The 57,413-nt window shown below is 68.5% G+C and carries 54 protein-coding genes, 1 tRNA gene and 1 riboswitch (2 of these 56 only partly in view); of the genes, 17 read left to right on the forward strand and 38 right to left on the reverse strand.

What is annotated here, in order from left to right; translation table 11 throughout:
• Both B7R24_RS11955 and B7R24_RS11960 read right to left on the reverse strand, forming a co-directional pair.
• Positions 1-81, reverse strand: partial view of a sigma-70 family RNA polymerase sigma factor gene (locus B7R24_RS11955; protein ID WP_116419205.1) — the 5' end (the start) only. It extends 513 nt beyond the left edge of the window; 81 of the gene's 594 nt are visible here — the first part of the coding sequence; it begins with the start codon at positions 79-81; the stop codon falls past the left edge of the window.
• A gap of 209 nt (positions 82-290) precedes the next feature.
• The gene (locus B7R24_RS11960) at positions 291-920 is read right to left on the reverse strand and encodes a DNA-directed RNA polymerase subunit beta (protein WP_116419206.1); all 630 of its coding nucleotides are present in this window, start codon (positions 918-920) and stop codon (positions 291-293) included.
• 109 nt (positions 921-1,029) lie between these two features.
• Here B7R24_RS11960 and B7R24_RS11965 point away from each other — a divergent pair.
• The 5 genes from B7R24_RS11965 to B7R24_RS11985 all read left to right on the forward strand — a co-directional run bounded on the left by B7R24_RS11965 (position 1,030) and on the right by B7R24_RS11985 (position 5,120).
• Positions 1,030-1,102: transfer RNA gene (locus tag B7R24_RS11965), tRNA-Lys, on the forward strand.
• A 129-nt stretch (positions 1,103-1,231) separates the two neighbouring features.
• Positions 1,232-2,032 (forward strand): GntR family transcriptional regulator, encoded by an 801-nt coding sequence (locus tag B7R24_RS11970; RefSeq protein ID WP_367302622.1) that lies wholly within the window; start codon positions 1,232-1,234, stop codon positions 2,030-2,032.
• Positions 2,029-2,880 (forward strand): aldo/keto reductase, encoded by an 852-nt coding sequence (locus B7R24_RS11975; protein ID WP_116419207.1) that lies wholly within the window; start codon positions 2,029-2,031, stop codon positions 2,878-2,880. The genes B7R24_RS11970 and B7R24_RS11975 overlap by 4 nt, the downstream gene beginning before the upstream one ends.
• A 31-nt stretch (positions 2,881-2,911) precedes the next feature.
• Positions 2,912-4,285 (forward strand): MFS transporter, encoded by a 1,374-nt coding sequence (locus tag B7R24_RS11980; protein ID WP_116419208.1) that lies wholly within the window; start codon positions 2,912-2,914, stop codon positions 4,283-4,285.
• 64 nt (positions 4,286-4,349) lie between these two features.
• Entirely contained in the window at positions 4,350-5,120 is a 771-nt protein-coding gene (locus B7R24_RS11985; protein WP_116419209.1) for an SDR family NAD(P)-dependent oxidoreductase, read from the forward strand.
• A 172-nt stretch (positions 5,121-5,292) separates the two neighbouring features.
• Here the strand turns inward: B7R24_RS11985 and B7R24_RS11990 are convergent, their stop codons facing one another.
• The 11 genes from B7R24_RS11990 to B7R24_RS12040 form a co-directional block, all read right to left on the reverse strand.
• The gene (locus B7R24_RS11990; RefSeq protein WP_116419342.1) at positions 5,293-6,051 is read right to left on the reverse strand and encodes an IclR family transcriptional regulator domain-containing protein; all 759 of its coding nucleotides are present in this window, start codon (positions 6,049-6,051) and stop codon (positions 5,293-5,295) included.
• Positions 6,052-6,257: 206 nt separating this feature from the next.
• A complete protein-coding gene (locus B7R24_RS11995; protein ID WP_116419210.1) occupies positions 6,258-7,433 on the reverse strand; it encodes a thiolase family protein in 1,176 nt (391 codons plus the stop codon).
• Positions 7,430-8,101 carry a 3-oxoacid CoA-transferase subunit B gene (locus B7R24_RS12000; RefSeq protein ID WP_116419211.1) on the reverse strand — a complete coding sequence of 224 codons (672 nt, stop codon included), beginning with the start codon at positions 8,099-8,101 and terminating at the stop codon, positions 7,430-7,432. The genes B7R24_RS11995 and B7R24_RS12000 overlap by 4 nt, the downstream gene beginning before the upstream one ends.
• Entirely contained in the window at positions 8,091-8,789 is a 699-nt protein-coding gene (locus B7R24_RS12005) for a 3-oxoacid CoA-transferase subunit A (protein WP_116419212.1), read from the reverse strand. The genes B7R24_RS12000 and B7R24_RS12005 overlap by 11 nt, the downstream gene beginning before the upstream one ends.
• A gap of 97 nt (positions 8,790-8,886) precedes the next feature.
• Complete coding sequence (gene pcaDC, locus B7R24_RS18440; RefSeq protein WP_116419213.1) at positions 8,887-10,143, reverse strand: bifunctional 3-oxoadipate enol-lactonase/4-carboxymuconolactone decarboxylase PcaDC; 1,257 nt, start codon at positions 10,141-10,143, stop codon at positions 8,887-8,889.
• Between the two features lie 9 nt (positions 10,144-10,152).
• Positions 10,153-11,682 carry a lyase family protein gene (locus B7R24_RS12015; protein ID WP_116419214.1) on the reverse strand — a complete coding sequence of 510 codons (1,530 nt, stop codon included), beginning with the start codon at positions 11,680-11,682 and terminating at the stop codon, positions 10,153-10,155.
• Positions 11,675-12,232, reverse strand: a complete 558-nt coding sequence (gene pcaG, locus B7R24_RS12020; protein WP_367302623.1) for a protocatechuate 3,4-dioxygenase subunit alpha — start codon at positions 12,230-12,232, stop codon at positions 11,675-11,677. The genes B7R24_RS12015 and pcaG overlap by 8 nt, the downstream gene beginning before the upstream one ends.
• Complete coding sequence (gene pcaH, locus B7R24_RS12025; protein WP_116419216.1) at positions 12,225-12,998, reverse strand: protocatechuate 3,4-dioxygenase subunit beta; 774 nt, start codon at positions 12,996-12,998, stop codon at positions 12,225-12,227. The genes pcaG and pcaH overlap by 8 nt, the downstream gene beginning before the upstream one ends.
• A 43-nt stretch (positions 12,999-13,041) precedes the next feature.
• Positions 13,042-14,223 carry a 4-hydroxybenzoate 3-monooxygenase gene (locus B7R24_RS12030; protein WP_116419217.1) on the reverse strand — a complete coding sequence of 394 codons (1,182 nt, stop codon included), beginning with the start codon at positions 14,221-14,223 and terminating at the stop codon, positions 13,042-13,044.
• Positions 14,224-14,300: 77 nt separating this feature from the next.
• The gene (locus B7R24_RS12035) at positions 14,301-15,071 is read right to left on the reverse strand and encodes an IclR family transcriptional regulator (RefSeq protein ID WP_116419343.1); all 771 of its coding nucleotides are present in this window, start codon (positions 15,069-15,071) and stop codon (positions 14,301-14,303) included.
• Positions 15,064-15,783 (reverse strand): Pr6Pr family membrane protein, encoded by a 720-nt coding sequence (locus tag B7R24_RS12040; RefSeq protein WP_116419218.1) that lies wholly within the window; start codon positions 15,781-15,783, stop codon positions 15,064-15,066. Before B7R24_RS12040 ends, B7R24_RS12035 begins: the two co-directional genes overlap by 8 nt.
• A 91-nt stretch (positions 15,784-15,874) precedes the next feature.
• Here B7R24_RS12040 and B7R24_RS12045 point away from each other — a divergent pair, with 91 nt between their 5' ends.
• Positions 15,875-16,543, forward strand: a complete 669-nt coding sequence (locus B7R24_RS12045) for a hypothetical protein (protein ID WP_147304031.1) — start codon at positions 15,875-15,877, stop codon at positions 16,541-16,543.
• Positions 16,544-16,582: 39 nt separating this feature from the next.
• On the opposite strand, the gene B7R24_RS12050 is transcribed toward B7R24_RS12045, so the two are convergent.
• Positions 16,583-16,972, reverse strand: coding sequence for a hypothetical protein (locus B7R24_RS12050; protein WP_116419220.1), 390 nt, complete (start codon positions 16,970-16,972; stop codon positions 16,583-16,585).
• Positions 16,969-17,178 carry a type II toxin-antitoxin system HicA family toxin gene (locus B7R24_RS18445; protein ID WP_116419221.1) on the reverse strand — a complete coding sequence of 70 codons (210 nt, stop codon included), beginning with the start codon at positions 17,176-17,178 and terminating at the stop codon, positions 16,969-16,971. Before B7R24_RS18445 ends, B7R24_RS12050 begins: the two co-directional genes overlap by 4 nt.
• A 173-nt stretch (positions 17,179-17,351) precedes the next feature.
• Here B7R24_RS18445 and B7R24_RS17610 point away from each other — a divergent pair, with 173 nt between their 5' ends.
• Positions 17,352-17,489, forward strand: coding sequence for a hypothetical protein (locus B7R24_RS17610; protein ID WP_172582804.1), 138 nt, complete (start codon positions 17,352-17,354; stop codon positions 17,487-17,489).
• A gap of 156 nt (positions 17,490-17,645) precedes the next feature.
• Positions 17,646-17,891: a hypothetical protein gene (locus B7R24_RS12060; RefSeq protein ID WP_116419222.1), complete on the forward strand. Its 246-nt coding sequence runs from the start codon at positions 17,646-17,648 to the stop codon at positions 17,889-17,891.
• A gap of 37 nt (positions 17,892-17,928) precedes the next feature.
• Here the strand turns inward: B7R24_RS12060 and B7R24_RS12065 are convergent, their stop codons facing one another.
• The gene (locus tag B7R24_RS12065; RefSeq protein ID WP_116419223.1) at positions 17,929-18,858 is read right to left on the reverse strand and encodes an aldose 1-epimerase family protein; all 930 of its coding nucleotides are present in this window, start codon (positions 18,856-18,858) and stop codon (positions 17,929-17,931) included.
• Between the two features lie 7 nt (positions 18,859-18,865).
• Positions 18,866-20,149 (reverse strand): serine hydroxymethyltransferase, encoded by a 1,284-nt coding sequence (glyA, locus tag B7R24_RS12070; protein ID WP_116419224.1) that lies wholly within the window; start codon positions 20,147-20,149, stop codon positions 18,866-18,868.
• Between the two features lie 45 nt (positions 20,150-20,194).
• A riboswitch (ZMP/ZTP riboswitch) is annotated at positions 20,195-20,276 on the reverse strand.
• 85 nt (positions 20,277-20,361) lie between these two features.
• Here glyA and B7R24_RS12075 point away from each other — a divergent pair.
• Entirely contained in the window at positions 20,362-22,872 is a 2,511-nt protein-coding gene (locus B7R24_RS12075; protein WP_172582805.1) for a sigma-70 family RNA polymerase sigma factor, read from the forward strand.
• A gap of 72 nt (positions 22,873-22,944) precedes the next feature.
• Here B7R24_RS12075 and B7R24_RS12080 read toward each other — a convergent pair whose 3' ends face one another.
• Positions 22,945-24,174: an MFS transporter gene (locus tag B7R24_RS12080; RefSeq protein WP_253259441.1), complete on the reverse strand. Its 1,230-nt coding sequence runs from the start codon at positions 24,172-24,174 to the stop codon at positions 22,945-22,947.
• A gap of 264 nt (positions 24,175-24,438) precedes the next feature.
• On the opposite strand from B7R24_RS12080, the gene B7R24_RS12085 reads away from it, so the two are divergent.
• Complete coding sequence (locus tag B7R24_RS12085) at positions 24,439-24,795, forward strand: YrdB family protein (protein ID WP_253259442.1); 357 nt, start codon at positions 24,439-24,441, stop codon at positions 24,793-24,795.
• Positions 24,792-25,943 (forward strand): N-acetylglucosamine-6-phosphate deacetylase, encoded by a 1,152-nt coding sequence (gene nagA, locus B7R24_RS12090; RefSeq protein WP_253259443.1) that lies wholly within the window; start codon positions 24,792-24,794, stop codon positions 25,941-25,943. The genes B7R24_RS12085 and nagA overlap by 4 nt, the downstream gene beginning before the upstream one ends.
• Before the next feature lie 57 nt (positions 25,944-26,000).
• On the opposite strand, the gene B7R24_RS12095 is transcribed toward nagA, so the two are convergent.
• The gene (locus B7R24_RS12095) at positions 26,001-27,215 is read right to left on the reverse strand and encodes an NADP-dependent isocitrate dehydrogenase (RefSeq protein WP_116419228.1); all 1,215 of its coding nucleotides are present in this window, start codon (positions 27,213-27,215) and stop codon (positions 26,001-26,003) included.
• A gap of 136 nt (positions 27,216-27,351) precedes the next feature.
• Here B7R24_RS12095 and B7R24_RS12100 point away from each other — a divergent pair, with 136 nt between their 5' ends.
• From B7R24_RS12100 to B7R24_RS12110, 3 genes are read left to right on the forward strand one after another with little or no spacing between them, the layout of a single operon-like run.
• Positions 27,352-27,804 (forward strand): GNAT family N-acetyltransferase, encoded by a 453-nt coding sequence (locus B7R24_RS12100; protein ID WP_116419345.1) that lies wholly within the window; start codon positions 27,352-27,354, stop codon positions 27,802-27,804.
• Positions 27,805-27,849: 45 nt separating this feature from the next.
• Positions 27,850-28,173, forward strand: coding sequence for an MGMT family protein (locus tag B7R24_RS12105; RefSeq protein ID WP_116419229.1), 324 nt, complete (start codon positions 27,850-27,852; stop codon positions 28,171-28,173).
• A gap of 46 nt (positions 28,174-28,219) precedes the next feature.
• The gene (locus B7R24_RS12110; RefSeq protein WP_147304032.1) at positions 28,220-28,660 is read left to right on the forward strand and encodes a hypothetical protein; all 441 of its coding nucleotides are present in this window, start codon (positions 28,220-28,222) and stop codon (positions 28,658-28,660) included.
• 64 nt (positions 28,661-28,724) lie between these two features.
• On the opposite strand, the gene B7R24_RS12115 is transcribed toward B7R24_RS12110, so the two are convergent.
• From B7R24_RS12115 to sucC, 9 genes are all read right to left on the reverse strand, one after another.
• On the reverse strand, positions 28,725-30,539 hold the full coding sequence (locus B7R24_RS12115) for an ABC transporter ATP-binding protein (protein ID WP_116419231.1): 1,815 nt from the start codon (positions 30,537-30,539) through the stop codon (positions 28,725-28,727).
• Positions 30,536-32,305, reverse strand: a complete 1,770-nt coding sequence (locus tag B7R24_RS12120) for an ABC transporter ATP-binding protein (RefSeq protein WP_116419232.1) — start codon at positions 32,303-32,305, stop codon at positions 30,536-30,538. Before B7R24_RS12120 ends, B7R24_RS12115 begins: the two co-directional genes overlap by 4 nt.
• 99 nt (positions 32,306-32,404) lie before the next feature.
• Complete coding sequence (gene ddaH, locus B7R24_RS12125) at positions 32,405-33,619, reverse strand: dimethylargininase (RefSeq protein ID WP_116419233.1); 1,215 nt, start codon at positions 33,617-33,619, stop codon at positions 32,405-32,407.
• Positions 33,620-33,645: 26 nt separating this feature from the next.
• Entirely contained in the window at positions 33,646-35,289 is a 1,644-nt protein-coding gene (gene purH, locus B7R24_RS12130; RefSeq protein ID WP_116419234.1) for a bifunctional phosphoribosylaminoimidazolecarboxamide formyltransferase/IMP cyclohydrolase, read from the reverse strand.
• A complete protein-coding gene (gene purN, locus B7R24_RS12135) occupies positions 35,286-35,900 on the reverse strand; it encodes a phosphoribosylglycinamide formyltransferase (RefSeq protein WP_116419346.1) in 615 nt (204 codons plus the stop codon). The genes purH and purN overlap by 4 nt, the downstream gene beginning before the upstream one ends.
• A gap of 9 nt (positions 35,901-35,909) precedes the next feature.
• Positions 35,910-37,379 carry a cell division protein PerM gene (locus B7R24_RS17825; protein WP_216363679.1) on the reverse strand — a complete coding sequence of 490 codons (1,470 nt, stop codon included), beginning with the start codon at positions 37,377-37,379 and terminating at the stop codon, positions 35,910-35,912.
• 26 nt (positions 37,380-37,405) lie between these two features.
• Positions 37,406-38,038, reverse strand: coding sequence for a hypothetical protein (locus tag B7R24_RS12145; protein ID WP_116419235.1), 633 nt, complete (start codon positions 38,036-38,038; stop codon positions 37,406-37,408).
• Between the two features lie 264 nt (positions 38,039-38,302).
• The gene (gene sucD / locus B7R24_RS12150) at positions 38,303-39,193 is read right to left on the reverse strand and encodes a succinate--CoA ligase subunit alpha (RefSeq protein ID WP_116419236.1); all 891 of its coding nucleotides are present in this window, start codon (positions 39,191-39,193) and stop codon (positions 38,303-38,305) included.
• 16 nt (positions 39,194-39,209) lie between these two features.
• A complete protein-coding gene (sucC, locus tag B7R24_RS12155) occupies positions 39,210-40,373 on the reverse strand; it encodes an ADP-forming succinate--CoA ligase subunit beta (RefSeq protein WP_116419237.1) in 1,164 nt (387 codons plus the stop codon).
• A gap of 217 nt (positions 40,374-40,590) precedes the next feature.
• On the opposite strand from sucC, the gene B7R24_RS12160 reads away from it, so the two are divergent.
• Positions 40,591-42,339 carry a hypothetical protein gene (locus tag B7R24_RS12160; protein ID WP_116419238.1) on the forward strand — a complete coding sequence of 583 codons (1,749 nt, stop codon included), beginning with the start codon at positions 40,591-40,593 and terminating at the stop codon, positions 42,337-42,339.
• A 10-nt stretch (positions 42,340-42,349) separates the two neighbouring features.
• Positions 42,350-43,219 carry an oxygenase MpaB family protein gene (locus B7R24_RS12165; protein ID WP_116419239.1) on the forward strand — a complete coding sequence of 290 codons (870 nt, stop codon included), beginning with the start codon at positions 42,350-42,352 and terminating at the stop codon, positions 43,217-43,219.
• A gap of 63 nt (positions 43,220-43,282) precedes the next feature.
• Here B7R24_RS12165 and B7R24_RS12170 read toward each other — a convergent pair whose 3' ends face one another.
• Positions 43,283-45,754 carry an ATP-dependent helicase gene (locus B7R24_RS12170; protein WP_116419240.1) on the reverse strand — a complete coding sequence of 824 codons (2,472 nt, stop codon included), beginning with the start codon at positions 45,752-45,754 and terminating at the stop codon, positions 43,283-43,285.
• Between the two features lie 168 nt (positions 45,755-45,922).
• Between B7R24_RS12170 and B7R24_RS12175 the strand changes: the two genes are divergently transcribed.
• Entirely contained in the window at positions 45,923-46,732 is an 810-nt protein-coding gene (locus B7R24_RS12175) for a Bax inhibitor-1/YccA family protein (RefSeq protein WP_116419347.1), read from the forward strand.
• Between the two features lie 178 nt (positions 46,733-46,910).
• Here B7R24_RS12175 and B7R24_RS12180 read toward each other — a convergent pair whose 3' ends face one another.
• From B7R24_RS12180 to guaB, 9 genes are all read right to left on the reverse strand, one after another.
• Positions 46,911-48,881 carry an ABC transporter ATP-binding protein gene (locus B7R24_RS12180; protein WP_116419241.1) on the reverse strand — a complete coding sequence of 657 codons (1,971 nt, stop codon included), beginning with the start codon at positions 48,879-48,881 and terminating at the stop codon, positions 46,911-46,913.
• Entirely contained in the window at positions 48,878-50,614 is a 1,737-nt protein-coding gene (locus tag B7R24_RS12185) for an ABC transporter ATP-binding protein (RefSeq protein ID WP_116419242.1), read from the reverse strand. Before B7R24_RS12185 ends, B7R24_RS12180 begins: the two co-directional genes overlap by 4 nt.
• Positions 50,615-50,658: 44 nt before the next feature.
• Positions 50,659-52,215 carry a glutamine-hydrolyzing GMP synthase gene (gene guaA, locus B7R24_RS12190; protein ID WP_172582806.1) on the reverse strand — a complete coding sequence of 519 codons (1,557 nt, stop codon included), beginning with the start codon at positions 52,213-52,215 and terminating at the stop codon, positions 50,659-50,661.
• Between the two features lie 31 nt (positions 52,216-52,246).
• A complete protein-coding gene (locus tag B7R24_RS12195; RefSeq protein WP_116419244.1) occupies positions 52,247-52,696 on the reverse strand; it encodes a DUF3817 domain-containing protein in 450 nt (149 codons plus the stop codon).
• A complete protein-coding gene (locus B7R24_RS12200; RefSeq protein ID WP_253259444.1) occupies positions 52,686-53,495 on the reverse strand; it encodes an SURF1 family cytochrome oxidase biogenesis protein in 810 nt (269 codons plus the stop codon). Before B7R24_RS12200 ends, B7R24_RS12195 begins: the two co-directional genes overlap by 11 nt.
• On the reverse strand, positions 53,492-54,958 hold the full coding sequence (locus B7R24_RS12205) for a cation:proton antiporter (protein WP_116419245.1): 1,467 nt from the start codon (positions 54,956-54,958) through the stop codon (positions 53,492-53,494). The genes B7R24_RS12200 and B7R24_RS12205 overlap by 4 nt, the downstream gene beginning before the upstream one ends.
• Before the next feature lie 3 nt (positions 54,959-54,961).
• A complete protein-coding gene (locus tag B7R24_RS12210) occupies positions 54,962-55,492 on the reverse strand; it encodes a cation:proton antiporter regulatory subunit (RefSeq protein ID WP_116419246.1) in 531 nt (176 codons plus the stop codon).
• A gap of 47 nt (positions 55,493-55,539) precedes the next feature.
• Positions 55,540-56,655, reverse strand: coding sequence for a GuaB3 family IMP dehydrogenase-related protein (locus B7R24_RS12215; RefSeq protein WP_116419247.1), 1,116 nt, complete (start codon positions 56,653-56,655; stop codon positions 55,540-55,542).
• 128 nt (positions 56,656-56,783) lie between these two features.
• On the reverse strand, positions 56,784-57,413 hold the 3' end of the coding sequence (gene guaB, locus B7R24_RS12220; RefSeq protein ID WP_116419248.1) for an IMP dehydrogenase. It continues 873 nt past the right edge of the window; 630 of the gene's 1,503 nt are visible here — the last part of the coding sequence; the start codon falls outside the window, past its right edge; it ends in the stop codon at positions 56,784-56,786.

Below are 57,413 nucleotides of genomic sequence, written 5' to 3' on the forward strand. Positions count from 1 at the left end.
GACCTTGTGCAGAAGAGAGTCGAGACTCTGTTCTGGTTCGGTGTCGCCTCGTTCGATGTGTTGGGTCACAAGTTTAAGCATCTCAGGTCTGTGCCTCAATCGGTCGAACACGCGGTTTCTCTTGACACCGATAGTTCGGAACGATGAGCCAATTGGATTGCTCGGGGGATGCTCAGGGGCTGGAAGCTGAGGTGCCGGGCCGCAGAAACGCCTCTCGGCGCGAGGCCGCTCGGAGCGGCTAAATTTGGAGCCCGGGGTTACTGCGGCCCGACCTGACTAGGGTACCAGCTTCAGTCCAGGCTGTCCCTGCGCCAGAGATTCGCGCACGCGGCGAGCTCCGATGAGATGGTCTGAAAGCGTGACGCACGGGTGGTCAGTTCGCTGGCGCGGGCCGGATGCACGGGGTCGACGTCATCGGCGAGGCTGACACATCCACTGGCCATCAGCCGACAGAACGCCCCCGCTCGGTCGAGCGCCACCGCGAAGTCGCCCTCGAAAAGCCCGCGCAGGATCTGGTCGGCCAAAGCAGTGATCTCGTCGGGACCGGTCGGCGCCTGCGCCCCCGCGACGACCGGATCGATGGTCGACGACAGCTCGGCTCCGCGCTGGTAGACGAAGCTCGACTGCTCGGGGTCCTGGCGCGTGAGCGCGCGCAGCAGGTAGATGCGCCAGAGCGCGCCGGGAAGGCTGCGGGCGGATGATCGTGACCACAGTTCGGCGATGGCGTCGATGCCATTCACGTCGGTGTAGTCGATCAGTCGATCGATGACGCCGGGATCGGGGTCGGCGCGCACCCTGCTGAGCAGGGCCGCGGCGGTGTCGTGGGCGAGCCGGCTGATCTGCGCCGGGTCTTCGCCGCCCTTGAACGCTTCGAAGGTCGATCCGGCGAACAGGGTCGGCTTGTGCGGTTTGTCTGTCACGCCTCAACGGTACGCCACCCGTTCGACGGGCCGCCCGATCGGCGCCAGACGCTGCCGACGGGCCACCCGTTTAGCGCTCGACCGGTCGAACCGGTAGATTGGTGGGCAAGGGCCTCTAGCTCAGTTGGTAGAGCATCGGACTTTTAATCCGTGGGTCGTCGGTTCGAGCCCGACGGGGCCCACCCCCTCTCCCAGGAATCGCCCGCCGTTTCGTCGGCGGGCTTTCCTTTTGCCCGTTTCGATCGTCGATCGTGTAGGATCGATCATCGGTGAAGAGGCCTCGGGCTCCTTGCCTGACGAGAGGAGTGCGGGTGTCGGTTGCACGAGTTCACGGCGGAGCCGGCGTCGCGCGCGGGCTGAGCAGTCGGCTGATGGTCGCCGACCACATCTATGACGCTGTGCTCGAGGCTCTGATCGATGGGGCCCTCGAGCCCGGCAGCGCGATTGTCATCGACGCTCTGGCGCGCCAGTTCGATGTCTCGCAGACTCCCGTGCGGGAGGCTCTCGCACGACTCGAGTCGACGGGGCTGGTGCGCCGCACCGCGCTGAAGGGCTATCGCGTCGCCCCGATGACGACCCGTGACGAGCTCGACAGGCTGATGCAGGCCCGTCTCGTGTTCGAGCCGAAGTTGGCCGAGTTGACCGCGGGCCGGATGTCGACGCACCGCGTCGACGCTCGCACCGACGCCGAACTGCAGCAGGCGGTGGACGACCTCGCCTCCGCGTCGCTCGGGCCGTCGTTCGCTGAGTTCCGCGCGTACTGGGAGGCCGACGAACGCTTCCACCGGCTGGTGGCCGAGGCCGCCGGCAACGAGTTCCTGCTCAGTGCGTATGTGGCGCTCGGTGGGCAGATCGTGCGCTTCCGGCTGTTCGGCGGCAGCGGTGTCACCGACTCCGAGCACTGCGTGGCCGAACACACCCGCGTGCTCGAGGCCCTGCGTTCCGGCGATCCCGCGGCAGCCGGGAGGGCGATGGCCGCCCACATCGATGACGCTCGCGTGCGCGCCCTGAACTCGATCGACGAAGCCGAGCACACGCATCCTCACACCGCACCGGCAGCATCCACCGCACGCGCAGCATCCACAGCATCCACAGAACAGGAATCGCGATGACCGCAGAGACCACCGACGTCGAGACGATCGAGATCGCCCAAGGCGTCCACATTCCCCAGATCGGACTCGGCGTCTTCCAGGTGCCCGCCGACGAAGCGCAGCGGGTCGTCGAAGACGGCCTCTCCGCCGGCTACCGGCACGTCGATACCGCGGCGGCCTACGTCAACGAGGCCGGCGTGGGTGCGGCCCTCCGCGCCAGTGGCCTGAACCGTGACGACGTGTTCCTCACGTCGAAGCTGCGAAACGGCGACCAGGGCTACGAGCAGACCCGTCGCGCCTACGCGGACTCGGTGGAACGCCTCGGCATCGAGTCGCTCGACCTGTACCTGATCCACTGGCCGTACCCGTCGGCCGGGCTCTTCGAGGAGAGCTGGCGCGCGCTGCAGGACCTCGCCGCCGAGGGTGCGGTTCGAGCGGTGGGCGTCTCCAACTTCCTGCCGGAGCACCTCGAGGCGATCACGAAGCACGGCGGCATCCGGCCCGCAGTGAACCAGATCGAGCTGCACCCGACATTCCAGCAGCCCGCCGTGGCGAGCGCGAGTCGGGCGCTCGGCGTGGCCGTGCAGGCGTATTCACCGCTCGGGCAGGGCGCCGACTTCTCGGCCAAGCCGGTTCTCGAGGCGGCCACCGCGCACGGGGCGAGCCCGGCCCAGGTCATTCTGGCCTGGCATCTGGCGCTCGGACACATCGTCATTCCGAAGTCGTCGCGGCCCGACCGGCTCGCCGAGAACCTCGCCTCCGCCGGCCTTCGACTCACGCAGGCCGAAATCGACGCAATCACCGCGCTCGACTCGAACGAACGCATCGGCGGAGACCCCGCCACCTTCTCGCTCACGCAGATGCGCTGAGCGTTCTCCCTACGTCCCGATGGAGTGACACATGGTAAACACCTCGAATCCGAATGCGCAGACCGCCGATACGGCCGAACCGGCCACCCGACGACAACTGCGAACGGTCGTCTTCGCCGCATCGTTCGGCAACCTCGTCGAGTGGTTCGACTTCACGTCGTACGGTCTGCTCGCAGCAACGCTGGCCATGCACTTCTTCACGGCGACCGGCGAGGGAGGCGGAACGCAGGCACTGCTGCTCGCCTTCGCCACGTTCGGAGCGGGCTTCGTGGCCCGGCCGGTGGGCGGCATCCTTCTCGGCATCTTCGCCGACAGGCGGGGCCGCAAGCCCGCCCTGCTGCTCTCGATCGGCCTGATGGGGGCGGCCACGGCCGTGGTCGCGGTACTGCCCGACCAGAAGTCGATCGGCATCATCGCGCCGATTCTGCTGCTGCTGGCGCGGTTGCTGCAGGGAGCCGCGGCCGACGGTGAATGGGGCGGTGCCGCATCGTTCCTCGTCGAGTGGGCACCCAAGACACGGCGTGGGGTGTTCGGCAGCTTCCACACGGCCACCATCTTCGTCGGAACGCTCACCGGGTCACTGGTCATCGCTGGCCTGACGGGTGCACTCGGCGCCGATGCGATGGCCGACTGGGGCTGGCGCATCCCGTTCGCCATCGGCGGCCTGCTCGCGCTCATCGCTATCCCGATCCGGCTGAGGGCCGAAGAGACGCCGATCTTCCGTGCCGAGATCGAGTCGAAGTCGGTGCCGTCAGGGGCGAAGTCGACTCCGGATGCCGTCATCGACGGCGAGATGGGTCGCGGCGCCCTCGTCCGCCGACTCGCGTACATCTTCTGCCTCGTCGGTATGCAGTCGGCGGCGGTCTACACCTTCACCAGCTACTACCCGTCGTTCGTGACCCAGTTCACCACAGACGGGTCGCAGCCCGTCGGATCCGGTGCCGCTCTGTTCTCGAATGCCCTGGCGAGTGTCGTGGTGATCGTCGTGGTCATCTCCTCGGGGTTCGTCTCCGACCGCATCGGGCGAAAGCCCGCGATGATGCTCAGTTGCTTCCTCGTCCTGGTGCTGCCCTATCCGCTGCTCTCGCTGGTCATCGCGGCCCACAGCTTCGCGGTCACCGTGTTGGTGCAGTGCATCCTCGCGGCCTCGGTCGCGCTGTTCCTCGGCTGCCTGCCGGTCGTGCTGGTCGAGTCCATCCCGGCCCGGGTTCGCGTGGCCGGCCTGAGCACGTCGTACAACGTGGCATCCGCTGTCTTCGGAGGCTTCGCGCCGCTGATCGCCGGCGCGCTCGTCGCCGTGACGGGAGCACCGCCCACGGCGGCCCTCTGGACCGTCTTCGCCGCCGCCATCTCGACGGTGGCCGTGTTCTTCTTCAAGGAGAGCCGGGGCAACCCGCTCTCCTGAGCGCGTCCTTCCCTCCCGCATTCCACACCCCCGCCGTCTCGAACGGCCGACCCAAGGAGTACCCATGACCGACACACTGTTCCCCGAACGACGCACCGCTGTGGTGACCGGGGTGGGCGGAGCCCGCGGAATCGGGCGGGTCGTCGCCCGCGGGCTCGCCGCCCAGGGCTGGAGCCTCGGCCTCATCGACATCAGCGGCGACGGCGTGCACCAGTTCACCGAAGAACTGCGGGGCGAGGGCATCGAGGCGGTCGGTGTCGCCGCCGACATCACCTCGCCCGATTCGGTCGCTGCGGCGTACGCCCGGTTCGACACGGAACTCCCGCCCCTCGTCGGCCTGGTGAACATGGCCGGAATCCCGAGCACCAGCACCATTCTCGACATGACCCTCGACGAGTGGAACCGCGTCTACGCGGTCAACGCCACCGGCTCGATGCTCAACATGCAGGCTGCAGGGCGACGGATGATCGGGGCCGGCGTCGGTCGCATCGTGAACGTCTCGTCGATCACGGCCCTCGACGGCGGCGGTACCTTCTCGAAGTCGGGCTACGCAGCGGCAAAGGCCGCGGTACAGGGCCTGACCCGGGGCGGGGCCAGGGAATTCGGGCCGATGGGGATCACGGTCAACTGCATTCTGCCCGGGCCGGTCGACACCGACATCATGGGCGGAACCCTCACCGACGAGCGGAAGGCGGGAATGTCAGCGGACATCCCGGTCGGGCGGGTCGGCCAGCCCGCCGACATCGCCGCGATGGCGGTCTTCCTGCTCTCGGAGGGCGCCTCCTTCGTGAACGGCGCCTGCATCAACGTCGACGGCGGCAAGCACATGCACTGAGCGGCACCGTACCGCACCGTCCGGTGGTCGATCGACGCGGATTCGCGTTTCCGGCCCACCATTGTGCGCGGTGTGCCGGAAACGTGTCGGTTCGTCTCGGTGGGCGGCCGGGGCACGCTCAGCGGAGAGGTGGGCGGCCGGGACCGTTGCAGGGCACGGGTCCGGGGCACGCTCAGCGGCGGGGTGCGGGGGTGGCGGCGTCGAGGTTCGTGGCGATGGTGGCCGCGGCCGTGAGGAGCGGCGGCAGCAGGGTCTCCCGCATCCGGGCGGGCGTGAAGGTGCCTGCGGAGACCGAGACGTTGATGGCGGCGACGACTCCCGCGCGGGTGGTGATGGGGGCGGCCAGGGAGCGGAGGCCGAGCTCGAGTTCCTGGTCGACCAGGGCGTGGCCGGCGGTGCGCACGCGGCCCAGTTCGACCTCGAGGGCGGCGCGGTCGTGCAGGGTGAACGAGGTTCGCTGGTCGAAGTGCACGGCGTCGAGGAGGGTGGCGAGAGCATCCGGAGCCAAGTCTGCGAGCAGAACCCGGCCCATCGAGGTGGAGGCGGCGGGAAAACGGGTGCCGACGCTGATCGAGACGCTCATGATGCGTCGCACGGCGACCCGGGCGACGTAGACGATCTCGGTGCGGTCGAGAACGGATGCCGAGCTCGACTCCCCGGTGATCCGGGAGAGTTCTTCGAGGGTCGGCTGGGCGATCTCGGGCAGGGTCAGGGCGGAGAGGTAACTGAATCCGAGTTCGAGCACGCGGGGGGTGAGGGAGAAGAGCCGACCGTCGGTCTGGAGGTAGCCGATCTCGACCAGGGTGAGCAGGAAGCGCCGGGCGGTGGCACGGGTGAGGGAGGTCTGGGCGGCGATCTCGGTGAGCGTCATCTGAGGGTGGTCGGCGTCGAAGGCGCGGATGACGTTCAGGCCGCGCACGAGGGACTGCACGTACTGGTCGCTGGGCCCGGGTGAGGAGGGGGCGGGCGGGGTCGCCGCGCCGGGCGGGGTTGCCGCGCCGGGCGGGGTTGCCGCGCCGGGTGGGGTTGCCGGCTCGGGGGTGGTCGCCGGCTCTGGAGTGTTCGCCGGCCCGGGGGTGGTCGCCCGCTCGGGCAGCGCGGTCTGGTCTGGCACGGGCCCCACCCTATCGGCGCCGGTCAGCGCTCGAGCACGACGGCGAGGCCCTGGCCCACGCCGATGCAGATCGCGGCGACGCCGACTCCCCCGCCGCGGCGTTCGAGCGCACGCGCCAGGTGCAGCAGGATGCGGGCGCCCGAAGCGCCGAGCGGATGCCCGATCGCGATCGCTCCCCCGTCGACGTTCACGATCTCGGGGTCGAGCTCGGGCCAGAGGGCGAGGCACGCGAGCGACTGGGCCGCGAAGGCCTCGTTCAGCTCGACCACGTCGACATCGGCCCAGGTCTTGCCGGCGCGCGCGAGTGCCCTGTTCGCGGCCTCGACAGGGGCGATGCCGAACACATTCGGATCGTTCCCCGCGACGGCACGCGACACGATCCGCGCCAGGGGTTCGCGCTCGAGCGCGCCCTCGCGCCCGATGAACATCGCGGCGGCGCCGTCATTGAGGGGCGAGGAGTTGCCCGCCGTGACCGTGCCCACGTCGGCAGGGCGGAAGGCGGGCTTGAGCGTGGCGAGAGACTCGACCGTCGAGTCGGCGCGCACGGATTCATCGCGCAGCAGCGTCGTGCCGGGCACCGCGACGACCTCGTCGTCGTACACCCCCGCCTCCCAGGCCGCGGCGGCGAGCCGGTGGCTGCGCACGGCGAACGCGTCCTGCGCCTCACGGCTGATGTCGTAGCGGTCGGCGAGGATCTCGGCCGTCTCGCCGAGCGGCACCGTCCACTCCGCCGGCATGGTCGGGTTCACCATCCGCCAGCCGAGCGTGGTGGAATGCAGCGTCTCGGGGCCCGCCGGGTAGGCACGCTCGGGCTTCAGCAGCACCCAGGGCGCCCGGCTCATCGACTCGACTCCGCCCGCGAGAATGAGATCGGCGTCGCCGGACTCCACCGCGCGAGACGCCTGGATGGCCGACTCGAGGCCCGATCCGCAGAGCCTGTTGACCGTGACCCCGGGAACGGATGTCGGCAGCCCGGCGAGCAGGGCCGCCATGCGGGCGACGTCGCGGTTGTCTTCACCCGCGGCATTCGCGTCACCCAGAATGACGTCGTCGATGCGCGCAGGGTCGAGGTCGGGCTGCCGGCTGACGAGCTCGCGCACCACGTGTGCGGCCAGATCGTCCGGTCGCACCCCGGCGAGAGCCTTGCCGAACCGGCCGATGGGTGTGCGGATGCCGTCGAAGATGAAGCTGCCGGTCATTCTGGGATCTTTCTGTAGCGGAGCTCCAGGCCGGTGAGGCCCTGCAGTTCGTCGATGGTGGTGGCGCCGACCAGCTCGATGACGGTCGCGCCGTCTGTCGAGAGTTCGAAGACGGCGCGGTCGGTGTAGAGCCGGTCGACGCAACCGAGCCCGGTGAGCGGGTAGGTGCAGGTCTCGACGAGCTTCGAGACGCCCTTCTTCGAAGCCAGTTCCATCATGACGAAGACCTGTTTGGCGCCGATCGCGAGATCCATGGCTCCACCCACAGCGGGGATCGCGTCGGGTGCGCCGGTGCTCCAGTTCGCGAGGTCACCCGTCTTCGACACCTGGAACGCTCCCAACACGCAGACGTCGAGGTGCCCGCCGCGCATCATGCCGAACGAATCGCCGTGGTGGAAGTACGAGGCCCCCGGCAGCTCGGTCACGGGGATCTTGCCCGCGTTGATGAGGTCGGGGTCGATCTGGCCCTCCGCCGCCTCGGGACCCATGCCGAGCATCCCGTTCTCGGTGTGCAGGATGATCTCCCGATCACTCGGCAGGAAGTTCGAGACCAGCGTCGGCAGCCCGATGCCCAGGTTGACATATGCCCCGTCGGGAATGTCCCGGGCGAGGCGTGCCGCGATCTCGTTCCTGGTCCAGCTGGTGCTGGACGATGGCTCAGCGGACATCGGCCCACTCCTCCCGGTCGAAGCGGTCGCCGGTCACCACGATCCTGTTGACGAAGATGCCGGGGGTCACGACGGCCTCAGGGTCGAGGTCGCCCGCCTCGACGACGCGATCGACCTGAACGACGGTCGTCGCGGCGGCGCCGGCCATGATGGGCCCGAAGTTGCGCGAGGTCTTGCGGTAGGTGAGGTTGCCCAGCCGGTCGGCGCGGTAGGCGCTGATCAGGGCGACGTCGGCGAAGAGCGGATGCTCGAGCACAAAGTCTCGGCCGCCGATCGTTCTGGTCTCCTTCCCTTCGGCGAGCGCCGTGCCGAACCCGGTGGGCGTGAAGAAGGCCCCGATGCCGGCGCCGGCGGCCCGGATACGCTCGGCGAGGTTTCCCTGGGGCACGAGTTCGAGTTCGATCCCGCCGGAACGGTAGAGGGCATCGAAGATGTGCGAGTCGGTCTGGCGGGGGAAGGAGCAGACGATCTTTCGCACGCGCCGGGCGCCGATGAGGGCGGCGAGTCCCGTGTCGCCGTTGCCGGCGTTGTTGCTCACGACGGTGAGATCGGTGGCGCCCTGTTCGAGCAGTGCATCGATGAGCTGCATCGGCTGGCCGGCGAGGCCGAACCCGCCGATCATGATGGTCGCGCCGTCGGCGACGTCGGCGAGGGCAGCGGCGGCACTCTCACTCGTCTTCGAGATCATCGATCTGTCTCCTGGGGGGTGGGGGGCACTCGCCCGCGCTTCGCGGCTCAGCCTGGCTGCCGTGTTCGACAGTCGAACGTTGGTTCGCTTGCCGATACTACTCCGAGAAAACGTCCCGCGCGATGCCCATCGCCGAATTGGCCGCCGGAACACCGGCGTAGATCGCGGTGTGCAGGAGTGCCTCACTGATCTCGGCACGGGAGAGTCCGTTGGTGAGAGCGGCTCTCACGTGCATCCGCAGTTCGGCCTCATGGCCGCCCGTGACGAGGCAGGCCAGCGTGAGCAGGCTGCGGGAGCGGCGGTCAAGGCCCGGTCTCGTCCAGATGGAGCCCCACGCGTAGCGGGTGATGAAGGTCTGGAAGTCGTCTGTCTCGGGGGTGATGCGCCGGGTCGCAGCGTCGACGTGGGCGTCGCCGAGCACCTCGCGGCGAACGGTCAGGCCCGCGTCGTAGAGCTCGGCGACGGTGGCGGTCGGGAGCCAGGTGGGCGGTGGGGTGGGTGCGGCGGCGCCGGGAGGCGCGGTGGCTCCTGTCGGCGCGGCTGTCGGCGCGGGAGGCGGGGCGGGCTCCCAGGGGGCGACCGCGGACAGCAGCGTGAGCAGAGCAGCGGAGACCGCCCCGGGGGCCTCGAGGGTCGGCAGGTGGCCGACGCCGGGCACGAGCACGAAGGCGGCGTCGATCGAGGCGGCGAGACTCCGGATGCCGTCGGGCGGCGTCGCGACATCGGCCTCGCCCGCGACACAGAGCGAGGGCAGGGTGAGCCCGGCGAGTCGGTCGCGCAGATCGAACGCGCCGAGCGCGCCGCAGCAGAGGGCGTAGGACTCGTCGTCGACATCGAGCAGCTCGGTGAGGGCCCGGGACGACAGAGCAGGGTCCCGCTGCAGGAATCCGGGCGCGAACCAACGCTCGGCGCTCGCGCCGATGAGCGACGCCGTGCCGCTCGTGCGCGCGGCGGTGGCCCGATCATCCCAGCCATCCGTGGTGCCGATCTTCGCGCCGGAACAGATGACACTCAGGGAGCGGAGTCGCTCGGGCTGGTCGACAGCGAGCTGCAGTCCGATGGCGCCGCCCATCGATACACCCGCATAGTGGAACGCTCCGCCGCCGACCGCGTCGACGAGGCGCAGCACCGCCTCGGCCAGTTCGGCGACGGTGAACGGCCGGTCCGCCGCCGGGCTGTCGCCGTGCCCCGGCAGATCGAATCGCAGCACCCGGTGGGTCGCGGAGAGTGCGGCTAGTGCCGGTTGCCAGAGCGAGGTGGTGGTGCCAAGCGATGGCCCGAGCACTATCAGCTCGGCGTTCGGCGCCCCGCTGGCAACGGGCTGCACCGAACAGCGAAGGGATGGAACCGTCATGCGGGTCTCCTAGGAATGGTCGCCGGGCGCGGCAAGCGCAGCGAAGCGGGCGAGAACGCGGTCGATACCCGCCGCGGTGTGGTCGTGGCCCGCGTCAGGGTTCGAACCCTCGCGAACGGCTGCCCGAACCGCCCCGTCGGCAGTGTGCCCGACCGAAGCCAGGCGCGCGTCGAGGGCATCGGCGAGCGAGAGGCCGGGCGAGAGGCCGGCTGAGACATCGCCCGAGGCTCCCCGCACCAGCGCGAAAGCCTCTGCACGGCCGAGGTGCTGCGCGAGGGCGGCAGAGAGGCGCTCCGAGTAGAGCAGCCCGTGCGTCAGGTCGAGGTTCGACCGCATGCGCGTCTCATCGACGTGCAGGTTCGAGACCAGCGGCACGGCCGCCCCGACGCACTCGAGCGCGATCCGCTCCAGCTGGCGAAGCGTCTGCCACTCCGCGTGCCACCCGCCGATCGCGCGCTGGTCTTCGGCGATCAGGCTGCCATAGAGCGTCGACACCAGCCCGGGCGCCTGCTTCGCCCCGGCCACGATCAACACCGAGGCGACCGGGTTTCGTTTGTGGGGCATCGCCGACGATCCGCCCTCCCCCGCCGCCAGGCCTTCGCTCAGCTCGCCGATCTCGGTACGGGACAGCTCCGCGACCTGCGACGCGATCGACCCCATCACGCCGGTCACCGCCGCGAGCACAGATCCGACCTCCGCGACCGGCAGACGATTGGTGTGCCAGCTGAGTGCGGGGGCCGCGAGGCCGAGCTCGGCGGCGAAGGCGGTCACGACCGCATCCACGGTCTCCGAGGCATCCGGATGCTCGCCCGACCGCTCCCCGCCGGCCTCCGCCGAGCCACTCACCACCTGCGTCAGGACCGCCAGGGTTCCGACGGCGCCGGACAGCGATGCGGGCAGCCGCTGCCGAGCATCCGTCGCCTGCTCGATGACGGTGCAGACCGCGTCGAGCCAGCCCGCCACCACGAACCCGAAGGTCGTCGGCGCGGCGTGCTGCCCCAGTGTGCGGCCCGCCTGCGGGGTTCGGCGATGCTGCTCGGCCAGCACGGTCAGCGCCGACCCCAGCTGCCGCAGGTCGTCGGTCACCCGGTCGAGCACGCGCGCGGCGAGGAACATCGCCGCGGAGTCGACCATGTCCTGGCTCGTCGCTCCGACGTGCACGAATTCGGCCGAGCCGGGATGGCGCTCCTCGGCGAGCGCCGAGAGCCGGGCGACGAGCGGGATGACCGGGTTGCCGCCCGCGCGGGCCGCCACCGCGATCGCCCCGGGGTCGACCACGCCGGGTTCACCAACCGTGTCGGTGACGGCGAGCATCCAGGTGGGGGCCACGCCCGCGGAGACGAGCGCCCTGCTCAGGGCGACCTCCGCTCTGACCAGCGCAGCGAGCCACGCCTCGTCGCCGATGAGGTGCGAGGCCGAACCGTCAGCGCCGAGCGGGTCGAGCAGGTCGGTGTACCGGAACGACGTCTGCTTCGCGCCCGCCGGAGCCTGCGAGCCCGCCCGCCCGGCAGACAGCCCTGCCGCAGCCGCCTCAGGCATCGAAATCCAGGAACACCGTCTCGTTCTCCCCCTGCAACCGGATGTCGAAACGGTACGACCCGGCCCCGTCGGCCACGGCGAGCAGTGTCGGCACCCGCTCAGGCGGCAGCTTCGACAGCACCGCGTCACCAGCGACCGCGGCCGGAACCTCGTCGGGCGTGAGGAAGTAGACGCGCGTGAAGAGGTGGTGCAGCAACCCCCGCGCGAAGAGCGTGACCAGCGCATAGGCCGCTCCGCCGCCCACGGCACCCGGTGTCACCGTGGTGAACGTGTAGTCGCCGGCGCGCGTGGTCTCGGTGCGGCCGAATCCGGTGAAGGTGTACCCGTCGCGCTCGTGGCTGCCCAGCTCGCGACTGATGACGCCCGACCCGTCCGGCTGCCAGAGCTCGAGCAGGGCATCCGGAATCCCGATGCCCTCACCGTCGAACACCCGCCCGTGCAGCCTGATGGCGCCGGGCTGAGCGCGATCGACCACCTCGCCGCCCCGTTCGAACGGCAGGGCGTACCCGAAGAACGGGCCGACGGTCTGCGACGGCGTCTGCTCACTCATGGTCATCATCCTGCTCCATCCAGGTCTGTTTCGGGCCGGTCAGCGTGATGTTCCACCGGTAGCCGATGGCCCACTCCGGCACGCTCACGTCGTGGTCGTACTGCGACACGAGCCTCTGCTGGGCCGCCGGGTCGACGATCGACTGGTAGATCGGGTCGAGCGCGAACAGCGGGTCGCCCGGAAAGTACATCTGCGTCACCAGCCGCTGGGTGAACGCGGTGCCGAAGAGCGAGAAGTGGATGTGCGCCGGCCGCCAGGCGTTCGTGTGGTTCTTCCACGGGTACGCGCCCGGCTTGATCGTGACGAGCCGGTAGCTGCCGTCGTCGCCCGTGATCACGCGGCCGACCCCCGTGAAGTTCGGATCGAGCGGTGCCGGGTGCTGGTCGCGCTTGTGCACGTAGCGGCCCGAGGCGTTGGCCTGCCAGACCTCGAGCAGCTGATTGCGTACCGGCCGGCCCTCGCCGTCGAGCACCCTGCCGGTCACGATGATGCGCTCGCCCAGCGGCTCCCCCGGGTGCTGGATGGTGAGGTCGGCCTCGTACGAATCGACATCGGTGTGCCCGAAGGCCGGTGAGGTGCGCTCGATCTCCTCGGGGTCGGCCTTCACCAGGGCGTGGGTCGGATGCCTCAGCACGGAGCTCCGGTACGGGGCGTAGCCGCGCCTCGGGTGCAGCTCGGGTGTGCCTCCGGCTTCGACCGTCGCCCGCGCCTCGGCGCTGATCGCGGCGATCTCGCGGTTGATCTCGTTCTGTGTCGACAGCGGCATGCTCGTCTGGCTTTCTGTGTGAGTGGTGTTCAAGATGCCCGGCTCACGCCAGGCGCAGTCCGGTGTACTGCTCGGCCAGAGACCGCATCGCCTCCTCGGAGTGCGTGACATAGTCGAGGCGACCGAGCTGGCTGCGGTAGTCGAAGGCCGCGGTGTCATCGGTTCCCGGCCGTCGGTGCAGCATGTCGGTCATCCACTGGGAGAACTGCTGCACCTTCCACTGGCGGGCCAGAGCGGTGTCGCTGTAGGCGTCGAGCAGGGTGTCGTCGCCCGCGTAGTGCCGAACGAGAGCCACACTCAGCTGGGCGACGTCCGACATGGCCGAGTTGAGGCCCTTCGCACCGGTGGGAGGCACGATGTGGCCTGCGTCGCCGACGAGGAAGAGCCTGCCGAAGTTCATCGTCGAGACGACGAAGCTGCGCATGGGCAGGATCGACTTCTCGGTGATCGGGCCCTCCTGGAGCGTCCAGCCGGGAACGGCGAGCCGAGTGTGGAGGGCGTCCCAGATGCGCTCGTCCGACCAGTTCGCCACGTCCTCCGCCGGATCGACCTGCACATACAGCCGCGAGACGGAGGGCGAACGCATCGAGTGCATCGCGAATCCGTCGTCGTGCAGGGCGTAGATCAGTTCGTCGGTCGACGGTTCGACGTCGGCGAGGATACCCAGCCACGCGAACGGATACTCGCGCACGTAGGTCTGCAGGGCATCCTTCGGCACCGCCTGCCGGCACACCCCGTGAAACCCATCCGCGCCCACGATGATGTCGGCATCCACCCGGTGGGCCCGGCGCCCGTGGGTGAAGCTCAGCGAGGGCGAGCCCGTCAGGTCGTGCACCGCGACATCGCTCGCATCGTAGAACACCGGCGTGCCGGCACCGTCGTGCGCGGCGACCAGGTCGCGCACCACCGACTGCTGGCCGTAGACGGTGACGGTGCGGTCGATGAGCTCGCTGAAGTCGACACGGTGACGTTCGCCCGCGAACTGCAGGTGGATTCCGTCGTGCACCATGCCCTCCGCCTCGACGCCCGCACCGAGGCCGAGCCGCTGCAGGGTCTCGACCGAACCCTGCTCCAGAACACCGGCGCGGATACGGCCGAGAACATACTCCCGATCGCGGTTCTCGACGATGACGAAGTCGATGCCCGCCCGGTGGAGCGACCAGCCCAGCAGCAGGCCGGCTGGGCCGGCGCCGACGATGGCTACGCGGGTGGTGAGGTGGGGCACGCGGATCTCCCTAGCGACGGTGACAGGATGCTCGCCAGCATGGACTCTTCGCGAACCGCGGTGGGGTGACCTTCCGTTCAGCGGAAGGAACTGTCGTAGCCGAGGGCGCGGCCGATACCGCGGGCGGCGAGGCGCACGACGGCCTCGGTCTGCCGGGACGAGGCATCCGTCGTTCGCACGACGACCGAGACGGCCCCGACGACGGCACCGGTGCGGTCGTGCAGCGGGGCGGCGGTCGACGACGATCCGGGGGTCATCTCTTCGCTCATCTGGGCGATTCCGGTGGTGCGGATGTCGGCGAGCCGGCGACGCAGCCGGTCGGGCGAGGTCACGGTGTTGGGCAGAAAACCGGCCAGGGGTGACGCGAGGTACTCGTTGATCAGCGCCGTCGGCGCGAATGCCAGCAGAACGAGGCCCACGCCTGTCGAATGCAGCGGCAGTCGGGCTCCGACACGCGAGATGATCGGCACCGCGTCATGACCCGTGAGCTTCTCGAGGTAGAGCGCGTCATGCCCGTCGAGAATCGCGAGGTGCACGTGCTCGTGGGTGGCCTCGAAGAGGTCTTCGAGGTAGGGCAGGGCGATCGTACGCAGGTTCCGGGCGGGAGGCGCGAGCGTGCCGAGCTCCCAGAGGCGAAGGCCCAGCGAGTAGCGACCGTCGTCGTCGCGGCTGAGACCGCCCCACGCCACCCATTCCCCGACGAGCCGGTGAGCCGTCGAGAGGGGCAGCCCCGTGCGCTCGGCGATCGCGGTCAACGTCAGCGACGACGAGGCGGGGGGCCGGGCGAAGGCATCGGCGATGGCGAAGAGCTTGTCGGCGACAGAGCGGCCGGTCGTTGCGTCAGCCATGGGACCCGCCGGCGCCCGCGGCGACCCGGCCGACACTTCTCTCGTCCTGAACGCCGGTCGGCGAGGGAGCGGGCGGCCGCGGGTGCACCCGTCGCGGAGGCATCCGCGGCAGCCGACTCGCAGCGATCAGCCCCGCCGACACCAGGAGGATGAGCGCTGCCAGCACGGCCGCGTAGACCCCCACTGCAGAGTAGCTCCCGGCCCACTGCGGGTCGAGGAAGATGTACGGATACCAGCCGACCGCCGGACCCCGCACCAGCGTGTACGCCGCGTAGACGAGAGGGAACGCGAGCGACACCCACACCGTGTTCCAGTGCAGCCGCCGCCTCCCGGGCGCGAACACGAAATCGAGGATCGCATACGACGGCACCACGAAATGCAGCACCTTCTCCGAGGTCGGCACCAGAAAGACGTAGTCGGCGATCCCCGCGTTCGCGATGAGCGCGACGAAGGTGACGCCCGACACCACCAGGTATGCCGTGACGAGAGCCCGAAGCACCGTCAGCCATTCCCGTTCGGCACGGTGCAGCCCTCGCGCGAGCAGCAGAACCAGCAGGACGACGAACGCGATGTTGCTCTCGATGGTGAAGTAGCTGAGCAGATTGGATGCCCGGCAGGTGCCGCTCGCGAACACGCAGTCGGCCCGGGAGAGCAGCGCGAGAAAGGTCGTCACAAGAGCTGCAGTGCGCAGAACGAGAAACAGAACCTTCACGGGACTCCCGACGCCGGTTGCGGTACCACAAGGCTACGTTGCCGCCGGTGCGGTGTTTCCCATCCTGCCCGGTTGCTCGTACGCTGGCCAGATGGCGACAGACTCCGGCGGCGCGGCCGCACGACCCGTCGCGACGTGTTCGCGGGGGCGAGCGGGGCTGCGGCTGCGGGTGGGGGTACGGCTGCGGCTCACGCTCTCGGCCCTGTCGCTGGCCGCGCTGGCGGTCGGAGTCATCGGATGCTCGCCCGCCGAGGTGTCGCCCACGGGCATCCCGACCCCCACCGACCAGGCGAATTCGGAGTGGGGTTCGTATGGCAACAGGGACGACGCCTGCTCGGCGGTGGCGGGCGATCTGCTGACACTCGCCCTCGTTCCGAAGAACCTCGCCCTCGCCGACCCGGGCAGCGGCGTGAACGACATCGACGACGTCATCGTCGCTGCGGGAACCGCCGCGCCCCCGTCAGTCGCGCCGAACTACCAGCAGCTCTCGGCCCTCGTGCGCTCCTACGGCGTGCAACTGGCCGCCTGGAGCGCGGCCACAGCACCCAGCCCGACGCCCACGGTGACGCAGACCCCGTCGCTGACCCTGTCGCCCACGCCGAGCCCGGCGTCGACGCCGACCAGTCCCGCCTCCGCCTCCCCCTCCCCCTCTGCCTCTGCCTCGCCGACGTCCGCTCCCGACCGCCCCACCTTCGACGACACTCCGTACACCGCCCGTCTCGACGGCATCAAAACCTGGCTCTCCACCACCTGCGGCTGACCGCACAGCGGAAGCGCAGGGAACGTGCAGACGCCTCCGTCAGGCGCTCAGCGGCTGGTTGACGATCTGCGAAACGCGACCCGGTGACACATGGAGCAGGCCAGCGATGTCGCGAACGGAATACCCGGCCGCCGTGAGTTCACGCGCCCGCTCGCTCGTCTCGGCCTGGAGCCGCTTGACCCGTGCATCGTTGGCCCGTCGCTCGGCGCCCAGTTCGGCCGCCACTTTCACCACCGCGGGCACCTTCTCGTAGCTGTACTCGATCTCGAGGGTCGCCTCGTTGCTGATGTCGAGCACGAGTGCGATCGCCTCACGAACGCTGTGGTCGAGTGAGACCAGGCTCCGGGCGAAGGTGTGCGCACCGGGTAGGTTCGTGACGTCAGCGACCCACGTGTCGCCGTCCAGACCGATTTCGACACGGTAGATCATGACAGCCAGTCCTTTCCGAATATGGGCTCGAGATCCCGTTCAATGGATCGCTGAGTGCCTCGGGGCACGTCTCCCGAATGTTGGGGCACAACAGTCTGAGCCATCAGCCCGTCTCCGGTTGCTCGGTACAGTCGGTGCGACCCCCGTTGCCTGACCATCTGGCCACCGAGCCGTTCGATTCGTCGACCAATCTCCCGGGCCTTCATACCGTACAGTTTAGTGACTAAACACGCAAGTGTCTAGCGACTAAACACCCCCTCCTTCGGTATGTTCAGCAGAAGCGCAGGGAACGCGCAGACACCTCCGAGACAGGGCTGTCACCCTGAAGAAGCATTCGCCGGGCGGCGCGTGCACCACAACCCGAACCGAAGGACGAACCGTGTCGCACCTGCTTGACGACGCCATCGCAGGCGGCCTTGTCGTGACCTCCGTCTGGACGGTCGGATCGGTGGCGCTGGCGCTGCTCCTCGGCCGCGTCGTGCGGGCCCGCGAGACGTACGACCTGCGCGACCGCTGACATCCACTCCGCCGTGAAGCGCGAGCCCCGCTCGAGCCCGGATGTGGGAGAACGTGCAGCGGCAAACACTTCTACCCGGGGCGACCGGGCCCTACGCTGGGTACCGACCCGAGCGATGCCGCTCGGCGCACGCGACACGGAAAGAGCAGGGAAGCTATGACCGACCAAGGCACCTACAAAGCAGAGCTCATCGGGCCGGGGGTCATCGGCAACAATGAGGTCGTGGAGCTCACATTCGTCGACGGCGCCTACCAGGATCTCGTCGAGCTCACCTTCGAGGCCGCAGGCACCACCTCGGTGCGAACCTGGGCCCTCGGCGAGGTCGGCGAAGACACCCTCGAACCGATCCCCTACAACTTTCTCGGCGAAGTCGACCAGACCCCGCCCAACGTCGAGAACTGACGACGCCTCGGGCATCCGGCCCGCCCACTGACGCCGGTCAGGCGCGGTGCCGGATGCCCCACCGCAGCACCCAGGTCTCACCGGGTGCCAGCCACCGGAGGCCGCGCCCGGAATTGAACGCGTCGGCCGGAGCCGTCATCGGTTCCAGCGCGACTGCCACGCCGGGTCCGGATGCACGGGGAAAGTCTTTCGGGGTGTACACCTGCACGAAAGCGAAGTTCTCGTCGCCCCACAGTTCCGTTCGGGAGCCGTCGGGAGCCTGAACCGAGTGAACGACCTCGCCGGCCGAGAACCCCAGCTCGCCATAGCCGCTGTTCGCCGTGAGGTCTCCGACCCGGCGGCCTCCCCGCAGGTCGTGCTCGGTACCCTCGACACCGACCTCGGCGGTCGGGATGTTCAGGGCGTCCACCTCGAAGACCGTCGACGCATCGACCGTGACGACCAGGTCTTCGACCGGAACGTCACCGACCCTGAAGTACGGGTGCGCGCCGACGGCGACCGGAGCCGCGGCATCTGACTCGTTCGTCAGGGTGTGGATGACCGTCAGCCCACTCTCGTCGAGAACGTACTGCACGCTCGTGTCGAGGCGGAACGGGTACCCGTGCTGCGGAAACACCGTCGCCGAGAGCGTCACCGCGCTCTCGCGCTGGGCGGTGACCCGGTAGGCAGTGTTCCGCAGCAGGCCATGTGTCGCGTTGCCCGTCGAGGGCTCCGTTCGGTCGAGCTGCTGGGCCTTTCCGTCGAGGTGCCACCGGGCATTGGCGATCCTGTTCGGCCAGGGAACGAGAACGAGCCCAGCGCCCATGGGCGGCAGTTCGTTCTCGGAGTGCGGTTCGACGCTCTCGACCCCGTCGAGGAACAGTTCGCGAAGGGCCGCGGCGAGTTCGGTGACGACCGCCGTCGATCGGCCCCGGCCGCCGGGGTTGTCGAACGAGATCGCGAACTGCTCGCCGGTCAGGGGTTTCACGCCCGTACTACCAGTTCTCGAGGCCGTCGTAGAGAGGGAAGCCGTCGGTGAGCTTCAGAACGCGCGCACGGAGGGCCGCGACATCCGGAGCCGGTTTGAGAGCGCTGGCGATGATGTCGGCCACCTCGGTGAACTCCTCGTCGCCGAAGCCTCGGGTGGCGAGCGCCGACGTGCCGATACGCAGGCCCGAAGTGACCATCGGGGGGCGCGGATCGAACGGGATGGCGTTTCGGTTCACCGTGATACCCGCTTCGTGCAGGATGTCTTCGGCCTGCTTTCCGTCGATCGCCGCGTTGCGGAGGTCGACCAGCACGAGGTGCACATCGGTGCCGCCGGTGAGAACGCTGATGCCCTCAGCGCCCATGTCGGCACCCGCCAGTCGCTCGGCGACGATCCGGGCGCCGGAGATGGTGCGCTCCTGGCGGTCTCTGAACTCTGGTTCGGCAGCGAGCTTGAAGGCCGTCGCCTTGGCGGCGATGACGTGCATCAGCGGGCCGCCCTGCTGGCCCGGGAAGACGGCCGAGTCGATCTTCTTCGCGAACTCGGCCTTGCTGAGAACGACACCGCTGCGGGGGCCGGCGAGAGTCTTGTGCACCGTCGATGTGACGACGTCGGCGTAGGGGACGGGCGACGGGTGCAGGCCTGCCGCGACGAGCCCGGCGAAGTGCGCCATGTCGACCCAGAGCTTCGCACCGACCTCGTCGGCAATCGACCGGAAGGCGGCGAAGTCGAGCTGGCGCGGGTACGCCGACCAGCCGGCGATCAGAACGGTCGGGCGGTGCTCGAGGGCCTTCTCGCGCACGATGTCCATGTCGACGAGGTAGGTCTGCGGGTCGACGCCGTAGCTCGTGGCCCTGTAGTTCTTGCCCGAGAAGTTCAGCTTCATGCCGTGGGTGAGGTGCCCGCCGTGGCTGAGCTCCATTCCGAGGATGGTGTCGCCGATGGTGGCGAGGGCCATCAGTGCTGCGGCGTTGGCCTGCGCTCCGGCGTGGGGCTGCACGTTGGCGTGCTCGGCGCCGAACAGGGCCTTGGCACGGTCGCGGGCGAGGTTCTCGGCGACGTCGACGAACTCACAGCCTCCGTAGTACCGGCGGCCGGGGTATCCCTCGGCGTACTTGTTCGTGAGCACCGACCCCTGCGCCTGGAGCACGGCGCGGGAGACGAAGTTCTCACTGGCGATCATCTCGAGCGTGCCGCGCTGGCGGCCGAGCTCGTTCTGCAGAACGGCGGCGATCTCGGGGTCGACGCTCGAGAGGGCGTCGTTGAAGGTCGAGGGCAGTTGGCTGGGCATCGGGCTCTCCTTTTTCGGCAGTACGGAGTGGTTCAGGTGCGGTTCCGTAGCGACCCAGGCGAGCGGCCGAATCCGTGTCAGTCGCTTCCCGATGGTGACCATCTGAACGCCAGTTGCGACCACGTCAGCATAGCAGCGTTGCTTTGCTCCTCCATGATGAGTATTGTTCATTAACTGCGGTGATTCGGATGCCGCGACAGGAGATGAGCGCGGTGTTGGCCAACGGAGCGATGGGTGAGCCGATCGGGGCGCACGCGGTACCCGACACTGAGACGGGCCCGAGCGACCTCGACCTCGTCGAGCGCACCCGGGCCGGTGATTCACGGGCCTTCGCGGAGCTATGGAACAGGCACTCGCGGGCGGGCCGAACGGTGGCCCGCAGCTTCTCGTACGATGCCGACGACATCGTCTCCGAGGCCTTCGCCAAAGTGCTGCAGGCCATTCGCAGCGGCGGTGGCCCCACCAGTGCGTTCCGGCCCTACCTCTTCAGTACCATCCGCAACGTCGGCATGCAGCTGAAGCGCGGTGCGCAGGTCGACGCGAGCGACGAGCTCGATGCACTGGCCGACCCGTCGAGCGAAGAGTCCGAGACGATCCTCGCCCTCGACAAGAGCCTGACGGCCCAGGCCTTCCGCAGCCCGCCGACGCGCTGGCAGGAGGCGCTCTGGTACAGCGAGGTCGAGCAACTGGCCTCGCACGAGATCGCGCCGCTGCTCGGAATGACGTCGAACGCGGTGTCTGCGCTCACGTTCCGGGCCCGGGAGGGCCTCCGGCAGGCGTGGATCCAGGCGCACCTCGTACGAGCAGCAGACACCGAGTGTGCCGCCGTGATCGAGAAGCTCGGCTCGTACACTCGCGGCAGCCTCGGCGCCCGCGAGACACGCAAGGTGCAGCAGCACCTCGCGGAGTGTGCCTCCTGCAGCATCGTCGGCGAGGAGGCCCGTGACGTGGGCTCACGGCTCGCGCTGGTGCTGCTGCCGCTGGTGGCAGGCATCGCGGGGGCGACCGCCTACACCGTGTCGCTGCAGGGTGGCGGCAGCGGTGCGGTCGCGGCGGCGTCGGCGGCCGTGCAGGGGGTGCCTGCTCTGCACGGGGCGGCGGCGGTTCACGGGGTCCCGGCGGTTCACGGGGTGCCGGCGGTTCACGGGGCGCCGGCGGCGGCTGTGGCGCCCGCACCCGTCGCGCACGGGGTGCCTGCGGTGCACCTCGTTTCGGTGTCACCGGCTGCACCCTCGCCCTCCTCCGTCTCCACCGCCTCGGCCTCTCGCCCGCTCGGCACCATCGGCCGTGGCGCGCGCTGGGCACGCCACGGAAGTGCCGGCGCCGTCGGCTCGGCCCGCACCGGTCTGGTCGCCGTCTTCCCCCGGGCGAGCAGCGTCGTCGGCTTCGCCCTTGCCACCGCGGCCGCCGTCGGTGCAGCCTTCCTGCTCTCACCTCTTCTCTCGACCGCCCCCCAGACCGTCGAGGCGGCACCGACCACCGTCACCTCGGAAGACGGAGACCCCTCCCTCAGCACCGGGCCATTCGGCTCCGAGCAACGATCGGCGAACGACGCCTCTGCATCACTGCTGGGCGGGACTCCCGGTTCTGGTGGCGGTGCGCCGGGCACCGGGGCCGCAACCACTCCGGGCACGGGCAGCAGCGGCGCAGGTGCGGGCGTTTCGGGTGGAGGCACGGGAGGCACGGGCACCGGCTCCGGCTCTCCCTCTGCGCGCTCGGTCGACGTCGTGCAGTCCACCACGGCTCCACCGGCATCACCCACCACCCCGGCAGCACCGATCACCGCCACCCCGACGCCCACCGCAACCCTGCCCACCACCCCCTCGACGCTCCCCGCGACGCCCACGCCAGACAGCAGCATTCCGCCGCTGCCCCCGGTCACCCCGCCGCCCGTCACACTGCCCCCGGTCACCCCGCCGCCCGTCACACTGCCGCCGGTCACCCCGCCCCCGGTCACACTGCCGCCCGCACCGCTCCCCCCGGTCGTCGATCCCCCATCGCCTCCGACCCCGCCCGTTCCGCCGACCCCGCCCGTTCCGCCAACCCCGCCCGTTCCGCCGGTCATCCCCGCGGCCCCGGAATTCGATATCACCGCAGACCCTGACGCCCGCCTCTTCCCCGTCATCACCGGCCACGCCGAACCAGGTGCCACGATCGAGGTCATCGATCTCCCCGACGCCACCACCACCCGCACCCTCGCCAGAACAGCCGGCGCCACCCCCGGCCCGGGCGCGACCTCCGAGCCGGGCCGAGTCGCGTCCGGCGCCACCCCAGATGGCTCCACCGTGGTCGCGACACTCACGGCAGATGCCAGGGGCGCGTTCGAGATTAGGGATTACCCGGGCCTCGGCTTCGGAACCCACCGCCTCGCCCTCCGCCAGGTGTCCGCCGCAGGAACCGCCTCACCCGTCAGCCCGGAGACGAGCGTCACTCTCGCACCCCTGGCCATCCTCACCCCGCAGCCCGGGGAATCGGTCAGCGCATCGGGATTCAGGCTCTACGCCCGCGGGGTTCCCGACGCCTTCTTCCAGGTCTCCGTCGACGGTGAACCGAACCCGCTCACCCAGGCTCTCAACTCCGACGGGTACTACGGCGGTGACCTGTCGCTCTCAGAAACCCCCACCACCGATCCATCCGCGGTCACCATAGCCATCCGCTACACCGATCCCGACACCGGCCAGCACGGCCCCTCGGCCACCACCACCGTCCATCCCGCCCCGTAGCACTCCGCGCCCGTCCACGTGGCCCCAGGCCAGAGTGGCGCCAGGCCAGGGTGGCGTCAGGCCGGAGTGGCGTCAGGCCAGGGTGGCAGCGTGGCGACGGTGCGCGACGATGACCGAGACCCAGAGGAGGGCGCCCGCTACGACGAGCAGGACGAGGTAGCCGAGGGGGAGCGATTCGAGGCCGAAAGCGCCGAGGAGCACACTCCCGAGGAGAGCGCCGCCCGCGATACCGATGTTGAACGAGGTCGAGTAGTAGGCGTTGGCCGTGTCGCGAATGGCCGGCGAGGCCACGTGCAGGAGCCGCGCCTGCATGAGCGCCGGAATGACACCGAACGCCGCACCCCAGACAGCGAACGCCGGAATCGCCAGGAACGGGTTCGCGGCCCAGACCGACAGCACCACCACGGAGGCACCCGTGACGACGAGTCCGATTCCCACACCGAAGGTGGGGCGGGCGGAGAAGACGAACCCGGCCAGCAGCAGCCCCACGGCTCCCGCCACTCCGTACACGAAGAGCAGGCCTCCGACGTTCGCGCCCGGCACACCCATCCGACCGATGAGGTAGGGCGTGACGTAGGTGTACATCGCGTAGTGACCCACCATGAGGATGGCGACGACGGCGCAGAGCAGCGCGACGCCCGGCACACTCGCATCGCGCTGCTTCGTATTGCGGGATGCTGCCGAGCGAGCATCCGGAGCCGGAGCATCGACCCTCGGCAGCAGCTTCGCGATCAGCACCGCTGCGCACAAAGCCAGCACACCGATGGCCGCGAACGGCACGCGCCAGCCGAAGGCGTGCCCGACCACCGTGGCAATGGGAACACCGAGTACGAAGGCGAGCGTTCCGCCGCCAGTCGTGATCGCGACGGCACGGGCGATGTGGTGACGGGGAACCAGGTGTGCCGAGTACACCCCGACGATGGCCCAGAAGAGCCCATGGGCTGTGCCGCCGAGCACGCGCGCGACGGCGAGCAGTTCGTAGTTGGGCGCGAGGGCAGAGAGCACGCTGCTGACGGCCACCGTGATCAGCACGGCGACAATGAGGGAGTGGCGAGAGAAGCGCCGGGTCAGCGCGGTCAGCGGTACGGCCGTGACCACCACCGCGACAGCGAAGAGCGTGACGAGCAAGCCGATCTGGCCCTCGCTCACGCCGAGGTCTGCGCTCATCTCGGGCAGCAACCCTGTCGGCATCATCTCTGCCGTGACCGACATGAAGACGGCGGTGGCGAGCACGAAGAGCCCGCCGTAGGGGAAGGGTGCGTCAGCAGAGGGAACGACGGGGAGTTTGACGGAGTTCGTCACGGCGAAAAGACCACGTTTCGAGGGTGCACATTCGGCGAGTACGCAACCGACCATGTCCGCGCTCGGGGCAGTGCGATATCCGCCCACCACTGTCCATGGTACCCGGTGTTCAGGGCACACCGCAGGCTGCGCGGCACGGGGCGGGGCACGGGGCGGGGCGCGCGGCGGGGCGAGCGGCGGCAGGCCGGGCCGCAAGGGAGGCGGGACGGCCGGGTGACGGGCAGCGGCAGGCCGGGCACCCTGCCGCGCAGTACGATTGCAGGCGTGAACACCGACCAGAGCGCACCCCAGCGCATCGGCCCGAACGACGCTTTTCGCTTCGTGCTCGAGCTGTTCGCCTTCTTCTCGATCGGGCTCTGGGGCTTTCTTGCGTGGCCGCCGCTCTGGAACTGGGCCTTCGGCATCGGCGCACCTCTGTTCGCCATCGTGCTCTGGGGCCTGTTCCGCTCCCCCAAGGCCGTCATCACGCTCGATCCTTTCGGCAAGGCCCTGGTCGAGATCGTGATCATGGGGTCGGCGGCGCTCGCCTGGCTCGTCATGGGGCAATGGATCGTCGCGGTCGTCTTCGGCATCCTGGCCGTGATCAGCGGCGTCATCTCCGGTCGCAAGGAGTTCGCGTGACCGTCGTCATCCACTCCGCCACGAAGGTCGACGCCGACGACTTTCTCGACGACTTCTGGATCGCCTTCACCGGGCCCACCATCGCTGCGACAGGTACAGGCAACGGCTGGCACGGCTGGGCGACCGCGCCGAACGCCGAGGTCATCAATGCCGGGGGCCGCAGGCTCAGCCCGGGCTTCATCGACATGCACAGCCACGGCGGTGGCGGCCACGCCTTCGACGATGGTGCCGAGGCGATCGAGAAGGCCGTGGCGGTGCACCGCGCCCACGGCACGACCCGGTCCCTCCTCAGCCTGGTCGCCAACCCCATCGAGAAACTGTGCGAGAGCCTGTCGACGATCGCCGACCTGGCCGACGCAGACCCGCTCATCCTCGGCTCGCACCTCGAGGGCCCGTTCCTCGCGAGCACTCAGCGCGGCGCCCACAACCCCGAGTACCTGCTCACTCCGTCGCCCGAGATCGTCGACAAGCTCCTCAGCGCCGGCCGCGGAACGATCAGGCAGGTCACCCTGGCTCCCGAACTACCCGGAGCGATGGAGGCGATCGACCGTTTCGTGGCCGCCGGAGTGCTCGTGGGAGTCGGCCACACCGACGCCGACTTCGCCGTCACGAAACAGGCGTTCGACCACGGCGCGACCCTGCTCACCCATGCGTTCAACGCGATGCCCGGCATCAGGCACCGCGAGCCGGGCCCTGTGACGGCGGCGCTTGGTGACCCGCGCGTGGCCCTCGAGCTCATTCTCGACGGGTTCCACGTGCATCCTGAGGTCGCCCGGGTCGCGTTCTTCGCAGCTCCGATGCGCATTCTGCTGATCACCGATGCCATGGCGGCAGCGGGTTCGGCCGACGGGCACTACACGCTCGGCGATCTGTCGGTGTCGGTGACCGATGGCCGGGCCCTGCTGTCGGGAACGACCACCATTGCCGGCTCGACGCTGACCCAGGATGTCGCACTGCGGTCGGCGCTCATCGACTCCGAGATCGATCCGGTGCTCGCCATTCGCGCGGTGACGGCCTCGCCGGCCCGTGCGCTGGGGCTGGATGACCGTCTGGGCTACCTGGCGCCCGGTTTCGCGGCCGACGTCGTGCTGTTCGACACCGAATGGAACGTCAGCCGGGTCTGGGCCGCCGGCGCGCCGGTCGTCTGAAAGCACGCTGGGCCGCCGGAGTGAACCGGCCGCCCAGCGTGAACAGAACGGCCGAGGCTACGCCAGGCGCGTCTTCAGGTTCTCGGCCAGCGTCGCGAGGAACTCCTCGGTGGTCTGGTAGGCCTGGTCGGGGCCGACGAGCAGGGCGAGGTCTTTCGTCATCGCACCCGACTCGACCGTCTTGATGACCACATCTTCGAGCGTGTCGGCAAACGTCGCTAGCTCGGCGTTGTCGTCGAGCTTTGCGCGGTGCGCGAGCCCACGGGTCCACGCGTAGATCGACGCGATGGGGTTGGTCGACGTGGGCTTGCCGGCCTGGTGCTGGCGGTAATGACGCGTGACGGTGCCGTGCGCGGCTTCGGCCTCGACGGTCTTGCCGTCGGGCGTGAAGAGCACGCTCGTCATCAGGCCCAGCGAGCCGAAGCCCTGGGCGACGGTGTCGCTCTGCACGTCACCGTCGTAGTTCTTGGCGGCCCACACGTAGCCGCCCTCCCACTTGAGTGCCGCAGCGACCATGTCGTCGATGAGGCGGTGCTCGTAGGTGATGCCGGCCTCCGCGAAGCGGTCGGCGTACTCCTCGTCGAAGACCTCCTGGAAGAGGTCTTTGAACCGGCCGTCATAGGCCTTCAGGATGGTGTTCTTGGTCGAGAGGTACACCGGGTACGTGCGGCTGAGTCCGTAGCTGAGGGAAGCCCGCGCGAAGTCCCGGATCGAGTCGTCGAGGTTGTACATCGCCATGGCGACACCCGAACCCGGCGACTGGAAGACCTCGAACGACTGTGCTTCGCTGCCGTCTTCGGGCGTGAACGAGATGGTCAGCGTTCCCTTGCCCTCGAACCGGAAGTCGGTCGCCTTGTACTGGTCGCCGAACGCGTGGCGACCGACGATGATCGGCTTGTTCCAGCCGGGAACGAGACGCGGGATGTTCGAGATGATGATGGGCTCACGGAAGATGGTGCCGCCCAGGATGTTTCGGATCGTGCCGTTGGGGCTCTTCCACATCTTCTTCAGGCCGAACTCCTCGACACGGGCCTCATCGGGCGTGATGGTGGCGCACTTGACACCCACGCCGTGCTTCTGGATGGCCTTCGCAGCGTCGATGGTCACCTGGTCGTCGGTCGCGTCGCGGTGCTCGATGCCGAGGTCGTAGTACTCGAGGTCGATCTCGAGGTAGGGGTGGATGAGCGTGTCTTTGATGGCCTGCCAGATGATTCGCGTCATCTCGTCGCCGTCAAGCTCGACGACCGTTCCTTCTACGTGGATTTTCGACATTCGCTACTCCTCTTCGTACGTGTCAAATTCGTCGGCCACTGAAGGCCATGTGTAGCCTACTCGCTTCGCCAACTGTCTTGACGTAGAGAGACTTTCGGCTGTGGCGCGCGCCGGGGCCAGCCGCTACCCTGTGATCATGACCGACCTGAGACTGGTGGAGCTCTCTGCGAGCAACATCGTGGCCGCAAACACGCTGACCCTGAAGCCGGGGCAGGAGCAGTTCGTCGCGCCGGTCTCGCATTCCATCGCCGAGGCGTATGTGAACCCCGCGACGGCATGGCCCCGGGTGGTGCTCGACGGCGACGAGGTCGTCGGCTTCATCATGGGCAACTTCGACCCCGACAGCCCGCACGACGAGTTTCGCGGGTGCATCTGGCGCATGAACGTGGCGGCAGACGCGCAGGGCAAGGGCATCGGCCGTTTCGCTGTGACCGCACTGGCCGAGGAGGCGAGAACGCGGGGCTTCGACCGCCTCACGGTCATGTTCGAGCCGGGAGACCTCGGGCCCGAGGCCTTCTTCCTCGCCGTCGGGTTCGAGCCGGTCGGCGAGACCCAGTTCGGCGAGACGATCGCCGCCCTCACACTCTGAGTTGAAGCGGCCTACGGCGGCTGAACCCCGGCTGAGGTGGGGCCAGTGACTCACCATCACCTCGAAGACTTCGGGGCGCGGGTTCTGGAGGTCGTCGACTCCATCCCTGCCGGGCGGGTGCTGACCTACGGGGATGTCGCGGCCCTGCTCGGCTCCCGGGCCGCACGCGCCGTGGGCACTGTGCTGGCCCACTCGGCCGGCGCCCACCCGTGGTGGCGTGTGGTGCGTTCGGGCGGGCATCCGCCCCGGGGCCTCGAACGGAATGCCGCACCGCACTACGAAGCTGAGAAAATGCCCCTCAGCCCCGCCCTGACGGAGTGCGGTTACCGGGTCGACTACGCTGTGGCAAGGTGGAATCCAGATGACTGACCCACCACGAACCTGTTCACCCACTCGACAGACACCCGGAGAAGCTGTGAAGCGTCGCTTGCTGGTTGCTGTGCCGATCATCGCTCTGGGCACCCTGATGCTCTCGGGTTGCGGCGTTGCCAACGTGATCTCACCGCCGTTCGCCTCGGCGATCTACGCCACGCCGGCCGACGCCGCGGGGGCTGCCGAGACCGTGGCCCTGCCGTCGTGGGTGCCGGCCGATGCCACCTTCATCCGTATCAAGACCGACGAGACCACCAAGGCCTCGATCATGATGTTCTCACCCGGCGCGACGCCCCCGACGTTCACGGCCTGCGACCCGGCGTCAGATCCGCAGGTCGACCAGTCGAAGAGCACGGGCGCGATGACGGCCGAGCTGGCTGAGACCTGGTGGCCGCAGAAACTGAACGACGGCGTCGTTCCGGTGTGCGCCGGCGTCTGGCACCTCTTCGGCCAGGACGACCACTACTACGCCTGGACTCCGTAGCAGTCGGCCGGGCCAGCCAGACCCTGGGCCAGCTACCCCCTCGGAGCGCTAAACCCTGGGCCGGCTACACCAACGACTCGCGCCACGATGCGTGCAGCTGCGCGAATCGGCCGGTACCGCCGATCAGGTCGGCCGGTGTTCCGTCTTCGATGATGCGCCCGTGCTCCATCACCAGCACGCGGTCGGCGATGGCCACGGTCGAGAGCCGGTGGGCGATGATGATGGCCGTGCGATCTGCGAGCAGGGTCTGCAGCGCATCCTGAACCTGGCGCTCGCTCGGGATGTCGAGGGATGCCGTCGCCTCGTCGAGGATGAGCACCGCGGGGTCGGCCAGGAACGCCCGCGCGAACGACACCAACTGGCGCTGGCCCGCTGAGACCCGCCCACCGCGCTTGTTCACATCGGTCTCGTACCCGTCGGGCAGAGAGTCGATGAAGGCGTGGGCGCCGACCGCTTTGGCGGCAGCGACGATCTCCTCGCGGGAGGCACCCGGCCTGCCGATGGCGATGTTGTCGGCGACCGTTCCGGAGAAGAGGTAGGCCTCCTGGGTGACCATCACGATGGCGCGTCGGAGGTCTTTCGGGTGCAGGTCGCGCAGGCTGATGCCATCGAGCGCGACCCGTCCGGTGGAGGGGTCGTAGAACCTGGAGATGAGCTTCGCGAGCGTGGACTTGCCCGCGCCTGTCGACCCCACCAGCGCGATGGTCTGGCCCGCGGGGAGGTGCAGGCTGAACTCGGGCAGCACGACGCGGCCGTTCTGGTACGAGAACTCGACCTCGTCGAAGTCGATCGAACCCTCGGCCTTCCACAGGTCGATGGGGCGCACCGGGTCGGGCACGCTGAGCTCCTCCTCGAGCACGCCGGAGATCTTCTCCAGCGCTGCTGCGGCAGACTGGTAGGAGTTGTAGAACATCGCCATCTCCTCCATCGGGTCGAAGAAGCGGCGGGTGTAGAGCACGGCGGCGAGCAGCGCACCGATCGCCACCTGGCCATCGATCACCCGGAACGCACCGACGAGCAGAACCACGGCCACCGTGACGTTGCCGATCAGCACCAGCCCGGGGTCGAAGATGCCGAACAGCTGGATGACCCGGGCATTCGAGAGACGATGGCCCTCGACGAGCGCGCCGAACTCCGCCGCGTTGCTCTTCTCGGTGCGGAAGGCCTTGACCGCCCTGATGCCCGTCATGGTCTCGACGAACTTGACGATCAGCTTCGCCGACGCTGTTCGGGTCGTTCGGAACAGTCGCTGTGAGCGCAGCTGGAACCAGCGGGTGAGAATGAGCAGCGGCACGAGCGAGACGACCAGGATCAGCCCGCTGGCGATGTCGAGCGAGAACAGCGCGATGCCGATGAAGAGCATGTACAGCAGGCCCTGCACGAGCTGGTTGATGCCTGAGTCGAGCAGTTCCCGGATGGAATCGAGGTCGCTCGTCTGGCGCGAGATGATGCGGCCCGACGTGTAGGTCTCGTGGAACTCGAGGCTGAGGCGCTGGGTCTGCAGGAAGACGCGTTTGCGCAGGTCGAACAGGATCGCCTGGGAGATGCGCGCCGTGAGCACGGTGAACCACGAGATGAGCACCGCCCCGACGATGCCGGTGACCAGGTAGATCGCCCCGGCCATGGCGAGCGGAATCCAGTTGCGATCGACCAACTGGGGCAGACCGGTGTCGATGCCGTAGGCGATCAGGGCGGGGCCGGCCACCTGCGCCGCCGTGCTGACGATGACGACGACGAGCCCGACGAGCAGTCGTGAGCGCTCGGGGCTGAGCAACGACCCCAGAAGCTGCGTCGAGCGTCGCCGGATCTGCCGGCTCTCGGCCTTGGTGAAGTCGTTGCGCTCTTCGCCCTCGACGCCGGTGACGGTGGATTCGGTCACGCGGTCACCTCCTCTTCATCGAAACTCGAGATCACATAGCGGTAGTGGTCGTTGTGCGCCAGAAGATCCGCATGGGTTCCGACGGCCGTCACGCGGCCGTTCTGCAGCAGCGCCACCCGATCGGCGAGAGCCACGGTCGACGGCCGGTGCGCCACGATGAGCGCGGTGGTCGAGGCGAGCACCCGGCGAAGTGCCGCCTCCACCAGCGCCTCGGTGTCGACATCGAGAGCGCTCAGGGGGTCGTCGAGCACCAGCACCCGAGGCTTCGCGGTGACGGCGCGCGCGAGCGCGAGCCGCTGGCGCTGGCCACCCGAGAGGCTCAGGCCCTCCTCGCCGACCCGGGTGTCGAGGCCCTCGGGGAGGTCGTAGACGAACTGGGCCTGCGCGATGGCGATTGCCTCGGCGACCTCCTCCTCACTGGCGTCCGGGCGACCCAGAACCAGATTCTCCCGCACCGAGGCACTGAAGAGGGTAGCGTCTTCGAAGGCCATGGCGATGTTCGTGCGAACCTCGACTTTCGACAGGTCGCGGATGTCGATGCCGTCGAGCATCACCCGACCCGAATTCACGTCGTAGAGCCGGGTGGTGAGTGCCGTCAGCGTGCTCTTGCCCGACCCGGTGAGGCCGACCAGCGCCATCGTCTCCCCCGGCTCGACGACCAGGTCGATACCGTTCAGCAGGTCGTCGTGGCTCTGGGGGGCATCCTGGTACCGAAAGTGCACGTCGTCGAACGTCAGCCTGCCGCGGGGGTTCAGGATGCTCGTCGGAACCTCGGGGTCGACGATCGTGTTCTCGGAGTCGAGCACGTCGAAGAATCTCGACGTCGCGGTCTTGGCGTCGAAGGTCATCGCCAGGAAGTAGCCCATCGACTGCACGGGAAACAGCAGCACCGTGGCGGTGGCGAAGAAAGCGACGAGGTCGCCCACGGTGGCCTGCCCGACGGAGGCCAGGTAGACGCCGACGACGAGGCAGACCGCGAACGCGACATCCGGTATCAGCAGCAGCCACAACCAGATGTTCGCGATGGCCTTCGCCTTCTCGATCTCGGTTCCGCGCAGCCGCTCAGCCTGGCGCTCGAACTTCGACAGCGCGAACGGCCCGCGACCGAATGCTTTGAGCACGCGGATGCCGTGCACCGACTCCTCGACGGAGGTCGCGAGGTCGCCCACCTGGTCCTGGCTGCGGCGTGCGGCGTTGGAGTACCGGCCCTCGAAGACGTAGCTGTAGACCAGCACGGGAATGGACGCGACAGCGAAGATGAGCCCCAGCACCCCATTCAGACTGAGCAGGATGATGAAACCGATGATGATCGTGACGACGTTGACCACAATGATGACCACGCCGAACGAGAGCCAGCGCCTGATCATGTTGAGGTCGCTGACGGCGCGCGACAGCAGCTGGCCGCTCGGCCAGCGATCGTGGAACTCCACCGGCAGTTCCTGCAGGTGCCGGTAGAGGCTGTTGCGCATGCTCGCCTCGATGTGGGTTCCCGGGGTGAGCACCAGAACCCGGCGAAGGGCGATCAGGATGGCCTCGAGCACCCCGAGAGCGAGGATGACCAGCGCCACCGGCCAGATCTGGGCGGAGTCGCCCTGCGCGAGCGGGCCGTCGATGAGCACCTGCAGCACCTGCGGAATCGCGAGCGACACCAGGCTCGCGACGAGCGACACGGCAGTCGCACCGTAGATGCGCGGCATCGCCGGTCGGGCGTAGGTGTAGAGCCGACTGAGCGTGCGGAGGGTCGACTGCTCTTGTGAGGCAGGCATGGAGAATTTTCCCTTGTGAGGTGTTTTCGGGCAGCCTTGAAGGCTACACAGAGAATCGCCCGCCGCGCAACCTCAGGTCGGGGTCGAGGGTGAGACCCGTCAGCGCACGCGAACGGACAGGCAGGTCACGCAGCCCTCGAGCTTCTCGTATTCGCTGATGTCGACCGAGATGACGCGGTACCCGAGGTTCTCGATGAGCTGGGCCGTGAGGGGCGCGGAGGCCGCCATCAGCACGGTGTCGTCGGTGAGCTTCACGACGTGCGCACCACCCTCCTCGGGAACGCTCAGAAAACGGTCGAAGATCGCGGGGTCGTCGACGAGCGGCAGGTAGCCGATGACGGTTCCGTCGGGCAGGGCCGTGACAGCGCTCTTCAGGTGAAGCACCTTGGTCAGCGGAACGGCGACGACCGTGTACCCGAGCGACGAGACGATGTGCCGCAGCTGGTGGATGCCCTCGGCGTTCGTGCGGCCGCTCCGCCCGACGTAGACCGTTGTGCCGACCTTCAGCACGTCCCCCCCGTCGAGCGTTCCGGGAACGGCGATGCGCGCGACCTTCAGCCCGAGCTCGCGAACCGTCGCCTCGACCGCCTCGGTCTCGGCGATGCGGTGCTCGCTGCCGGGGCTCGTGATGACGGCGACGTCGCCGAAGATGATGACCGCGTCCTCGACGAACACCGAGTCGGCGAGCTCGTCGGCCCGGTCGACCTCGATCGTCGACCAGCCGGCGTTCTCCAGCACGTTCACATACGACTCCCACTGCTCGTCGGCCAGGTCGAGGTCGATCTGCTGCTTGTCGATGTGCGTCACATGACCGTCGGCCAGGGTGGCTGCAGGCCGCCGGATGATCGCGATGCGCCTCTCGCCGACCGAACCACCGGCATCCTGGGCCGTCGCCAGACCCTCGTACACCCGGCGACCGACCGTGGCCGAGGCCACGACCACCGTGATCACGAAGATGAGGTTGAGGCCCACCAGGGTCGCGACGACGTAGCCGATCAGTTCGCCGGTGAGCGGGGAGCCCGAGGCGAGGAGGGGCACGGCCGTGCCGACCAGCGCCCCAAGCAGCCCGGCGACCACGCCGCTCGTGAGGGCGATGTACCAGCTGCGGTAGCCGCCCACGAAGATCAACACCGCGGCGAACAGCACGGTGAAGAGCGTCTGCGGCAGGAAGAACGCGTTCACGTCGCCGAAGTAGTCGGGCTTGAACCCGTTCACGGCGAAGAACACGAGCAGCACGACCAGGTGGGCCGTGGCGCCCACGACGATGGCGGAGACGGCCGCGGCGAGAATCGAGCGGCTGGAGAGCAGGGGCATACCAGCGACCCTAGCGCGCGGGGTGCTCAGTGGAAGAAGTGGCGCTCCCCGGTGAAGTACATCGTCACGCCCGCGTTCTGCGCGGCCTCGATGACCTCGGCGTCGCGAACCGACCCGCCGGGCTGCACCACGGCCTTCACACCCGCGTCGAGCAGCACCTGCAGTCCGTCGGCGAAGGGGAAGAACGCGTCGCTGGCGGCAACCGAGCCCGCCGCACGGGACCCTGCGCGGTTGACCGCGAGGTGACACGAATCGACCCGGTTGACCTGGCCCATGCCGACGCCGGTGGAGGCCCCGTTCACCGCCAGCAGAATGGCGTTCGACTTCACCGAACGGCAGGCCTTCCAGGCGAACAGCAGGTCGCTCATCGTGTCGGCGTCGGCCGGCTCACCCGAGGCCAACTGCCACGCGTCGGTGGTGTAGCCCGCGAACCCGTCAGCCGTCTGGGCCAGCACTCCCCCGCTGACCTGCTTCAGCTCGACGGCGGAGCGCGCGTACTCGGAGGGCAGGCAGAGGATCCGCAGGTTCTTCTTGGTCTGCAGGAGTTTCAGGGCGTCGGGCTCGAAGTCGGGCGCGACCAGCACCTCGGTGAAGATCTCCTTCACGGCCTCCGCCATGGCGAGCGTGACGGTGCGGTTGGCAGCGATGACCCCGCCGAAGGCCGACACCGGGTCGCACTCGTGCGCGCGGAGGTGCGCCGAGGCGATCGGGTCGAGAGCGGTGGAAGAGGCGACTGCGATTCCGCACGGGTTCGCGTGCTTGACGATGGCCACCGCCGGCTCGGCGAAGTCCCACGCGGCGCGAACGGCCGCGTCCGCATCGACGAAGTTGTTGTACGACATCTCCTTGCCGTTCAGCTGCGAAGCCTGCGCGATGCCGTGGCCACGCGGCTCGAGGTAGAGGGCGGCCCTCTGGTGCGAGTTCTCGCCGTAGCGCAGCTCGTGCGAGAGGGCGACACTGCGTTCGAGGAGCTTGGGGAATCCCTCGGCGCCCAGGGGGGCGGTCGGGTCGAAGACACCCTCGACGGGCAGGGCGCTTGCTCCGAGCTGCTCGGCGAACCAGGTCGCGACGCCCGTGTCGTAGGCGGCGGTGTGGGCGAACGCGGTCGCCGCGAGGTGGCGACGGGTCTCGAGGGTGGTTCCGCCGGAGGTCAGCGCCTCGGTGATCTGAGGATAGGTGTCGGGCGACACGGCGATGGCCACGTTCGCGTGGTTCTTGGCCGAGGCGCGCACCAGGGCGGGGCCACCGATGTCGATCTGTTCGATCACGTCGTCGGGCTCGGCGCCGCTCGCGACGGTCTCGCTGAACGGGTAGAGGTTCACGACCACGAGCTGGAAGGCCTGGATCTCGAGCTGCTGCAGCTGCGCGATGTGCGACTCGAGCCGCAGGTCGGCGAGGATGCCCGCGTGGACGGAGGGGTGCAGGGTCTTCACGCGACCGTCGAGCGACTCGGGGAACCCGGTGATCGACGACACCTCGGTGACGGCGAACCCGGCCGACGCGATGGTCTTCGCCGTCGAACCCGTCGAGACGATCTCCACGCCGGCCGCGCTCAGGGCACCGGCGAGCTCGACGAGGCCGGATTTGTCGCTCACAGAGACGAGCGCACGCTTGATCTCGATGAGATCGCGGTGGTGGAATTCGGCGGGGTCGTGACGTGGGCCGCTCATGATGGTGTGGCACTCCTGTTGCTCTGGTGGATGCTGCTGAGGTCGATGGTCGAGGTGGCGATGTCACGCACGGTCTGCACGAGCAGGTCGCGTTCGATGACTTTGATGCGCTCCTGCAGCACATGTTCGGTGTCGCCGGGAAGCACCGCGACGGACCGCTGCACGAGGGTCGGCCCGGTGTCGACACCCTCGTCGACGATGTGCACGGTCACGCCCGTCTCGGTGGCACCGGCGGCGAGGGCATCCCGCACCGCGTGCGCGCCCGGGAACAGCGGAAGCAGGGCCGGGTGGGTGTTGATGAGGTTCGGCGAGAGTGCCCCGACGAAACGCGGGGGCAGGATGCGCATGAAACCCGCGCAGACGACCAGGTCGGGCGTCCACTGCTCGACCTGCTGCAGCAGTTCATCACCCCATGCGGCGCGGTCGGCGAAGCTCGTCGGGGTGACGGTGAAGGTCGGCACGCCGAACTGCTCGGCGTGGGCGAGGCCGGCTGCATCGGTGTCGGAGCCGACGGCGACGATGCGGGCGGGAAAGTCTCTGTCGCTCGCCGCCTCGAGGAGGGCACGAAGGTTCGAGCCTCCGCCGGAGATCAGAACGACTATCGACAGCACCCACACAGACTAACGCAGCAGGGGGGTCTCGGATTCGGGGGCGGGGGCGGTAGTGGCGGCTGGCTTCGCGGTCTCCCCCGCCGCCGGGGTGGGGGCGGGCGTCTTCGCGGTCTGCTCGGGCTGCCCGGGCTTCGCGGGCTTCGCGGTCTGCCCGGGCTTCGCGGGCTGTCCGGGCTTCGCGGGCTGACCGGGCTTCGCGGGCTGACCGGGCTTCGCGGTCTGCTCGGGCTTCGCGGGCTGCCCGGTGGTGACCCTCGCTTCGCGCGTCGGCAACCGCACCCCACTCGCCAGCAGCCCGATGCTCGCCGACACTCCGAAGATCACCGCCGACCAGAGCCAGACGGCGCCGGGCTCCGGGCCCACGTCGGCCAGGCGACCGGGCCCCGCCGCGCCACCGGAGAACACCGAGAGCAGGCCCAGGATGCTCGCCGCCACGATTCCGAGCCCGAAACCGGTGCCGATCATCCGGCCCGCCCAGGCACCCGTCGACAGTGACGACGCGAGGCCGACGAGCCGCGGACGAAGGGCCACTGCCACCACGAAACCGATCGCCACGGGCACGACCAGCACGGCGAAACCGAGCGGAGACGCCTCGGGCAGGGCTCCGAACAGCGGCAGCGACGGCAGCAGGCCCACCTGCGTGCCGAGGGACGAGACCGATGACCCCGTGCCGAGCGCGAAGCCCGGGCCGACGAACCAGGTCGCCGCCCAGATGACCGCATTCGGCAGCAGCGCGAGCTGGCCGAGCGTCAGCGCAGCGCCCCCGCCGACGCCCGACTGCAGAGACTCGTAGAGCGAGATCACCGTCGAGTAGTGGATGACCAGCGAGACCGCCATGGCAAGGCCGCCGACAGCGACCATCGCCGCGCCCACGATCGCTCCACCGCGAAGCGCGACGTCGACGAGCGGACGCACGGCATCGGAGAGCCGGTCGAACTGCTGCAACACCCATGCAGCGAGCGGATCGCGCGCCCGCACGAGGCTGCCCGCCGCACCGATCACGACCCCCAGCCCGTAGACACCCGGAACGAACACCACGGCCTGGCGGAACGACGGCAGGGCGTCGGCACTCTGGGCGCTCAGCCAGACCAGCGCCGAAAGCACCGCGACCGTGACCACACCGACCGCGAGTCCCAGCACGGGATGCGGCGAGAGCCCCAGGCGAAGGCCCGAGCGGCGGCCGAGCAGAAGGGTGAGGGCCGCGAATCCGAGGGGTGCGATGCCCACCTCGAACGGCGTTGCGGCTCCCTCGAGCGCGAGTCGGGCCGCCGTTGTGGGGTCGATGGTGAGCAGCAGGTCGACACCGTTGCCGAGCATCCACAGGTCTGCGGATGCCCGCCAGAACACCGTCCAGTCGATACCGAGGTCGAACTGGGTCGCCCAGAGGATCGTCAGCATGACGAGTGGGATGCCGAGACCGATCGCGACCGCGAGCAGGGCGTCGAGCGCGGAGAGGAGGGCGGTGGTGGGTCGGTTCACAGGGGTGGTCTCACGGGGTCGGCGTTTCAGTGGAAGGCGATCTTGAGGAGGATGACGAACAGGCCGAGGGAGCTGGTGACCCAGGCGGCGAAGAGCTTGGCGGGCCAGCGCGCGCCCCTGTCGGCCAGAGCGAACCAGCCGAGCGCCCCGAGCAGGAAGACGGGGAAGAGCAGCGCGAGAGCGTACGCCAGGGCTTCCTGCATGCCGCCGACCGCGCCGGCGACGAGGAAGGCGCACGGAACGACACCCGCATACAGCAGCCCGGAGGAGTGCCCGACGCTGTGCCTCAGCGCTCCGCGCATGGTGGTGTTCTCGCGGCCGTGCTTGCCGTAGTGCGAGATCCCCTCGGCGAAGACGTGCGCGACCCAGAACACGAGCAGGGTCGGCACCGTCGTCACCAGAACGTCGAAGTCGGTGTCGTCGTCTTCCGAGGTACCGATGATGGCACTGACCAGCAGCGTTCCATAGATGGCGGGCGGGGTGACGATGCGGTGCCGGATGCGCTTCCAGCGGGTGGGCTGGTGCATCGCCGCCGCGAGTTCGGCTGGCGGGGCCGGGGGCGGAGGCGGTTGCACGGCCGCTGCTGCCGCGGGTGCGGGGAGCGCGGGCGCGGCCGTTTCGGGCCACATCCGGTCGGCGCCGTTCGACTCGCTCGTCACTCGTCGGCTCCCTCCGGCTGCCCCCAGCGGGCTGTTCAAACGTAGCCGACACCACCCCACCCACCCTCCGCGCCTCGCGCGCCACCCCCCGATTGAGCAACCCCGCGACATCCGCGAGTCACTCGATCAGGCCAGGCGACAACCCGACCCGCAATCGTGGACAGCGAGGGAGACTGCCTGAATTGCGGTCGTGTCCGCTGCAGACCGGCGCGCACAGGAAGGGCCCGCCACCGCTACCGGTGACAGGCCCTTCGATGCTCGTGGCTAGAGCGCCGCGTACACCTCGCGGAGCAGCGCGGCGGTCTCGCTCGGCGTCTTGCCGACCTTGACGCCCGCGGCCTCGAGCGCCAGCTTCTTGCCGTCGGCCGTTCCGGCACCCGACGAGACGATGGCGCCGGCGTGGCCCATCGTCTTGCCCTCGGGAGCGGTGAAGCCGGCGACGTAGCCGACGACGGGCTTCGTCACGTGCGCCTTGATGTAGTCGGCCGCGCGCTCTTCGGCGTCGCCGCCGATCTCGCCGATCATGACGATCGCCTTGGTGTCGGGGTCGGCCTCGAACGCCTCGAGCGCATCGATGTGCGTCGTGCCGATGATGGGGTCGCCGCCGATGCCGATCGCGGTCGAGAAACCGAGATCCCGCAGCTCGTACATCATCTGGTACGTCAGCGTGCCCGACTTCGAGACCAGGCCGATCGGGCCCTTGCCGGTGATCGTGGCGGGCGTGATGCCGACGAGCGACTCGCCCGGTGTGATGATGCCGGGGCAGTTCGGGCCGATGATGCGGGTCTTGCCGCCTTTGGCCTTCGCGGTCGCCCAGAACTCGGCAGAATCCTGGATCGGGATGCCCTCGGTGATCACGACGACAAGCGGGATCTCTGCTTCGACGGCTTCGAGCACTGCGTCCTTGGCGAACGCCGGCGGAACGAAGACGATCGAGACATCCGCGCCGGTCTCGGCGATGGCCTCGGCGACCGTGCCGAACACGGGCAGTGAGACGCCGCCGTCGTGCTCGACCGTGGTGCCGGCCTTGCGCGCGTTCACGCCGCCGACGATCTTCGTGCCGGCCTTCAGCATGAGGGCGGTGTGCTTGGTGCCCTCACCGCCGGTGATGCCCTGCACGATGACCTTGGAGTCTTTGTTGAGGAAGATCGACATTCTTGTTCTGTTCCCTTTACTTCGAAGCCAGTTCGGCGGCCTTGGCGGCGCCTTCGTCCATGGTGTCTGCGAGCGAGACGAGCGGGTTGGCTGCGTCGCGGAGGATCTGGCGACCCTCCTCGACCTTGTTGCCGTCGAGACGCACGACGAGGGGTTTCGTGGCGGCGCCGCCCAGGATCTCGAGCGCCTTCACGATGCCGTTGGCCACGGCGTCGCATGCGGTGATGCCGCCGAAGACGTTGACGAACACGCTCTTGACCTGCGGGTCGCCGAGGATCACGTCGAGGCCGTTGGCCATCACCTCAGCGGATGCTCCGCCACCGATGTCCAGGAAGTTGGCCGGCTTCACACCCGAGAAGTTCTCGCCCGCGTAGCTGACGACATCGAGCGTCGACATGACGAGTCCGGCACCGTTTCCGATGACACCGACTTCGCCGTCGAGCTTGACGTAGTTCAGACCGAGCTTCTTGGCCTTCGCCTCGAGGGGGTCTTCGGCATCCTGGTCGACCAGCGCTTCGTGGTTCGGGTGGCGGAAGTCGGCGTTCTCGTCGAGCGAGACCTTGCCGTCGAGGGCCACGATGTCGCCCTCCTCGGTGAGCACGAGCGGGTTGACCTCGACCAGCGTCGCATCCTCGCCCTTGTAGACCTCGTAGAGCTTCACGAAGACCGGCGCGACCCTGTCGACGAGATCGGCCGGGAACTTGGCGGCGATCGCGATCTCGGTGGCCTTCGCGAGGTCGACGCCCTGCAGCGGGTCGACCTCGATGCGGGCGAGGGCCTCGGGGCGCTCGACAGCGAGCTCCTCGATCTCCATGCCGCCCTCGAAGCTCGAAAGGCTGAGGTAGCTGCGGTTGGCGCGGTCGAGCAGTACAGAGAAGTAGTACTCGCTCGCGATACGGGCGCCGCCGGCGACCATCACGCGCTTGACGGTGTGGCCCTTGATGTCGAGACCGAGGATCGACTTCGCGGCCTCTTCGGCCTCGTCGGGATTCTTTGCGACCTTGACGCCGCCGGCCTTTCCGCGCCCACCGACCTTGACCTGGGCCTTGACGACGGTCACGCCGCCGAGCTTCTCGGCCGCGGCGCGCACCTCTTCAGGGGCGTCGGCGATGATGCCCGGGAGAACCGGGACTCCATAGCTCTCGAAGAGGTCTCGAGCCTGATATTCAAATAGGTCCACGCTTGCTCATCCCATCAGCATGCGCAGCCCTCGCCACGCACGCGTTGCCTGGTTTCTGTCGAAAACGATAGCCAGACGCCCGCTCATTGTGTCTTGAGATCGAGACATCTGGACCGCCTCAAAGCCTACCCCTCCACAAGGCCGCGGTTTCGCGAACTCTCCACAGTTCGGCTCGACGGCCCCGCCGCGCCTCGCCGACCGCGGCAGTCTTGCCCGCATGAAACGTCTGAACACATCCCTCGCCCCGGCCGTCTCGGCCCTCCTCGCCGCACTGCTCGCCGCCCTCCTCACCGGCCTGCTCGCAGCTGTCAGCGTGCTGCTCGTCGCCTCCGCCGCGAGCGCCCTTCCCGTGGTCGGCCACGGCTACGGCCACACCTGGCGCAACGACGGCCGGTCGTGGCTCGGGTCGCACCGGCTCTCCGACGGCAACCTCGGCCTCTGCCTGCAGGTGCAGTTCGCCCCACCCGAGGGCGCCGACGCGCAGTACCAGCTCGGCACCAATCTCGGCTGGGTCTCTGCAGACGACGCAGCCCGTCTCGCCTACATCGGTCGATGGTGGGCATCGGCGGCCGACAACAACATGGCCGCGTCGGCGCAGCTGGCAACGTGGGGCATCACGGGCCTCGGGTCTCACGACATGGGCTGGTACGCCCAGCGGGCCAATGACTCCGACAGGGTCGTCCTGGCCCGGGCCGTCACCATGCGGGAGACGATGGATGCTCCCGCCGGGGCATCCCGTGGCGTGACCGCCAAGCTCACCCTCGCCGTGCCGGGCGCCGCTGCGGGCACCGTGCGGAGCGACCTCGTGGTCGACTACCTGGGCGGCGGTCCGGCCAAGCTCCCGTCGGGCAGGCACACGGGAACCCTGACGCTGAAGGGCGCCGCCTTCGCCGACGGCTCCACCGTGCAGGGGGTACAGAACGGGCAGACGCTTGCCATCACTCCGGCCGATGGAACGGCTCTCAGCGATGTGACGGCCGACGTCGTGTACACCGACCTGCCCTACGGCACTGCGTTCTACGTCGCGAAGGCGCCCACGGGCATCCAGAGCCTGCTCGTTCCTCCGCCGGGCGGAATCGCCGCACAGGCACACGCGCACGGTGGTGACATCTCGCCGCTACCTTTCGCACCGGCTGTTCAGACCGAGACGAGTGCGGCCGAGACGGAGGTGGGGGCCCACCTGTTCGACGCGCTGGAACTCAAGCTGGCGGTGAAGCCCCGGTTCACCGGGGAGAGGGATGCTGCGGATGCACCGGGCGACTCGGGTGACCCCGGCGACTCGGATGTTCCGGGCGACGGTGACGCCGTCGGCGACAGCACCGCAGCTCTCGTTCCGCCGACGACCCTGTCGGAATGGGGCGTCTACCGTGACGGGGAGGGCGCGCTGCAGCCGGTGCCCGTGACCATCAGGAGCACACTCTGGGGGCCGTTCGCCTCACCGCCCGCGCGGCAGGCCGACATCCCGCTGGGCTCGAAGGCCGTCTGCCGGGTCTCGGTCGTCGCCGAGAACGGTCCCGGCCCCTACAGAACCCCCGACTGCACTCTCCCCGCCGAGGGTTACTACGTGTGGACGGACACGATCGACCCGGCAGACACTCCGGTCAGCCAGGGCGGAGACCGTATCACCGCATGGTCATCGCCCTTCGGAGTCGCCGAGGAGGTGACTCTCGCGGTCACTCCGCCTCCGCCACCCGTCGTTCCCGCGACTCCCCCGCCGACCCCGCCCGCGACTCCCCCGACGGCGCCGCCCGTCGCTCCGCCGACATCGCCGCCCGCGACGCCTCCGACGCCGGAGACCCCCCGCACGATGTCGGCCACGCCCGCCGCGACCGCGTCACTCGCTTCGACCGGTCGTGACTCCGACACCATCACTCCGTGGCTTGCGGCAGCCTCGGGCATCGTGGCGCTGGGGTCGGCGTCCTTCGCGCTGGCCGCACAGCAGCGGGCTCGCAGGCGCCGCACCTAGGCTGGGCGGCATGAGAGCTCGAAGCGACAGCGTGTTCACGAGCCTCGCAGCCGAAGCCGTGCTGCTCGCTGGTGGGGGGCGGGCGATCCTGCTGCAGATCGCCGACGCCGAGGTCGGCTACGGGGTTGCCGCCCACAGCGACTTCGCGAACCGCCCGCTTGAGCGCCTGGCGAACACGGTGACGTACGCCTACGCCACCGTGTTCGCCTCCCCCGAAGAACTCGCCCGAGTGGTCTCCCGCGTGAACCACGCCCACGCCCCCGTCGTCAGCTCGCCGCACGAACACGACGAATACCACCGCGCCTCGAACGCTGACGAACGCGAGGCAGATGGCGGCGAGCGGGGGGTGGGCGGGCACCCCACCGTGCACTACAACGCATTCGACCGGAGGGCGCAGCTCTGGGTGGCGGCAACGCTGTACCAGACGGCGCTGACCGTCTACGAGAAGACGTTCGGGCCCCTGGAGCCTGACGACGCCGAGGAGGTGTACCAGCGGTACGGGGTTCTCGGCTCCGCGCTGCAGATGCCGGCGGAGCTCTGGCCCGCTGACCGTGCGGCATTCCGCGAGTACTGGAACACCGCCGTGGCCGACCTCCGAGTCACCGACCCGGCCAGGCGGGTCGCGCACGATCTGCTGCACCCGAGAACGGCTCCGCTCTGGCTCAGGGCGGTGATGCCCGTCGTGCGTCTCGTCACAACCGGGTTGCTCAGTCCTGAGCTCCGCCGAGCATTCGTGCTGCCGTGGAGCACCGGCTCGCAACGCCGCTTCGACCGCCTGTTCCGCGTGCTGGCGGTCGTGTACCCCCGGCTGCCACTCGCCGTTCGCCGCCTCCCCCGCGACCGCTACATGCGGGCACTGCGCGCCTCCCTCCAGGACTGACGCCCCACGAGCCCACGCCGGGCGGGTGGGGGTGACCGCCGGGCCGCGCTAGCGCCCGGCAGCTCAGAGCTTTTCGATGGGGGCGATCTTAATCAGCAGCTTCTTGGCGCCCGCGGCGTCGAACTGCACGTGCGCCACCCGTTTCGTTCCCGCGCCGGTGACGGCACTGACAAGACCCTCGCCGAAGTCGACGTGCCGGATGCGGTCGCCCGCCTCCAGCTCGAGGTCGCCGTTGTCGCGCACCTGTGCCGTGACGCGGTTCGGCCATTCCGCCTTCGGGCGAAAACCCGAACCCGAACCGCCAGAGCCGGAACCCGCGGCGTCCGCGTCGCGGAACGACAGCGAATCGCTCGACCGCACCGCACTGCGGTTGCCGAACCCACCACCACTGGGCCGCGACGCGTTAAGCGCGCGCGGCTGGGTTCCCCCGCGCGATGTCGCCATGCCCGGCGACTGCCGCCAGTCGATGAGCTCCGCCGGAATCTCCTGCAGGTACCGGCTCGGCATCGCCACGGCCGTCTCGCCGTACTGCGCACGGGTCATCGCCAGCGAAAGGTACAGCCTCTTCCGCGCCCGGGTGATCCCCACGTAGAACAGCCGACGCTCCTCGGCCGGACCACCCGGCTCCGAAGCCGACATACGGTGCGGCAGCAGGTCTTCTTCGACACCGGTCAGGAAGACCGCCTCGTACTCCAGCCCCTTCGCCGTGTGCAGTGTCATCAGCGACACCGTTCCACTCGTGTCGTCGAGTTCGTCTGCTGCGGCAACCAGCGATACCTCCGTCAGGAAGTCGACGAGGGTGCCCTCCGGGTTGTTCTTCTGGAACTCCCGCGTCACCGCCACGAGCTCCTCCACGTTCTCGGCCCGCGCCTCGTCTTGTGGGTCACGCCCCGCGCGGAGGGCCGTGACATAACCGCTCCGGTCGAGCAACAGCGTCAGCACCTCAGCGACCGAAGCGACCGCACCCTCCTCACTCAGCTCGGCATCGAGCATCCCGGTCGCCTCGTCGAGCAGCCCTGCCAGGTCGACGATCGCCCCCGTCACCTTCGGCCCGAGGCCGAGTTCCCGCGCGCGGCGCATCGACTCGCGGTAGGTGATCTCGTTCGTGTCGGCGAAGACGCCGAGCGCCGTCTCGGTCGCCGGGCCGATTCCCCGCTTCGGAGTGTTCAGGATGCGACGGAGCGCCATGGCGTCGAAGGGGTTCGCCACCGCAATGAGGTAGGCCAGAACATCCTTGATCTCGGCGCGTTCGTAGAACCGGGTGCCACCGAGCACCCGGTAGGGAACCGCCGACCGGATCAGGATCTCCTCGAGCGCCCGGGTCTGGGCGTTCGTGCGGTAGAACACCGCAACATCTTTGTAGGGCGTGCCGGAGTCGTGCAGCTTCGACACCTCGTCGGCGACGAACTGCGCCTCATCGTGGCCGCTGTACCCGGTGAACCCGACGATCTTCTCGCCGTTGCCGACGTCGGTCCAGAGCTTCTTGTCTTTGCGATCGAAGTTGTTCGAGATGACGGCGTTGGCGGCCGACAGGATGTTCTGGGTCGACCGGTAGTTCTGCTCGAGCAGAATCACCTTGGCCCCCGAGAAGTCGCGCTCGAACTCGACGATGTTGCGGATGTCGGCCCCGCGGAAGGCGTAGATCGACTGGTCGGAGTCGCCGACCACCGTGAGCGAGGCGCCCGGGAGCGAGGCCGTGCGCTCATCGAACCCCGGCTGCTCCTCCACCGGCAGGGTCAGCTCGCGGATGAGCGCGTACTGGGCGTGGTTCGTGTCCTGGTACTCGTCGACCAGAATGTGACGGAACCGCCTCCGGTAGGTTGCCGCGACATGCGGGAAGGCCCGAAAGAGGTAGACCGTCTGGCCGATGAGGTCGTCGAAGTCGAACGCGTTCGCGGCGCTGAGGCTGCGGGTGTAGTGCCGAAAGATCTCGACGAAGAGCCGCTCCTGCGGGTCGTCGAAGTTCGCCTGGCGCGCGTAGCTGTCGGCGTCGGCCAGCTCGTTCTTCAGCTTCGAGATCTTGCCGGCGACGCCGGACACCGTGAATCCGAAGGTGTCGGCCTGCAGCTCCTTGATGATGCGCTTGATCAGGGTGCGCGAATCGTGCGAGTCGTAGATGGTGAAGGCCTTCGTGAACCCGAAGTTCTCGGCCTCGCGGCGGAGGATGCGCACGCACGCCGAGTGGAACGTCGAGATCCACATGCCGTCGGCCGTCTGCCCGAGCAGTGCTCCGACCCGCTCGCGCATCTCGGCCGCAGCCTTGTTGGTGAACGTGATGGCGAGAATCTGGCTCGGCCATGCCTCGCGGCTGTCGATCAGGCTGGCGATGCGGCGCGTCAGCACACTCGTCTTTCCCGAACCCGCGCCCGCCACGATGAGCAGGGACGGTCCGCGGTACTCGACCGCCTCCTTCTGCTGCGGATTGAGACCGTCGAGCAGGGCGTCGTTGAACGACGAACCAGAGCGGGAGCCCCTGGAACCGTCGAGGATGAGGGGCACTGAAGAAGGGTTCGCCGGGCGTGAGGAGGGGGTCATATCACCATCGAGTTTAGGCGAGACCCCCGACAACGGGGCCGGGGCGAGCCGGGCGGATGCCCGTAGTCGCCCTGAGAGAACATCCAGCGAAACCGAGGCAGGAGCCGCTAGATTTATGCGAAGCATCACCTTTTGCTCCCACACGAGCGACACATGAACGAGGAAACCATGGCATCGAACAACCCCGCTTTCTCGCGGATTCCTGTCTTCAACGGAAAGGGCCTCGACAAGCAGTCGGCCCAGCAGGTGCCCACGCTGTCGGCCGACGGTCTGCAGCAGATGTACGACGGCCCCACCGCGACAGCCGCCGACACCAACCGCATGAGCTACGACGACGTCATCATCAAGACCGGCGTGAGCTTCATCGTGCTGCTGGCGTTCGCGGTCGTCGGCTGGCAGGTGCCCGCTCTCATGGCTCCCGCGGCCATCGTCGGCTTCGCCCTGGCTCTGGTCAACATCTTCAAGCGCACCCCGTCGGCGCCTCTCGTACTGCTCTACGCGGCGGCCGAGGGTCTCTTCATCGGTGCCATCTCGGGTGTCTTCGAGACCATCTACCCGGGTGTCGTCGTGCAGGCCGTCATCGCGACGGTCTGTGTGTTCGCTGTCACCCTTGCGCTCTTCGCCAGCGGAAAGATCCGCGCGTCGAGGCGGGCCACCAAGATCTTCCTGATCGCGATGGTGGGGTACATGCTGTTCTCGCTGGTCAACATCGTGCTGATGGTCACCGGCGTGCAGAGCACCGGTTTCGGTCTGAACAGCAACGTGCACATCCTCGGCATCCCGCTCGGCCTGATCATCGGCGTCTTCGTCACGATCCTCGCGGCGTACTCCCTGGTGCTCGACTTCGACCAGATCCAGCGCGGCGTGCGTGCCGGCGCTCCCCGCATCTACGGCTGGTCGGCGGCCTTCGGCCTCGTCGTCACCGTCGTCTGGCTGTATCTCGAACTGCTCCGCATGTTCGCCATCGCGCGCAACTAGCCCCGGGCGGCTCAGCCGCACCCTTCCACCGTACGCACACAGAGCGGGCCCGTCGCAACGACGGGCCCGCTCTGTGTGCGTAAAGGAGGGTGGTTGCACCCGCTGGCCCTGGTACATCCTCACCGCCGCTCTGCACCTCTTCTACGCACAGGCCGCGGGCGCGGGCGCAGCCGCCGGATCACTCCGAGAGCGTCACTCCCGCGAATTGGGCGTTGTAGAGGTTCGCGTAGGCACCGCCGGCGGCGAGCAGGGTTTCGTGCGTTCCCTGCTCGACGATGTGCCCCGACTCCATCACCAGGATGAGGTCGGCGTCCCGGATGGTCGACAGCCGGTGGGCGATGACGAAGCTCGTCCGTTCCGCACGGAGGGCCGACATCGCGCGCTGCACCAGCACCTCGGTGCGGGTGTCGACCGACGACGTCGCCTCATCGAGGATGAGCACCGACGGAGCCGCCAGGAATGCCCGGGCGATGGTGATGAGCTGCTTCTCACCCGCGCTCACGTTGTCGGCCTCGTCGTTTAGTACCGTGTCGTAGCCATCGGGCAGCGAGTGCACGAAGCGGTCGACGTAGGTCGCCTGCGCCGCCGCAAGGATCTCCTCCTCCGTGGCTGTCGGCCTGCCGTAGGCGATGTTGTCGCGGATGGTTCCACCGAACAACCACGTGTCCTGCAGCACCATGCCGGTTCGACTGCGCAGATCGTCACGCGTCATCGCCGCGATGTCGGTGCCGTCGAGCGTGATGCGCCCGGAGTCGAGCTCGTAGAACCGCATGATCAGGTTGACGAGGGTGGTCTTCCCGGCTCCCGTCGGTCCGACGATCGCCACCGTCTGCCCGGGCAGGGCGACGAGCGACAGGTCGTCGATGAGCGGCTGGTCGGGCGCATACCGGAACGACACCTTCTCGAAGACGAGCCTGCCGGCCGAACCGAGGGGCGACAGAGCAGGCACCGGATCGGGCGACTGGTCGTCAGCGTCGAGCAACTCGAAGACCCGCTCGGCCGATGCCACCCCCGACTGCAGAACGTTCGCCATCGAGCCCAGTTGCGTCAGCGGCTGCGTGAACTGCCGCGCGTACTGGATGAAGGCCTGCACATCGCCGAGGCTGAGCGAACCGCTCGCCACCATCAGGGCACCGACGACCGCGATGGCGACGTAGACCAGGTTTCCGACGAACATCATCGCGGGCATGATGATGCCCGAGACGAACTGCGCCCCGAAGCTCGCCCGGTAGAGCTCCTCGTTCTTCTGCCGGAACACCTCGTTGATCTCGCGGTGCCGCCCGAACACCTTCACCAGGGCGTGCCCGCTGTAACTCTCCTCGATGCGCGCGTTGAGCGTACCGGTGTGCTTCCACTGGGCCACGAAGAGCTTCTGCGAGCGCTTCGCCACGACCGCGGTGATGACAATGGTGAGCGGGATGGTCACCAGCGCGATGAGAGCCAGAAGCGGCGAGATGACGAACATCATCGTGATCACGCCGATCACGGTGAGCAGTGACGTCATGATCTGCGACAGCGACTGCTGCAGGCTCTGCGACACATTGTCGATGTCGTTGGTGACCCGGCTGAGCAGCTCGCCCCGCGGCATCCTGTCGAAGTAGCCGAGCGGCAGCCGGTTGATCTTGTCTTCCGTCTCGGCGCGCAGCCGGAAGACGGTGCGCTGCACCACCCCGTTCAGCAGGTACGACTGCGCCCAGCTGAACACCGACGAGAACACGTAGATGGCGAGAACCATCAGCAGCACCGTGCCGAGCTGCGAGAAGTCGATGCCCGAGCCGGGCGTCAGGGTCACACCGCCGAGCAGGTCGGCCTGCGCTCCGTCACCCGAGGCGCGCAGGTTCGCAATCACCTGCTCCTGGGTCTCGCCGGCGGGCAGCTGCTTCGACAGGATGCCCGCGAAGATGATGTTCGTGGCCGTGCCCAGCATCTTCGGGCCGAGCACCGAGAGGGCGACGCTCACGATGGCGAGTGCCGTGACGACGCCGATCAGCATGCGCTCGGGCCGCAGCCTGCCCACCAGCCGCTTGGCCGACGGGCCGAACGCCTTCGACTTCTCGGCGGGCAGGCCGGCGCCGCCGAACGGGCCGCCCCCTCCCGGCCCGCGCCTGACGGGCGGGCGGGGAGTCTCGGAGTTCTTCCCGTCGCTCATGCCGCCTCCTCCGCCGTCAGCTGCGACTCGACGATCTCGCGGTACGTCTCCGACCGCTCGAGCAGTTCGCCGTGCGTGCCCCTGTCGACGATCGAGCCGTCTTCGAGCACCAGGATCTGGTCGGCCCCGATGATCGTCGACACCCGCTGCGCCACCACGATGATCGTCGCTCCCCGCACATCGCGTCGGAGCGCGGCACGCAGCCGGGCATCCGTCGCCAGGTCGAGCGCCGAGAACGAGTCGTCGAACACGTAGATCTCCGGCCTCTTCACCAGCGCCCGCGCAATGGCCAGCCGCTGTCGCTGCCCGCCCGACACGTTCGTGCCGCCCTGCGCGATCTGCGACTCGAGACCCAGCTCCATCGCCGAGACGAAGTCGTGCGCCTGCGCTGTCTCGAGCGCGGCCCACAGCTCATCGTCGCTCGCATCGGGCTTGCCGTAGCGGAGGTTCGACGCGATGGTGCCCGAGAACAGGTAGGGCTTCTGCGGCACGAGCCCGATGCGCCCCCACAGCAGGTCGGGGTCGAGGTCGCGCACGTTCACACCGTCGACCCGCACCTCTCCGCTGGTCGCGTCGAAGAGCCGGGGCAGCAGATTGACCAGGGTGGTCTTGCCCGACCCCGTGCTGCCGATGATGGCGGTGGTCTGGCCCGGCGAGGCGACGAAGGTCAGGTTGCAGAGCACCGGCGACTCGGCCTTCGGGTAGGCGAAGCTCACATCGTCGAGTTCGATGAGACCGTGCTCGGCCACGGTCGTGATGGGCGACAGCGGCACGACCACCGACGAGGGCGTCGAGAGCACCTCGGTGATGCGGTCGGCGCAGACGGAGGCCCGGGGAATGAGGATCGCCATGAAGGTCGCCATCATCACCGCCATCAGGATCTGGATGAGGTAGGTCAGGAATGCTGTCAGCGTGCCGATCTGCATCGAGCCGTCGTCGATGCGGAAGGCCCCGAACCACAGCACGGCCACGCTCGACACGTTCAGCACCAGCAGCACGATCGGGAACATCAGCGCGAACAGCCGACCCGCCCGCAGCGCGGTGTCGGTGACCTCGCGGTTGGCGACGTCGAACCGTGCCGTCTCGACGCGTTCCCGAACGAAGGCTCGCACGACCCGGATGCCCGTCAACTGCTCCCGCAGAACCCCGTTGACCCTGTCGATGCGCTGCTGCATCAGGCGGAAGAGCGGCACCATGCGCACGATGATCAGCGACAGCGCCACCAGCAGCACCGGAACGGCGATACCGATCAGCCCCGACAGCGGTACGTCGAGCGACAGCGCCATCACGATTCCGCCGATCGCGAGGATGGGCGCCGAGACGAGCAGCGTGCAGGTGAGCAGCACGAGCATCTGCACCTGTTGCACGTCGTTCGTCGTTCGGGTGATCAGCGACGGCGCGCCGAACTGCGACACCTCGCGCTCGGAGAAGTCGCCGACGTGTGTGAAGACGGCCTGCCGCAGGTCGCGGCCGAGACGCATCGCGAGCTTCGCCCCGAAGTACACCGCGACGATCGCGCAGATCACCTGCACGAGGGTGATGAGCAGCATGATGCCGCCGATACCCATGATGTAGCCGGTGTCACCCGTGGCGACACCCCGGTCGATGATGTCGGCGTTCAGCGTGGGCAGGTAGAGCGACGCGATCGACTGCGCGAGCTGGAACACGACGACGCCCACGATCAGCCGCCAGTAGGGTCTCACGAACGTGCCGATGAGCCGGATCAGTTTCATGCAGCAACTCTAACCCCGGCCCCCGACAGCGGAGTGAGGTTAGCTCACTCCCATTCGATGGTTCCCGGCGGCTTCGACGTGACGTCGAGCACGACCCGGTTCACCCCGGCCACCTCATTCGTGATGCGGTTGGAGATGCGCGCCAGCAGGTCGTACGGCAACCTGGTCCAGTCGGCTGTCATCGCATCCTCCGACGACACCGGTCGCAAGACGATCGGATGCCCGTAGGTACGCCCGTCGCCCTGGACGCCGACCGACCGCACATCCGCCAGCAGCACGACGGGGCACTGCCAGATCTCACCGTCGAGCCCGGCCGCCGTGAGCTCGGCGCGCACGATGGAGTCGGCCTCGCGCAGCAGTTCCAGCCGCTCGAACGTGACCTCACCGATGATGCGGATGCCGAGGCCCGGGCCGGGGAACGGCTGGCGCCCCACGATGACCTCCGGCAGCCCGAGCTGGCGACCGATCGCACGCACCTCGTCTTTGAACAGCGCCCGGAGGGGCTCGACGAGAGCGAACTGCAGATCATCCGGAAGCCCACCGACGTTGTGGTGGCTTTTGATGTTCGCGGTACCGCTGCCGCCGCCCGACTCGACCACATCAGGGTAGAGCGTGCCCTGCACCAGGAACTCGACCGGCTCGCCGGAGGAATCGGCGGCGGCCTCGAGCACCAGAGCCTCGGCGGCACCCTCGAAGCTGCGGATGAACTCCCGCCCGATGATCTTGCGCTTCTGCTCGGGGTCGGTCACCCCGGCCAGTGCGTCGAGGAACTGCTGCCGGGCATCCACCGTCACCAGCCTCACGCCGGTCGAGGCGACGTAGTCCACCTCGACCTGCCGGCGCTCGTCGGCGCGCAGCAACCCGTGGTCGACGAAGACGCAGGTGAGCTGGTCGCCGACCGCTTCGTGCACCAGCGCCGCGGCGACAGCCGAGTCGACACCGCCCGACAACCCGCAGATGACCTTGCCCGACCCCACCTGCTCGCGGATGAGCGCGACCTGGTCGGCGATGACGTTGCCGCTGTTCCAGTCGGCCGGGATGCCCGCCGCCGTGTGCAGGAAGTTCTCGAGCACTCTCTGACCGAAGTCCGAGTGCTTCACCTCGGGGTGCCACTGCACGCCGTAGAGCTGCGCCGCGTCGTTCGCGAAGGCCGCAACGGGAGTGGACGCACTGCTCGCCACGACAGTGAAGCCCTCGGGCGCCTTCGAGACCTGGTCACCGTGGCTCATCCACACGGTCTGGTCGACGGGCTGGCCGTCGAGCAGCACTCCCCCGTCACCCGTGATCTGCATGTCGGTGGCGCCGTATTCTCGCAGGCCGCTGTGCGCCACCTCGCCCCCGAGCGCCTGGGCCATGACCTGGAAGCCGTAGCAGATGCCGAGCACCGGCACACCGAGGTCGAAGATGGCGGGGTCGAGCCCCGGCGCACCCTCTTCGTAGACGCTCGAGGGCCCGCCGCTCAGAACGATGCCGACCGGCGACTTCGCAGCGACTTCGGCGGCCGTGATGCTGTGCGGAACGATCTCGGAGTAGACGCTTGCCTCCCGCACTCGCCGGGCGATCAGCTGGGCGTACTGCGCACCGAAGTCGACGACGAGCACGGGCCGTGACGTAACGGGGGAAGAGGGGGTGCTAATGGGATGCCTCCACGGTCGGGTTTTCGTTCAGGGCAGCCTCCCGCTTGGCGAGATACGCGAGCACCTCGCGCGCGATTCGGCCCTCGAGGAAATAGGAGAGCAGCGGCACGATGCCGCCGAGCGCCAGCAGCACGAAGCGGGTGAAGTTCCAGCGCATGCGACTCCACAGCTGGAAGCACGAGAACAGGTAGACCACATAGAACCAGCCGTGCACGATCAGCAGGCCCGTCGAGATGTTCACCGCTGTGACCGTCCCCGCCGGCACGAGCGCAAGGAACCCGTGGGACCCACCCAGCTCGACTTCGAGCGCGAGAGGGGTGTACTTGAGGATGACTTCGACCACCAGCAGCAACAGGAACGTACCCGTGATGATCGAGCAGACCCGGTAGAACGTCAGGGCCGAACGGATGCGCGGAAAGTCGGCGCGTTTGGGCTCAAGTGGCATGGGTCAATTCTACTTCGGCCTCTTCGGTCTCTCGTTCCCACGCGTCTCGCACCAGGCGGTACCAGAAGAAGATGGCGAAGCCCGCGAAGATGACCCATTCGACGGCGTAGAAGATGTTCAGCCAGTTCAACTCGGTGGTGCGCTGCGGCACCGGCGAGTCGATGGCGGCGAGACCGGCGGGCGGGGCGGATGCCACGATGTACCCCCCGTAGACCGCGGTCGTGTCGGGAAAGTCGACCCAGGTGTTGATGAGCGCCGGAATGGCCATCGTCGACATCACGCGGTCTGCCGCCGCTTTGTCCTGGGAATCCTTGATCTCGGGGCCGTCGCTGCCGACATACCGCCCGGTCAGCTCTTCGGAGGGGAACGTCGGTGTCTGGTTGAGCTGTCGCGCGGCGGTCTCGGCCTGCGACCGGTCAGCCGACCAGCCGAGGGCCACGGCGACCGACGCCGGTGATGCCGCCGACGCCGAAGCCGTCACATCGAACCGCCCCACCACCCAGTAACCGAGCGTGCCGGCGTTCAGTCGGTTGGCGACGATGGTGAAGTCGGGCGACACCAGCGCACCCACAACAGTGACCATCTGGCCGTCCTGCGACTCCGACACCGCGACGCCGGGGGCGGCGATGTCGGGCAGCGACTTCGCGACCTCCGTCGTGGCGTTCTGGTTCGGCCCGTTCGAGGTGACGGCGCGACTGAGCTGCCACTGGCCGAGGGCGGCGAACACGGCGGCGATGACGAGCGCGAGTACCAGGGCCCAGATCCATTTGGGCCGCCGCATGACGCTGAGCAGAGTCAATACTCGCTGTCTTTCTCTCGGGTGACGTTGGAGAGGCTCGAATCGAGGGCATCGGTCTGCCTCGAGGCCTGCTCGGCGATGGGATCAACATACTCCGGCTCGGCTGGATGCTCGCCGGGTACATCGTCGACGAACCCGGTCTCGGGCGGCCCCTGGGCAGCATCCGGAGCCGTTGCGGCCTCGACGAGCGCAATCCCGTCGAGCAGCATCGGGTCGCGACTGCGCTTCACCCGGGCCGAAGCCTCCGCCTTCCTGCGCCTCGACTTTCGAAGCAGCCGGGCTCCGATCTTCTCGGAGTTGGCGGCGAGAATGGGGCCGGCGACCGCCATCACCAGAACGTAGAGGCCCGCGAAGGCCTGCAACCGATCATCCAGGCCCGCGGCGAGCGCCAGGGTGGCCAGAATGAGCGCGAACTCTCCCCGGTTCTGCAGGATGACGGTGGTGTTGATACCGGCCTGCACCCCCAGCCCGTTCATCCGCGCGACGAGCTGCCCCGCCAGGATGTTCAGCAGCATGGTCATCACGACCGCGCCGAGCACCGGCCAGATGACCTCGGGGAACTGCGCGGGGTTCAGCCCGAGCCCGAAGTTCAGAAAGAAGAAGGCGCCGAACACATCGCGCAGCGGGATGGCGATGTGTTCGATCTTGTTGCGGTACCGCGTCGCGCCCAGCACGAGACCGATCAGGAAGGCGCCGATCGCGTCGGTGACGCCCAGCAGCTCGCCGATGCCGCCGAAACCGATGGCCAGGCCGAAGAAGAGCACGGTGAAGAGCTCGTCGTCTTTCGTGCGGAAGAGTTTCGACACCCATCTGCCGCCGAACCTCGCGACGGTGAACATGACGACCAGGAAGAGGAACGAGATGCCGAGCTTCGCGATCACGGGCCAGACGGCCGTCTCACCGCTCAGCACCACAGAGACGATGGCGAGGTAGATGGCGATGAAGATGTCTTCGACCACCGTCACGCCGAGGATCATCGGCGTCTCGGGGTTGGCCAGCCGGTTCAGCTCGATGAGCAGCTTCGTGACGATGGCGCTCGACGAGGTGGCGGTGATTCCCGCGATGACCAGCGCCTCGCGGGTGCCCCAGCCCACGAGGAAGCCGAACGCGAAGCCGGCCACCATGTTGATGGCGATGTACGAGCCGCCCGAGATGATGAGCTTGCCGGCGTTGCCGAAGAATTCGTCCTGGTCGAACTCCAGGCCGAGGTTGAACAGCAGCAGCACGAGCCCGAACACCGCGATGAGGGCGATGTAGTCCTTGTTGACGAAGTCGAGCGGAAAGAGGTTGAAGTTCGGGCTCGCCAACAACCCGACGACCATGTAGATCGGGATGGCCGGCAACCCGATCGACTTGCCCAACCGGCCGAGGATGTAGGCGATGACGAAGAGGATTCCGAGAACCAGGAGGTCGCCGCCGAGGTGGGTGGTGTCGCCCTCGGTGGCCGCGAGAACGAGCTGCATCGCCTAGCCCCCGGGCGACGCGTCGACGGAGCTCTTGGCTTTGTACTGGCCGGTGCGAAAGAAGTTGAACACCTTCGCGACCTTCTCCGGCGTTCCGGCCACCACCAGGGTGTCGCCGGGGAAGACCCGGAAGTCGCTGGCCGGGGCGGGATTGGCCGAACCGCCGCGCACGACGGCTACCACGGTGACCCCCACGACGCCGCGGTCGGCTGGGTCGCCGAGCTCCTGGCCCGCGATGTGGTCGTCGTAGTCGACGGTGAACCAGTCGATCGAGAGGCCGGGGATCTGGTCGAGCTGGGTGAGCGATTCGGTGATCTGCGTGCCGCCGAGCAGTTCGGCGAGGGTGTGCGCCTCGTCTTCGCTGAGACGCAGCGAGACCTTGTTCGACTCGGCCCCGTCTTCGTCGTCGGCGAAGGTGATCAGGTCGCTGTGACCCGAGCGGTGGGCGATGACGCCGACCTTGCCGCCGTCGTCGGTGATGAACGTGTGCAGCACCCCGACCCCCGGGAGTTTGACCCGTCGTACATCAACCATGACTGATCTCCCTCGTGCTCTGGTGCCGGTTCGCCACGCGTTCCAGTCTACGAACCGTAGGGTGCGACAACGACCTCGATGCGCTGGAACTCCTTGAGGTCGGAGTACCCCGTCGTCGCCATCGACCGGCGCAGGGCCCCGATCAGGTTGGCGGTTCCGTCGGCGACCGGCGACGGCCCGAAGAGGATCTGCTCGAGCGGCGCGACCGCTCCGACGTGCACACGGTTGCCGCGCGGCAGCTGGCTGTGGTGCGCCTCGGGGCCCCAGTGGTAGCCGCCGCCCGGGGCATCCGTCGCCCGCGCCAGGGCCGTACCGAGCATGACGGCGTCTGCGCCGACCGAGATCGCCTTGACGATGTCACCCGAGGTGCCGAGGCCGCCGTCGGCGATGACGTGCACGTAGCGCCCACCCGACTCGTCGAGATAGTCGCGCCGCGCGCCGGCGACGTCGGCCACAGCGGTCGCCATCGGCGCGTGGATGCCGAGGGTCGCCCTGGTCGTCGAGGCCGCGCCGCCGCCGAACCCGACGAGCACCCCCGCTGCACCGGTGCGCATGAGGTGCAGTGCCGCAGTGTAGGTCGCGGCCCCGCCCACGATCACGGGAACGTCGAGCTCGTAGATGAACTTCTTGAGGTTCAGCGGCTCGACCGTCTTCGAGACATGCTCGGCCGACACCGTCGTTCCACGGATGAAGAACAGGTCGACACCGGCCGCGACGACAGTCTCGTACAGCTCCTGGGTGCGCTGGGGCGAGAGGCTGCCGGCGACCGTGACTCCGGATGCCCGGATCTCCGCCAGGCGGGCCGTGACCAGTTCCGGCTTGACCGGCTCTGCGTAGATCTGCTGCATGCGCACGGTGTACGCGCCCTCGGGCAGTTCCCGGATCTCGGCCAGCAGCGGCTCGGGGTCGTCGTACCGGGTCCAGAGGCCTTCGAGGTCGAGCACACCCACGCCGCCGAAGCGGCCCATCGCGATGGCCGTTGCGGGCGAGACCACCGAGTCCATCGGGGCGGCGAGCACGGGGATCTCGAACTGGTAGGCGTCGATCGACCAGGTGGTCGAGACATCCTGCGGGTCGCGGGTTCGCCGGGACGGAACAACAGCGATGTCGTCGAACGCATAGACCCTGCGACCGCGCTTGGACCGGCCGATTTCTCTTTCCATACTCACCCGGCAAGCCTACCGGGCGTTTCTAACGGCGGTAGGCGAGCGCGGCGCACTGCAACTGCCGCCTAACGGCGGTAGGCGAGCGCGGCGAGCGCCCTGAACGGGCGCCCGCTCGCAACTGCCGCCTAGCGGCGGTAGTTGGGTGCCTCGACCACCATCTGGATGTCGTGCGGGTGAGACTCCTTGAGCCCCGCGGCCGTGATGCGCACGAACTTGCCGCGCGCCTTGAGTTCTTCGACCGAGCGGGCGCCCACGTAGAACATCGACTGGCGGAGCCCCCCGAGCAGCTGGTACGCCACGTTCGACAGCGCGCCCCGGTAGGGCACTTGGCCCTCGATGCCCTCGGGAATCAGCTTGTCGTCGCTCGGTACATCCGCCTGGAAGTAGCGGTCCTTCGAGTACGACGTCTTCTCGCCCCGGGTCTGCAGGGCACCGAGCGAACCCATGCCGCGGTAGCTCTTGAACTGCTTGCCGTTGACGAAGACCAGGTCGCCCGGGCTCTCGTCGCAGCCCGCGAGCAGCGAGCCGAGCATCACGGTGTCGGCGCCCGCGACGAGCGCCTTCGCGATGTCTCCCGAGTACTGCAGCCCGCCGTCGGCGATCACCGGAACACCGGTCTCGCGCGCGGCCAGCGACGCCTCGTAGACCGCCGTGACCTGCGGAACGCCGACGCCCGCGACGACGCGGGTCGTGCAGATCGAACCGGGGCCGACGCCCACTTTGATGGCGTCGACGCCAGCATCGATGAGTGCCTG

The sequence above is a fragment of the Subtercola boreus genome, assembly GCF_003399645.1.
In the GTDB taxonomy this organism is placed as follows: domain Bacteria; phylum Actinomycetota; class Actinomycetes; order Actinomycetales; family Microbacteriaceae; genus Subtercola; species Subtercola boreus_A.

Coding starts and splice junctions, on each gene's coding strand:
- B7R24_RS12205 (WP_116419245.1), bottom strand. CDS start 54,958: ATGCAGCTCGTTCTCGCGGCCACCGAGGGCGACACCACCCACCTCGGC.
- B7R24_RS12095 (WP_116419228.1), bottom strand. CDS start 27,215: ATGTCGAAAATCCACGTAGAAGGAACGGTCGTCGAGCTTGACGGCGAC.
- B7R24_RS12210 (WP_116419246.1), bottom strand. CDS start 55,492: ATGGTTGATGTACGACGGGTCAAACTCCCGGGGGTCGGGGTGCTGCAC.
- B7R24_RS12160 (WP_116419238.1), top strand. CDS start 40,591: ATGAAACGTCTGAACACATCCCTCGCCCCGGCCGTCTCGGCCCTCCTC.
- B7R24_RS11985 (WP_116419209.1), top strand. CDS start 4,350: ATGACCGACACACTGTTCCCCGAACGACGCACCGCTGTGGTGACCGGG.
- B7R24_RS12215 (WP_116419247.1), bottom strand. CDS start 56,655: ATGGAAAGAGAAATCGGCCGGTCCAAGCGCGGTCGCAGGGTCTATGCG.
- B7R24_RS12100 (WP_116419345.1), top strand. CDS start 27,352: ATGACCGACCTGAGACTGGTGGAGCTCTCTGCGAGCAACATCGTGGCC.
- purH (WP_116419234.1), bottom strand. CDS start 35,289: ATGAGCGGCCCACGTCACGACCCCGCCGAATTCCACCACCGCGATCTC.
- B7R24_RS12165 (WP_116419239.1), top strand. CDS start 42,350: ATGAGAGCTCGAAGCGACAGCGTGTTCACGAGCCTCGCAGCCGAAGCC.
- pcaDC (WP_116419213.1), bottom strand. CDS start 10,143: ATGACGGTTCCATCCCTTCGCTGTTCGGTGCAGCCCGTTGCCAGCGGG.
- ddaH (WP_116419233.1), bottom strand. CDS start 33,619: ATGCCCCTGCTCTCCAGCCGCTCGATTCTCGCCGCGGCCGTCTCCGCC.
- B7R24_RS11980 (WP_116419208.1), top strand. CDS start 2,912: ATGGTAAACACCTCGAATCCGAATGCGCAGACCGCCGATACGGCCGAA.
- glyA (WP_116419224.1), bottom strand. CDS start 20,149: ATGCCCAGCCAACTGCCCTCGACCTTCAACGACGCCCTCTCGAGCGTC.
- B7R24_RS18445 (WP_116419221.1), bottom strand. CDS start 17,178: ATGAAGGCCCGGGAGATTGGTCGACGAATCGAACGGCTCGGTGGCCAG.
- B7R24_RS12195 (WP_116419244.1), bottom strand. CDS start 52,696: ATGCCACTTGAGCCCAAACGCGCCGACTTTCCGCGCATCCGTTCGGCC.
- B7R24_RS12060 (WP_116419222.1), top strand. CDS start 17,646: ATGACCGACCAAGGCACCTACAAAGCAGAGCTCATCGGGCCGGGGGTC.
- pcaH (WP_116419216.1), bottom strand. CDS start 12,998: ATGCCGCTGTCGACACAGAACGAGATCAACCGCGAGATCGCCGCGATC.
- B7R24_RS12180 (WP_116419241.1), bottom strand. CDS start 48,881: ATGAGCGACGGGAAGAACTCCGAGACTCCCCGCCCGCCCGTCAGGCGC.
- B7R24_RS12015 (WP_116419214.1), bottom strand. CDS start 11,682: ATGCCTGAGGCGGCTGCGGCAGGGCTGTCTGCCGGGCGGGCGGGCTCG.
- sucD (WP_116419236.1), bottom strand. CDS start 39,193: ATGTCGATCTTCCTCAACAAAGACTCCAAGGTCATCGTGCAGGGCATC.
- B7R24_RS12120 (WP_116419232.1), bottom strand. CDS start 32,305: ATGCCTGCCTCACAAGAGCAGTCGACCCTCCGCACGCTCAGTCGGCTC.
- B7R24_RS11995 (WP_116419210.1), bottom strand. CDS start 7,433: ATGACCGGCAGCTTCATCTTCGACGGCATCCGCACACCCATCGGCCGG.
- B7R24_RS12005 (WP_116419212.1), bottom strand. CDS start 8,789: ATGATCTCGAAGACGAGTGAGAGTGCCGCCGCTGCCCTCGCCGACGTC.
- B7R24_RS12000 (WP_116419211.1), bottom strand. CDS start 8,101: ATGTCCGCTGAGCCATCGTCCAGCACCAGCTGGACCAGGAACGAGATC.
- B7R24_RS11975 (WP_116419207.1), top strand. CDS start 2,029: ATGACCGCAGAGACCACCGACGTCGAGACGATCGAGATCGCCCAAGGC.
- B7R24_RS12045 (WP_147304031.1), top strand. CDS start 15,875: ATGGCGACAGACTCCGGCGGCGCGGCCGCACGACCCGTCGCGACGTGT.
- B7R24_RS12175 (WP_116419347.1), top strand. CDS start 45,923: ATGGCATCGAACAACCCCGCTTTCTCGCGGATTCCTGTCTTCAACGGA.
- B7R24_RS12050 (WP_116419220.1), bottom strand. CDS start 16,972: ATGATCTACCGTGTCGAAATCGGTCTGGACGGCGACACGTGGGTCGCT.
- B7R24_RS12170 (WP_116419240.1), bottom strand. CDS start 45,754: ATGACCCCCTCCTCACGCCCGGCGAACCCTTCTTCAGTGCCCCTCATC.
- pcaG (WP_367302623.1), bottom strand. CDS start 12,232: ATGAGTGAGCAGACGCCGTCGCAGACCGTCGGCCCGTTCTTCGGGTAC.
- B7R24_RS12035 (WP_116419343.1), bottom strand. CDS start 15,071: ATGGCTGACGCAACGACCGGCCGCTCTGTCGCCGACAAGCTCTTCGCC.
- B7R24_RS12185 (WP_116419242.1), bottom strand. CDS start 50,614: ATGAAACTGATCCGGCTCATCGGCACGTTCGTGAGACCCTACTGGCGG.